This is a genomic window from Thiomonas sp. (assembly GCF_054608695.1).
In genome coordinates, this window is record NZ_JBTRXV010000010.1 from 1 (window position 1) to 54,988 (window position 54,988).

Genomic DNA, 54,988 nt, shown 5'->3' on the forward strand with positions numbered 1-54,988 from the left:
GGCACCGCCAGCATCGTCGGCCACCAGACGCTCCACCATGGCGACGTGGCGGAGCAGACGCGCGAGATTCTGCGCAACATCGAGGCCGTGCTGCGGCAAGCCGCCACCCAGGGTGGCGAAGGCTTGACGTTGCAAGACCTGCACTACAAGGTGTATGTGCGCCACGCCGCCGATCAACCCGCGATTCAAGCCGAGCTGCAACAGGTGGTGGGCGGCGAGGCGCGGGCGCTGTATCTGCAGGCGGACGTATGCCGTGTCGATCTACTGGTTGAAATCGAAGCCGTGGCCTTGCCCACGTCGCCGGAGTTTGCATGCTGAAGCGCCGCACCCTGGCTGCCCTTGCCTTGTCCGCTGCGGCGCCGCTGGCTGGCCTCGGGCCAGCCGCCGCCCAAGCGGCGCAAAAGCCGTTGTGGGAGGTCGGCCTCGGCTTTGGCGTCCTCAGCTTTCCCGACTATCCCGGCTCCGACCAGCAGCGCAGCTACATCTTGCCAACCCCGTACTTCGTCTATCGCGGCGAGATCTTCAAAGCCGGGCGCAACGGTTTTCAGGCACGCTTGTTCGACACCGAGCGCGTCGATTCCTACCTCAGCCTGAGCGCATCGCCGCCGGTCAACAGCACCGACGACTACGCCCGCAGCGGCATGCCTGACCTCAAGCCCACGATCCAGTTCGGCCCCGCGCTCGATGTGCATCTCTGGCAGTCGGCGGCGCAGCGCATGCGCCTGGACTTTCGTGTGCCGCTGCGCACCGTCATCAGCGTGGCGTGGCATCCGCGCCAGGTGGGCTGGCTGCTCGCACCGGTGCTCAATCTCGACATGGCCGACGTTGCCGGGCTGAACGGCTGGAACCTCGGCGCACAGACCGGCCCGCTGTTCGCCGACCGCAGCTACAACCAGACGTATTACGGCGTGGCCCCGGCCTACGCCACGTCCACCCGCCCGGCCTATGCGGCATCGGGCGGCTACGCCGGCAGCCAGTTCACCCTGGCCTTGAGCAAGCGCTTCCCTGGCTTCTGGGTGGGCGGGTTCGCCCGCTACGACAATCTGAGCGGCGCCGTTTTTGCCGACAGTCCATTGACGCGCCGCAGCCAGAATCTCTCGGCGGGCATTGGAATCGCGTGGATCCTGGGACAATCATCCCAAATGGTCGACAGCCATGAATGACGATGTGATCTCCCGTGCTCCCGACGCTCCCGGCCGCCCACGTCAGGTGTGGGATGCGCTGCGGGTGTATTTCGGCCTGGGCCTGCTCGGCGTGTTGGGTCTGCTGTGGTCGCTGCTGGCCGTGCCGCTGTACTACCTGCTGCCGCGCCGAACCGGGCTGACGTTCGGCCGCTGGTTGATTCACACGGCGTTTCGTTGGTACTTGCGTACGCTCTCGGCCATCGGCGCCTGCCGCTTCGACTTGTCCGCGCTGGACGCCCTGCACGGCCAGCCGCCGATGATCGTCGCGCCCAACCATCCCTCGCTGATCGACGCCGTGCTGGTCATCTCCCGCCTGCCTGGCCTGGCCTGCATCATGAAGGCCGACATCCTCGACAACCCCTCGCTCGGCGCCGGCGCGCGCCTGGCGCGCTACATCCGCAACGACGCGCTGCGCAACATGATCCACCTCGCCGTGGCCGATCTGCACGCCGGCCATCACCTGCTGCTCTTCCCCGAAGGCACGCGCAGCACGGCACGGCCCATCGGCCCGGTGCGCGGCAGCGTCGGGCTCATCGCCAAGCAGGCGCAAGTGCCGGTGCAAACCGTGTTCATCGAGACCGATTCGCCTTTCCTCACCAAGGGCTGGCCCTTGTTGCAGCGCCCGCTGCTGCCCATCACCTACCGCGTGCGGCTGGGCAAGCGTTTCGATCCGCCGCAGGACGTGCAGGCGTTCGCCGTCGCGATCGAGGCCTATTTTCAGGACGCACTGGCCGATGCCATGCTGCCGCGCCTGCTGCCGCAAGGCGGCGCCACCGCCCCCCATTGCGCTGCCCCGACCGATGACCACGACTGCACCGACGTCTGATGCCCTTGTGGCACCGGGCGCTACGCAGCCGAGCGCCACCCACCTCGTCCTCATCCCCAGCTACAACCCCGGCCCCGCGGTCTACGCCACAGTCCAAGCCGCGCGCGCGCAGTGGGCGCCGGTGTGGGTGGTGGTGGACGGCAGCAGCGACGGCACCGCCGCAGGCCTGCAGGCCCTGGCCGCCGCCGACCCGCAATTGCGCGTGCTGCTGCTGCCGGAGAACCGCGGCAAAGGTGCCGCCGTGCTGCACGGCCTCGACGCCGCCGCTGCAGCCGGCTACACCCACGCCCTCACCATGGACTCCGACGGCCAGCATCCCGCCGAGCGCATTCCTGCCTTCATGTCGACCTCGCTGCAGCAGCCGCTGGCGATGGTGCTCGGCGTGCCGGTGTTCGACGCCAGCGCGCCCAATCTGCGCGTGCAGGGGCGCAAGGTGTCCAACGCCTGGGCGAATCTGGAAACCCTGTGGGCCGGCATCGGCGACTCGCTCTATGGCTTTCGCGTCTATCCGATCGCGCCGCTGCGCGCGGTGATGCGCCGACAGCCTTGGATGCGCCGTTTCGACTTCGACCCCGAAGCCGTGGTGCGCCTGAGCTGGCGCGGCGTGCCGGCCGTCAATCTGCCCGCGCCGGTGCGTTATCTGAGCGCCGCGGAGGGCGGCGTCTCGCACTTCAATTACCTGCGCGACAACATCCTGCTCACCTGGATGCACACCCGTCTGTTTCTCGGCTTCGTGCTGCGTCTGCCGTTGTTGCTTGCAAGACGCTTGCGCGCGCGTTGAACGGCTCCTCACGGTGTTCTCCATGCCAAGCCCCGCACGGCGCTGGATTGGGTGCCCATCATTCGCCAGGGCATTTCCTCGGCCGCCGTGGATGCCCTGACCAAAACCCTGCACGTCACGCAATCCGAACTGGCGTCGGCCTTGGGCATTCCCGAGCGCACGCTGGCCCGGCGCCAGGGAACAACTCCAAGCCATCGGCAGCGCTTGGGCACAACGCCGGTCGAGTGCAGTGCTGGCCGTGCCAAGTGCCGTCATCCCCGCAGAAGTCAACGATCTGCTCAACCCGCTGTACCCGTCTTTCGCGAAGATCGAAATCGGCGAACCACAAGAGTTCGTGACCGATCTGCGGTTGATCCGCCGATGAAGTTTCGGCCTTGATTCTCATTGCCGAGAGCGTGCAGACAGGGCGGGCCTGCAAGACTTGGCCGGAAGGGGGCGCTCAGGCTTCCCGACTTGCGAGCGGCCTGCCAGCCCCGGCCGCAAGCGCATGCCCTGCGCGTGGCAGCCAGTGCCACAGCAGCGGGGCGGTGATGACGGTGCTGAAAATCGCCATCAGCACCAGCATGGTGAACATCGGGCGTGAGATGGCGCCGAGGTCGTAGCCGACGTTGATGATGATGAGTTCCATCAAGGCGCGGGTGTTCATCAGCGCGCCCATCACGCCGGCTTGCGGGTGGTTCATGCCGCACGCGCGTGCGGCGAGATACGCGCCGCCGAACTTGCCCGCCGTAGCCAGCAGCACCAGCAGCGCGCACCAGCCCCACAGCGCGGCGCTGGAGAGGCCGCCGATGTCGGTGCGCAGGCCGGTGTAGGTGAAGAAGATTGGCAGGAAGAACACCAGCACGAAGGGATTGATCTGCGCTTTCCAGGCGCGCACGAAGCGGGCCTCGTCGTGCAGGATCACGCCCATGATGAAGCCGCCGAATATGGCGAAGATGCCGAGCTGATAGGTTGCCATGGCGGAGATGAACACCATCGCCAGCATGATGCCCAGCAGGTTTGGCGGCAGGTCGTGTCCGCTGTTCTGGACATGGCGGATCAGGCGGCGCATCAGCGGCCGCAGCCCGACCATCCACAGCAGCATGAAGCCCAGCACCATTGCCACCTTCAGCGCGAACGCGAGCGGCTCGAAATGGCTCAAGGTGAGGGTGGTGACCAGGGCCAGCAGCAGCCAGCCGATCACGTCGTTGATCGCCGCCGCGCTGATGGCGATCACGCCCAGCGGCGTGCGCGTGAGTTCGAAGTCCATCAGGATGCGGCCGAGAATCGGCAGCGCGGTGATGGAAAAAGCCGTGGCGACGAACAGCGCCGAGGCCAGATGCGGGGCCTGCGGCGACAGCGCCGGCGCGCTGATCCAGCCGAAGCCCAGGCCGAGGGCGAACGGTGCCGCCAGGCTGGCCACCGCCACCCACAGCACGGCGCGGCGGTTGTGCTTGTCGCCGAGGTGGTTGAAATCGAACTCCAGCCCGATCTGGAACATCAGCAGGATCAGCCCGAGCTGCGACAGGATCTGCAGTGGCGTGCCGGAGGCGGAATGGAACACGTAGCCAAACACCGACGGCGCCAGCAAGCCCAGCAGGGACGGCCCGAGCAGGATGCCGACGATGATTTCGCCGACCGCCGCGGTCTGCTTCAGGCGCACCGCCACTTCACCGCCGATGCGCCCGGCCAGCACGATGATGGCAAGCTGCAGCAGGACGAAAAACAGCAACGCTTCAGTGGCGTGGACGGACAGGTCGTGCGTGGCAGACATGGGGGCTATGGGTGCGACCGCATCAGATCATGCCGCCGTTGATGGAAATGATCTGCCCGCTGATGTAGCCGGCCTGGGCGGAGGCGAGAAAGCCCACCAGATCGGCCACTTCCTGCGGCGTGCCGGCGCGCTTCATCGGCACCAGTTGGGCGATGGACGCGGCGTCGAACGCCACCTCGCTCATCGCGGTGGCGATGATGCCGGGCGCCACCGCATTCACCGTGATGCCGCGGCTGGCCACTTCCAGCGCCAGCGATTTGGTCGCCGCGTGCAGCGCGCCCTTGGCTGCCGCGTAATTCACCTGACCGCGATTGCCGGCGATGGCCGCGACCGAGGTGATGTTGATGACGCGCCCCCAGCGGGTGCGGATCATCGGCAGCATCAGCGGCTGGGTGACGTGGAAAAAACCGTTGAGCGAAACGTCGATGACGTGCTGCCACTGCGCCAGGCTCATGCCGGGAAACACCGCGTCGTCGTGCACGCCGGCGTTGTTCACCAGCACCTGCACCGGACCGTCGGCGAGCAGCGCCTCGACCGCCGCGGCGGTGGCATCGGCATCGGTCAGATCGAAGGCCACGGCTTGCGCCGCGTGGCCTTGTGCGCGCAACTCGGCGGCCAGTGCTTCGGCGCGCGCCAGGCCGGCGTTGGCGTGGACGACGACGGCGTAACCGTCCGCCGCCAGACGCCGGCAGATGGCCACGCCGATCTCGCCGCTGCCGCCGGTGACCAGGGCGCGGCGTGCGGGTGTGGCGCTGGGTGCGGTGTTCATGGCGGTGCGGATGCGAATGAAGTGGCAAGACTGGCGGCGTCCAGCACCACCGAGGCGCGGCCATCGAGCAGCAAGCGGTCGGCGGCCAGCACGCGAAACTGGTAGAGCAGCATCTGCGCGTCGCCGGACAGACGCTCGACGCAGACCTCCAGCGTAGCGGCGATGTCATCGATCCGAGCCACATGCAGTTGCACCGCGCGCAGGCTCACCAGCAAACCGCCGGGCCGCCCCAAGGTTTGCTGGCCCTCATGAGGGGCGTTGCCGGGGCCAGGCATGCGGTCATGCTCAGCGACGAGCGCGCCATGCACCGCCATCGCCTGCGCCGCGTACTCGATGCCGCAAGCCGCGCCGAGGCGGTCGAACTGGCGCAGCGGGTTGTTGGCGTCGCGGTGGCTGGTGGCGCTGCACACGATGTGTTGTGCGTCCCAGCGCAGCACCGCATCCAGCAGGCACATGCTGCCTTGATGCGGGATGTGTGCCGCGATCCAGGCATGATCGAGCGGGACGTGCCCCAGGCGCGCAGGTTTCAGCATGGCGTGAGTTGCAGCGCGAGTTGCTGGCCGGGCAGATCGTCGAGCACGATGCGGGCGGCTTCGCGCCGGGCCAGTGCGCGCAGCAGCGGCAGCGCGCGTGCGGCGGGAATCGCCAGGCGCAGCGCTTCGAGCGCGGCATCGTTCAAGGTGTCCGCCGGCAGTTCGGTGAAGGGTGCGGTGGGGTCGAGGCTCAGCCGCGCCAGCGAGCGTGCGCCGGCTTGCGGCGCCAGCACCAGGGCGACGCCGAAGCTGTCGGGAATCGGCCGCACGTGGTGCAGCGGCTCGGGGTAGTCGGTGTCGTAGGCCAGCAGCAGCATCGGCTGGCGCAGCAGCGCGACTTGCACCAAGGCTTCGAGCAGGCCGGCGGCGAAGCTGGCGTCGAAGGCGCACAGCACGGCGGACGGCGCCATCGCCCCGGTGGCGATGCCCCAGTAGCCCGAGGCGGCGTTGTGCACCGAGTTGTGAAAGCGCGTGGGCGAGAGCAGCCGGTCGCTGCCGGCCAGCGCGGCGCAGATCTCGTGACAGTTGCGGCCATCACCGCTTGACGAGGTGAACACGGTGGCCAGATCGGCCGGGTTCAAGCCGGCGTGGGCGACTGCTTCCAGCCCGCTGGCGAGGGTGAGTTTGATGACGGCCGTGGCGCGGCGGCGTTCGGCGGCGGGCAGGATTTGCGGCACCGGCAGCACGGTTTTTTGCGCGTCATACGGCACATCGCCACGCAGCACGGCCTGCGCCTGCGCCCAGTCGCTCAGCCCCGGGCCGAGCAGACCGACGCCGTCGATGTGGGCGTCGAGTGCCTGGGCGACAGGCGGCGCGGCGCGTGGCGCGGTGGACATCAAGCTGCTCATCGCGCATCTCCCATGGCATCTCCCCGCGCCAGCACCAGGCTGCAATTGGTGCCGCCGAAGCCGAAAGAATTGCTCAGCACGCGGCGCGGCGCGGCGGCGTTCGCTGCAGGCCGGCTTGCATGCAGCGTGCTTGCCGGGAGCAGGTAATCGAGCGGCGCGACAGCGGCGATCGCCGGGTCGAGCGCCGTGGTGCCAACGCCGGCCGGCATGAAGCCATGGCGCAGCGAAAGCAGGCAGAACACCGCCTCGACCCCGCCGGCCGCGCCCAGGGTGTGGCCTGTGGCGCCCTTGGTGGAGCTGCAGGGCGCGCCGGCGCCGAACAAGGCGCCGACCGCGCGGCCCTCGGCGGCATCGTTGCTCGGCGTGGCGGTGCCGTGCAGGTTGATGTAGTCGATGTCGGCCGCTTGCAGCCCGGCCTGGTCCAGCGCCTGCTGCATGGCGATGCGGGCGCCGAGGCCGTCTGGATGCGGCGAGGACATGTGGTAGGCATCGCTCGATTCGCCCACGCCCAGCAGCAGCACGTCGTCAGCCGCCGGCGCCGCCGGTGCGCGTTCCAGCAGCACGAAGGCGCCGGCCTCGCCGAGGGACAAGCCGTTGCGCGCCGCGTCGAACGGGCGGCAGGCCGTGCTCGACAGCAGTTCCAGCGAGTTGAAGCCATACAGCGTGGTCAGGCACAGGCTGTCCACGCCGCCCACCAGGGCGCAGTCGATCAGCCCGGCGGCGAACATGCGCTGCGCGCTGGCGAACACCTTGGCGCTGGACGAGCAGGCCGAAGACACCACGCTGCTCGGGCCGCGCAGGCCAAAGCGCGCGCGTACGTAGGCGCCGAGCGAAAAGGTGTTGTGGGTTTGCTCATAGTGGAACGTGGGCGGCAGCGCGCCACTTGCATCGAGCAGGCGATACGCCTGCTCGGTTTGCAGAATGCCCGAGGTGCTGGTGCCGAGGAACACGCCGACGCGCTGCGCGCCATGGCGCGCGATGGCCGCCTGCACCGCGTCGGTGAAGCCGTCCTGCTGCAAGGCGAGTTCGGCCAGGCGGTTGTTGCGGCAATCGAAATCGAGCAGCGGTTCGGGCAGGCTCACCTCGTCCACCCCGGCGACTTCGCCGATCCAGGTCGGCAGATCGACGATGTCGAAGGCGCAAGGCGCCAGGCCGCTGCGCGTGGATTGCAGTGCTCGCAACTGGGCGTCGAGGCCAGCGCCGAGACAGGTCGTGGTGGTGCTGTGGCTGAGCCACAACAGTGGCAGTGGGAGTGCGGTGGGACTCGGCATGAGGGCTCAGTTGCAGTGTTTGTCGTATCGATAAAACTTGTTACCACTGTTTGAGCTTGGGCTCTCGCGTTGCTTCATGTGTGGACGTTAGGATCTGTAAGACAAGGTGTGTAACACGACCCAAAAGTAACAAAATAGTCAGGGGGTATCTCAAATGGGCAAACGCGGACTGAACAGGCGGACCCTTCTTTTGGGCGTGGGGGCATCGAGCATTCTCGCCGCTTGTGGCGGGGGAGGTGGCGGCGGTGGTTCTTCGGTTCCCATTTACGGGGGTGGCGGCTCCAGTGGCAGCGGCTCCACGGCGCTCGTCCCACTGTCAATCGATGCCACGTAGACCCTTCTCCCATGCAGCACCCCGGTGTATGCCTACATCGTTGGTGAAGTGCAGACGAGCGCCGGCAATACGCAATATCGCCTTGACGCCAATGGCGTGCCGCATCTCATGAGCACGGCCGACAACACGATTGCTGCCGGCACATTCTCGGGCTCTGCGGGGTTTTTCGGGAACGATGCCGCCACGCTCGCGGCCAACTACCCGCTGAATTGGGCCGATTACAGCATTCCCGTTTCGCCCACCACCAAGACCGTGATCGACCTGACCACCCTGAACAAGAGCACCCTGCCAGGCTTGGGTACGGGCACGGCGGCATTCAGTGGGCGCATCTACATTTCGGTGGGCGTGCCGAGGCTGCCGTTCACGGTTTTGAGCGGCACGCAATACACGGCGCCCGTCCCCTTGGGTTATCCGGGACAACTCACGCTGTTCGACTGGATCGAGTTCTCCTACGACAGCAACGGCAATTTCAACGGCAACAACACCACGCAGGTCGATCAGTTCGGCTTTCCGCTGCTGCTCGACGGTACGCCGGGCGGCACGCTGCAAGGGCGGTTCAAGAGTTCGCGCCCGGCCATCCTGAGTGCCGTGGCCGCGCTGGGGTCGGATTTCAACCAATCCATTGCAGTGACTGCGCCTTCCGCCTATCCCCGCAGGCATCACCGCCCTGCGCGCACTGTCGCCCAAAACGATGACCAGCCAGAACGGCTACAGCGGCAACCTCAACAGCTATTTCGACGCCACCACGCAAGGCTGGTACAGCGCTTGGCAGACCACGCCATTGGTGACGAACGACCTGTCCACAGGGGTCTATACCGGCCTTGTGCAAAGTGGTGTGCTGAATTTCTACAGCGGATCGACGCCAAGTGGAACCGTAGCATTCAGCGTTGGTACCAGCGCCAACCCAGGCATTCCTTCCTACGACGTCTGGCAATGCGCCAATTCCCTAGCCACCGGCATCCCAGCAGCGAAGAACGTGCAGAAGATGATCGCAGCCGCGTTCAACCGCGGGGCGATGTCGAATTCACTCGACGATGCCACCTGTCAGAATGCCTCTGGAACGTTTTACAACAGCGGCCAAGTGCCCAATCCATGGGCGCAGCTTTTCCACCAGGTCAGCAGCAACAGCCTGGCCTACGCCTTCCCCTACGACGACGTGTGCAACCAGAATCCATCGATCGGCCTGACGGCAACCCAGTCGGTGACGGTGACGCTGGGCAAGTTCTTCAGTTGAGCCGGAGTTGGCGAACAAGTGGTGGTTGCGGTCAGGTAAGCAAGTGGCGTCCCCGAGTTCTGCCGCGACGGTGGGCGACTTGTCTGCCACCAGGCACTTGCCAGCCCTGCTCAGCGTGATTGCCGGAAGCGTCGACACCATCGGTTTTCTCGGTCTCGGCGGCCTGTTCACCGCGCACGTCACGGGCAACCTCGTCATCCTGGCCGCGCATGTCGTGAGCGGTGACCGGGCGACCGTGGCGCCCATGTTGTCGGTTCCGGTGTTCATGATGGTGCCCGGCTTGACGAGGCTGCTGGTCGGCCGTCTTGCATTCATGGGGCTGGCTTCGCTGCGCCCCTTGCTCGTCCTGCAGTTTCTGCTGCTTGCGGGTTTTCTTGCTCTTTGCCTTGCAGCCGGCCCCGGCGTCGATCCGAATGCAGCGATCGCCGTCATTGCCGGGATGCTCGGAGTCTCGGCGATGGCGGTGCAAAACGCACTGGTGCAAGTCGCGCTGAAGGGGGCTCCACCGACGGCGGTCATGACGACCAACCTCACCCGCTTCATGCTGGACATGGGCGAAGTGCTGTTAGGGCGCAAGCCGGACGATCGCGCGGCAGCGCGCGCTCGGGCGATGCGCACCTGGTCGGCGATTCTCGGGTTCGCATTGGGCTGCGGCCTCGGGGCTGCGTGCAAGGCGGCTTTCGGCCTTCTGGCACTGGCGCTGCCCACGGGCCTTGCCCTGCTGGCCTGTGCACAGGGGGGCACGACCTCACGACCGCCCGAACGCCTGCAAGCGTGAGGCATGCCGGTTTGGAAGCTCGGCATGGCAGATCCGTAGCCTGGCATTTCCCAGGTTCTGATTGAATTCATCGAAAGAACGATTCACAGGAGAAAACATGTCAGACGTACGTCAGGAATCGGACAGCTTGGGGGTGGTCGAGGTGCCGGCGGACCGGCTCTGGGGGGCGCAGACCCAGCGCTCGCTGCAGTACTTCAGCATCGGCACGGATCTGATTCCGCGGGAAATGATCGCGGCCTACGCCACGCTCAAGAAAGGTGCCGCAAGCGCAAACCACGCGAGTGGGCGACTCGATGCGCCGGCCTACAAGCTGATCGTGCAGGTCTGCGACGAGATTCTTGCCGGGCAGCATCACGACATGTTTCCGCTGCATGTCTGGATGACGGGCAGCGGCACGCAGTTCAACATGAACGTGAACGAGGTGATCTCGAACCGCTGCTGCCAGCTCGCCGGAACACCGCTGGGCAGCAAAGCGCCGGTGCATCCCAACGACCACGTCAACATGGCGCAGTCGTCCAACGACTCGTTTCCGTCCGCCATGTACATCGCCACCGCCGTCAACGCGACACAGCGGCTGATTCCCGCGGTGCAGGCGCTGCACGACGCCATTGCCGCGAAGGCGGAGGACTGGAAGGACATCGTCAAGATCGGGCGCACCCACATGCAGGACGCCACGCCCCTGACTCTGGGCCAGGAATGGTCGGGCTACGCGGGCATGCTCGCCGACAACATCGGCCGGCTCGAGGCGGCGCTGGGGGGCGTCTTTCAACTCGCGCTGGGCGGCACGGCCGTGGGTACGGGCATCAATTCGGCCCCGGGGTTTGCGGAAAGTGCGGCGGCGGAAATCGCACGGCTGACCGGGCTGCCGTTTGTCAGCGCGCCCAACAAGTTCACCGTGCAGGGCGCGCACGACGCGCTCGTGCAGTTCTCGGGCACGATGCGCACGCTGGCCGCCTCGCTCTACAAGATCGGCAACGACATTCGGCTGATGTCGTGTGGCCCGCGCGCCGGCTTTGCCGAGCTGATGATCCCTGAAAACGAACCCGGTTCGTCGATCATGCCGGGCAAGGTCAACCCGACCCAGGCCGAGGCCCTGACGATGCTCGCGGTGCAGGTGATGGCCAACGACGTCGCGGTCGGCTTCGGCGGCGCCAGCGGCTATCTGGAGATGAATGTCTACAAGCCGCTGATCATCTTCAACATCATGCACTCGATCACGATCCTGAGCGATGGCTGCACGAACTTCCGCAAGTTCCTCGTCGAGGGAACGCAGCCCAACCGGAAAAAGATCGCCGAGTACGTGGAGCGCTCACTGATGTTGGTGACGGCGCTCGCGCCGGTGATCGGTTACGACAAGGCGTCCAAGATCGCCCATTACGCGGAGGACCACGACCTGACGCTGAAGGCGGCCGCACTCCAACTGGGCTATGTGACCGAGGCCGAATTCGACCGCATCGTCGACCCGGCCAAGATGGTCAGGCCCTACGTCGCAGCCGCAGAGTCATGACGCTTTGGCCTCTCGGGCTTTTCGGGCCGCATCCTCGGACTGGACGACCTGGGTGCCAACGGCATGGGCATCCCGATCGGGGCAAGCTGCAGCTCTACACGGCAGCCGCGGGGGTGCCGCCGCAAGGGCTGCTGCCCATGTACCTGGATGCCGGCACGAACAATGCGACCTATCTTGCCGACCGCCTCTACGTCGGCCTGCGGCAAAAGCGCCCGCCGACCGACGAACTCTACGCATTCGTGGATGAATTCGTCGACGCCGTTCAAGAGGTTTTTCCGAACTGCTGCCTCCATTTCGAGGACTGGACGGGTGTCGACGCCATTGCCCTGCTGGTCCGCTACCGCAACAAAGTCTCCTGCTACAACGACGACATTCAGGGCACCGCCGGTGTCACGCTTGCGGGGCTGATCAACGCGCTCAAGATCACCGGCGGCCAACTCAAGGGGCAGCGCATCCTCTTTCTGGGCGCCGGGTCCGCCGCCATCGGCCTTGCCGACCTGATCGTCTCCGCGCTGGGGCAACAGGGCGTCGCGCCTGAGGTGGCCCGGCGGCAAATCCGTCTTTTCGATACCCAGGGCCTGGTGGTTGCGGGTCGCCCCAACCTTCCCGCGCACATGTTGCCCTACGCGCTCCCATTGGCCGCCAGCAAACCGTTCGATCACCTGGATTTGGCGACCGAATACCCGGAGATCGTCGCCGCGATCGACGACTTCAAGCCGACGGCCCTCATCGGCGTCAGCACCGTCGGCAAGTTGTTTTCCAAGGACGTGGTGCAGGCGATGTCGCGCCACAATGCGCGCCCCATCATCTTCGCCCTGTCCAACCCGACGCAAAAGCATGAATGTCTACCCGAGGACGCCTACGTCTGGTCCGAGAGGTGGTTTACGCCAGCGGTGTGCAATTCCCGCCGGTGCATAGGGCGGGACAAACCTTCCTTCCCTCCCAGGCGAACAACCTGTATATCTTCCCCGCGGTCGGGATGGCCATCTACGCCACGCATGCGAAGCGCGTGACCGACGAGATGTTCATCGAGGCGGTCCATGCCGTCGCGGATCAGGTGTCCGCCGAGCAGTTGAAACTCGGGATGCTGTTCCCGCCGCAGTCGAACATCCTGGAGGTCGAGATCCAGACGGCGGCGCGCGTGGCAAAGCTGGTTTTTGACGCAGGCCTGGCGCGCGTGGATCGCCCCGCCGACCTGGTGGCCTTCATCCGGGGGCATGTCTACGCGTCACAGTACGGGTAGACGTGGCGTCTGCGCTGGGGGCGGAATTCGTGGCGGATCAGCGAGTTCCCGCGCTGGCATCACGGCTCATGGCTGAGCCGGGGCGGAAGCGAGCGGGGACAGGGGGGACGAGGTCGTGGCGCAGGCCGCGTGCAGCGTCACCGCGCGCAAGCCCGCTTGGCGCAAGGCGGCCAACAGCGGCGGCAGCACGTCGAGAATGACCGGCTGGCCGCTGGCGGCGCGCGCGGCGTGACCATCGTGCAGCAGCAGGATGTCGCCGGCGCGCAGATTGCGCAGCAGCCGCCGGGTGACGATGGCCGGATCGCCCTCATGGGTGTCGAACCCGCGCCGCGTCCAACTCGCCAGACGCAAATTCAACCGCGCCAGCACGGGCCACAGAAACGGGTTGCGAAAGCCGGCCGGGGCGCGGAAAAACTGCGGCACGCGCCCGGTCACTGCGCTGAGCGCGGCTTGTCCGGCCTGCAACTCGCGCGCATAACCACGCGGCCCGAGCAGCGAGAAGCTGTGGCGATGCTGCGCGCTGTGGTTTTCCACCGCATGGCCGCGCCGCACGATGTCGCGGCACAACTCCGGGTGGGCGAGGGCGCGGCTGCCGATGCAGAAAAACGTGGCCTGCACGCCGTGGGCATCGAGCAGATCGAGCACTGCCGGGGTCACGTCCGGATCGGGGCCATCGTCGATGGTCAGTGCGACTTCGCCGCGCGCGATGGCAGCCTCCGGCAGGCGGATCAGGTTGGGGCCGAGCCACTGGCCGCGCGGCCACAGGCTCGCGGCGGTGATGAGCCCATGACTGAGGATCACGGCCCCCAACGCCCACGGCCACAACGCTGGCCGCACGATGACGCCGACCAGGGCTGCGGCGTGCACCGCGAGCGCGAACAGCACCAGCGGCGTGGGTCGCCAGATGGATGGCGGGGGCGTTGAGATGCCGGTGAGCGTGTCGGGCATGAGCGTTCGATTATGCCGCCGGCATGGCCGTATGCACGGCCTCGCTGCTCGTTGCCGGGGGCGCGGACAACATGGCCGAGAACAGCAGCGCGAGCAAGGCCCCGGGGCCGACCGTGGCGCCCAGCGCTTCCAACACGGGCACGCCCGAGAAGAGCAGCGGGCCGAAGCCGGCCACGGTGGTGAGATTGGCGAACAGCAGCGAGGCCAGGGTGCGCGGCGCGATGCCGCCGCCTTCGGCATGGCCACGGTCGAAAAACAGCGCGTAGTTCGAGCCGACCGCGACGATGAGCATCATGCCGACGAGGTGGAGCAAGGTGAGTTGAATGCCCGCCAGCAACAGGCCCGCAGCCACCACGACCACCGCCGCCAGCAGCGGCGCCAGCACGCGCGCGACCCGCAGCGGCGAACGCAGGGCGACGAGCAGCAGCAAGGCGATGGCGGCCAGCCCGGCGAGCGACAACCACGCGGCGGCCCGCAGATAGCTGTCGTACAGCCCGGTGCTGACGTCGCCGAGGTTGATGTAGCTGGCGTGTGTGCCCGCCAGTGCGGCGGCGACGCGCGCACCGTTGATCGAACCCGAGCTTGGCGCGCGCAGCGGCAGCAGCGCGGACCAGTGGCCATTCGCGGCTCGCAGCAGCATGCCGTTCAGGGCCAACGCGAAGGAGGTGTGGGCGAGGTCGCTGCGGGTCAGCGGCGCGGCATGGCGTGCGGCTTCCACGTCGCGCACAAAGGGCGCGAACAGGGCGGGCTTGACCGGCAGGCCTTGCACCGCAGCATCCACGCGCCGTTGCAGCTCAGGGCCCGGGGGCAGGGCCGCCTGGCGCGCGCGCTGCGTCGCCAGGCTGGGAAGGAAACGCGCCGGGGTGTCGAAGCCGGCAATGGCGCCCTGCGCCTGCAGCGCCTGCAGGCGCGGGGCGATGCGCTCGGCAGCGGCCAGCGCGGCGTCGGCGCTGTCGCCGCTCACCACCACCAGATCGGCGGAGTCGGGGGCGCCGATCTGGCGGCGCAACTGCGCGTCCAGCGCCAGCGACGCCGGGCTCAAGGGACTGAGTGCCGAGAGCCGCGTGTTCCACAGATGCTGGCGCTGCAGCAGCAGCACGGAGCACGCGATGACCACCAGCACGGCCAGCACCCAGCGCAAGCGCCGCAGCCTCGCCACGGCGTGCAACAGGCGCTGGCCGATGGCGCTCAAATCACGCACCGCAAACCCACGCGGCAGCAGATGCGGCAGGACGAAGCGGGTGACCAGGGACGCCGTCACCAGACCGGCGATGGAATAGGCGCCGAGCTGAGCCAGGCCGGGGAAGTCCGACAGCAGCAAGGTGGCGAAGCCGACCACCGAGGTCAGCATGCCCAGGCGGATGGTGGGCCAGAAGCGCTGCACCCAGGCGCTGCCGCCGCCGGCCTCGCTGGACTGCACGAACAGGTAGATGGAATAGTCCACCGCCTCGCCCATCAGTGTGGTGCCGAAACCCAGCGTGATGCCCTGCACCACGCCAAAGCCCAGACCGACCGCGGCGATGGCCACGAGCACACCGGACAGCACCGGCAGCAAACCCAGCAGCAGCACCGGCAGCGAACGGTACACCAGCAGCAGCATGGTGATGATGAGCAGGCTGCCGATGAGCGAGACGCGCTCGGCCGCGCCCTTGATGGTGGCGCGCGATTGCACCGCGAACACCCCCGGGCCGCTCAGCACCAGGCTGGCTTGCGCCGCGCTCGGCCCGAGGCTGCGTTGCGCGTCGGCAAAGGCGCTGCGCACGCTGGCGATGGCGGCCTGCTGCGCATCGGTATCGGTCCCGGGGGCGCTGGTCAGCAGCAGCAGCAGCGCGCGCGCGTCCTTGGGCGCAGCCCAGACGCCGTCCACCATGTGTGGCTGGGCGCCGGAGGACAGGCTGCCGAGCAGTTGCAAGGTGGCGCCGGTGGGGTCTGCGGGCAGCAGCTTTTTGAGGCCGGCGCCCATGGGCGAGGCGAGCTGGTCGATGCTGTTTTGCATGGCCTGGTGCAGCCCGGCAGCGCTGAAGGCCTGCGGCGTGGTGTTGGGGCTGAGCACGTAGCGGTATTTCAACAACAGCTTGTAGTCACGTTGCGCGTCGACCGGCTCGCCGTTGTTCACCGAGGCGAAGGCGTGATGGCTGCGCAGGCGCTGCGCCAGGGCCTTGGACAGCGCAGCGCGGGTGGACGCATGGGCGCCGTCGATGCCGACCAGGATGAGGCGCGAAATCATGCCGTCGCGCAACTGGTCGACCAGCACCTGTTGCTGGGCGTCGGGCGCGCGCGGCAGGAAGGCCGACATGTCGGCTGTGAAGCGGCTGTGGGTGATGGCCACGACGCTGGCTGCGAGCGCGGCCAGCCACAGCAGCAGCGCGGGCAGGGCGCGGCGGGTCACGGGTCGGTCCGCTCGCGGATGGTCATCAGGGAGTGGTCGCCGTCGGTCTGTTGCACGGCGATGCTGCGCACCTGGCCCTGGCGCCCGTCGATGCGAATGGCGCGCACTCGCTCCCGTGCCCGGGCGTCCACCGGCACGAGGTTCAAGGTCCATTGCGCGGCGTCGCCGCTCAGGCTGACGACGTAGTCGCGCTGCAGCACCTTGCGGTCGCCGTTGAGCGTGGCGCGGATGCTGTCCACCAGCACGGCGATGTCCGGGTGATCGTCCAGGCTGAGCTGGTGGCTGCGGCCACCGAGTTCCACGGTGAGCTGGTTGGCCAGGAGGATGATGGTCTGCGGCTTGGGTTTGAGGGTGCGCATTTCCAGGAAATCGGGTGCGGCGAAACGCAGCTCGCCCGACGACTCGATGGGCGCGTCGAGCATGGCCATGGTCTTGGTTTCGACGAAGCTGGCGCGGCCCGATTTGTGTTGCGCCAGCGCCTGCATCAGCGCGTCGAGGTTCCATTCAGCCGCATGGCTCGGCAGCGCCAGCCACGGGGCCGCAAACAGCACCATGGCCAGGAGCAGGCGGCGGCGGTCGGGGATACTGGCGGGAGTCACGTGGGTGCGATGCATGGGCGTTGCGGCAAGCGGCGGGCGTTCACAGTTCCTTGGGGCCGGCGGCCTCGGCGGCCGGACCTTGCCAGAAGTCGTAGAAATTGAACCAGTTGTAGGGGGCGGCGTGGCAGTGCGCCTGCAGTTGCGCAACATAGCGCGCCAGCGCCGCGTCGATGGCAGCGGCCCGCTCGCCGCGGGTGCAGGCGGAGAAGTCCGCCAGGGGGAGGAAATGCACGTCGTAACGGTTGCCGCCGTGATAGACGCCGGCCATGAAAATCACCGGCCGGCGCAGCAGTGCGGCGATGCGCAGCGGCCCGCGCGGCCAAGGCGCGGGCTCGCCGAGGAAAGGCAGCGTGGCGGTGGTGTCGTCGTGCAGCGAACGGTCGGCGAGGATGCCGACCACGGCGCCGGCGTCCAGCCGCTCGTGCAGGTGCAGCATCGAGCCCACCTGGCCGAGTGGAATGATGTCGTGCGCGGCGGCGGGGTTGATGGCGTGCAAGGCGGCGTTGATCTTGCGCGCGTTGTCGGCATACATCAGCAGCGAAACGGGAATGCCACCCTGCTGCCGCGCCAGCGCGCGCAACACCTCGAAGCTGCCGAAATGCGCGCCCATCAGAAAGGCGCCATGACCCTGGGCAAGCACGGCGTCGACATGCTCGATGCCATGCACCCGGATGTCGAACAGATCGGAGCGATCGTTGAGCAGATAGATCCGGTCGTGGATGGTGGAGGCGAAGCAGTGCACGTGGCGGAAGCCGTCCGCCCAGTTCGCGTCACGCCCCAGCACGCGCTTGAGATATTGGCGTGAAGCGCGCCGCGCGCTGGGCGCGAACAGCACGAAATAAGCGGCGATGCCGAGCAGCACGAGGCGCCCGATGCGCCGCCCCAGGCGCAGCGAAATCCAGGTCATGAGGCGCAGGGTGAACTGGTTGCTGCGCTCGCCATTGTTTGCCCAGGCGGCACGCGGCGCGACTGGCCGCGCGGGCGGCAAGCCTGCGGCTTGCCGGGCCTGCTGCGCATCGAGGTGGGACGGCCGGGTGTTCATGGTTCAGCGGGAGCTTTCGCGGCGCCGGCGCGTGTGCCTTGCAAGCTGCCGCTGGCCACCTTGCGCGTGCCGGCAAGCAGCTCGAAGCGCGTGCCACCGTCCGGCGTCGCCGCGTGCTGCAGCAGCAGACTTTCGCCGGCTTGCACCACGCTCAGGAACTTCACCGTGCCGATGTGGCACGGTCCCGCGCTGAAGTCCTGCGCAGCGCCGAGATGGTGAAGCGCTGCGTCGAGCAGCAGCACTCCGGGCACGATGGGGCGGCCGGGAAAATGACCGGCGAAGGCGGGATGCCCGGGCGCATAGCCAGGCAGTTCGACGCCGGCCAAACGCTGGGCCGGGTCTGGCGCGGACGGTTCAGCGCGCATCCGTCACGGCCTCGCGAAGCTTGGATGGAGGCAAGGACGCCGCCAATGCGGCCAGCTCCGCGCGCGGCAGCTTGCCGGTGGCATTGCGCGGCAGCGCATCCACCACCACCAGCGGGCGCGGCAGAAATGCCGGGTCGACGCGTTGGCGCAGGGCGGCGAGCAGGTCTTCGCGGCGCAGGCCCGGAGCGACGACGAAGGCCATCAGCCGGGCGACGTCGGAGCCGTTTCCGGCCGGCATGAAGAACGCGCCGTCGTGCACGCCGGGGATGGTGCCGAGCTGGTGGTTGAGGTAGGCCAGCGAGCTGCGCCTGCCGGCGATGTTGACCATGTCGGCGCTGCGCCCGAGCAGACGAAAATGCTGCGCGTCGAGCAGTTCGATGACGTCGTTGAGTGCGATGGGATCGAGCACGTGGCCGCCACTGGCCATGGTGACGCCGGCGGCATCGGTGTGCAGGGTCACCCCCGGGAACAGTTCCCAGATGTCGCTCTGCGCCGTGCGCCGGGTGGCGATCTGGCCGGTCTCGGTCGAACCGTAAATTTCCAGCAGCGGCGCGCCCAGGCGGGTCTCGACCTCGTGCGCCAGCTCCAGCGCCAAGGGCGCGGTGGCGCTGAGCACGGCGGCCACGGGCGGCAGGCTCACGTCCGCCGCGAGCAGGGCGCGCAGATGCACCGGGGTGGTGACGAGCAGGCGCGGCGCGGGCACGCGGGCCAGTGCCGCGGCGATGTCGGCCGGGTAGAACGGGTGCGCCGCGCCCAGCGCCACGCCGCCCTGCAGCGCGAGCAGCAAGGTGGACTCGAACCCGTACATATGCTGCGGCGGCACGGTGCCCACCAGGGTGTGGCGCGCGCCTGTGCGCAGTCCGAGCCTGGCCGCGCTGGCCGGGATGCTGCTGGCCAGGGCGCCCCAGGTCTTGCGGTGGGGGATGGGGGTGCCGGTGGAGCCGGAGGTGAACACATGGGCAACCACCCGATCGGCAGCGATCGTCGGCATGGCAAGCGCTTCCCCGGGCGTGGGGGCACTGCAGGGCTCGGGGTAGGGCATGTACGGCAGGTCGAAGTCGCAAGGCGCGTCGCTCAGGCAGAACACATCTGGGGCGAAGGCGCGCAGTTGCGCCGCGGTGTCTGGCGTGCGCGTGGACGGCAGCAGGCTGACCCTGCCGCTCACCAACGCGGCGGCAAAGCCCACACCAAAACAGTAGCGGTCGCGGCAGGTGTTGAGCACATGCTGGCTGCGCGGCATGGCGGCGGCCACCTGCCGCACGTCGTGCAGGAAATCGCGCGCGAGAATGGGTTTGCCTTCGCGCCAGGCGAACACGGCGTCGAGGTCGGGTGTCGAAACCAGCGGCAGTTGCATCATGTCGAAGCCCGGCTGTGCCGGTCTCAGCGCCGCTCGGCGGATGGTGTGGCGAAGGGCTCGGCCGCGGCGGCCTGCGCGCGTGCCGCATCGCGCCGGGTGGCCGTCTCCACGCTGTAGCGCGCATAAGCCCGTATCGCTTCGATCGGCCCGGTGCGTTCGTGCGCAGGCAGGGCGCGCAGCCGCACCAGATATTCGGCAACGAACAGCGCCAGCACCAGCAAGGGAGACAACAGATTGGCGAACAGGGCCCATGTCGGCAGCGGCGTGGCGACGAACAGGACGAGCGAGCTCAGCGTCATGGCAGCGAAAAAAAGCGTCCAGGTCCAGGTCACGCCGCGGGTGTAGCGCGCAACCCGCGCTGAAATGCTGCCATGGGCAATCTGGGCAAAGCGGCTGACCAAGGGGGTGGAGCCGGGCCGCAGCGTGCGCCCGAACATGAAAGCCAACAAGCCCAGAGTCCCTGCATGCTGCAGCAGGTAGGCCCAGTCGTAATGCTGCAGCATGACTGTGCGCTGGTTCCACAGCAGCCAGGCGCTCGGCACAGCCAGCAGCAACACGGCGAAGCGGTGCGCGGACTGCCAGACCAACCAGCCCAGCAGGGCCAGAAGTGGCGCAAAAGCGACGATGGCCGCCGGGATGTTGGGTTGGGGCGCGCGTGCCCCGAGATAGGCCAGCAGCGGATAGGCCACGCACAGCGCGGCGGCGACGGCCCCGCGCAGGAAGCCGGAGCGTGTTGCGATCACGGGTTTCTCAGTGCGGCCACATGGTTGGCCAAGTGGCGCAAGGAGCTGAAGATACGGTGGTTGTCGGCGTCATCGGCGCGCAATTGCACCCCGTATTGCTTGGAGACGACGAGGGCAATTTCCAGGATGTCGATCGAATCCAGGCCCAGGCCATCCCCATAGAGCGGTGCGTCCGGGTCGATGTCGGCGGCTGCGGTCTCGAGATTGAGCGAGGCGACGACGAGCTGCGCGATGTCCAGGATGAAAGCGGGATCGGCAGGGGATTGGACGGTCAGAGAATCGGACATGGGGCTGCCAAAAGGCTCAAAAAACAAAGCAAATCAAGGCGTCATCATAAAAGATCAAGCCTTGTGCCCGGGCATTCGGGCCATATCCCACCCCCATGCCGAGGTATGGCGCAGGCAACCGGTTTGGAACGTCAACCCAAAGGTGCGATGACGGTGAGATGGGCCGGTCCCATCTCACCTTGCTTCTCAATCACCCCGCAAGCCGACAGTGGCGTGGCTTGCAGTCGCCGATCAATGGCGCTCGTCGTCGTCCTCACGCCCCCAGCCCCTGTGCCAGCCACGGTCTGGATGCCACGGGCGATTGTAGACGCCATAGCTGATATATCCTGGGTAGTAGGTGACTGCAGGGGGTGGGGCGTAATAGACCGGCGCCGGAGGGGCGTAGTAAACCGGAGGTGGGGCGTAGTAATACACCGGGGGAGCGGGGTAGACGTTGCCGAAATTGGCAGCCACACCCGGGCCGCCGACGCCCAGCGACCAATACACCCCGTCGGCATGAGCGGCAGGTGCCAGCGCGGCTGCGGCGCTCAGGGTCAAAGCCAATAAAGATGTGCGAAGCATGATGGTTCTCCGAAGAGGTCTGCCTTGTGTATGCGATATCAACGCGGCGAAGCGGCCAATGGAGACAGTACGCTCCACATAAATCTGACAAAACGTGACAGAACTAGGGCCTGTTCATCAGTCGTTGTCATGCTTCCAGTGCCGACGCTCCCGTCTCTCATGTTTCCATGCATGCCAGTCATGGCGGTCGGGGCGGGGCCCCCAGCCTGGATACGCGGCCTGCGCATCGCCAATGGGGTAGCCGTTGTAGGCCACCACAGGTGGGCGTGGCGCAACCCGGTACCTGACTGGAGGTGGTGCGTAGTCCACCGGGGGAGGCGCATAGGCCACGGGTGGCGCATACACCATGGGTGGCGGAGCGGGGTAGGCGATGGGCGGTGGCACATTGAAGGCCACGGCCGGCAGACCGACCGAAACGGACCACCAGACGTCGCCGGCATGGGCATTGGGAGCGCTGAAAACGGCGGCTGTTGCCACCAGTCCAAGCAGGGTTTGTCGCAGCATGATGGATCTCCCAAGTTGTAGCCTTCAACGCTTCAACGCCGGCTTTGGGCGCTTTGCCGACAAGTTCAAGGAAGTTTTTTGCCTTCGCTACACAGCCATGCCGCTGGTTTTTCTGGCTGCCGTGGCGCAGCGCGCTGCTAGCATGTGCCGACCTTATCAGCGGGCAAAAAAACCGTGGGAACTCAGAGGGATGCATGCTTGCCCAACTCATCCAGCAAGGCCTCTGCGGTGACCTGGGCGACATCCACCATGACCACCAACGAGGCGGTGCGGCCGCTGGCCCATGCCCATGCGGAGTTGGCCGGGTACGACAGCCATGCCAGCCTGATCGCACGCCGCGTGGCGGCTTAGGCGCGGGGCGGGAATCGATCATGGCCTTATCGCGTGTGAACGAGTCCCCGGCTGCTCCGACTGCGGGCGCACTGGCGTTGCAGACATGGCGCACCATGATGCGTCATGTCTGGTTCAAGTCCATCGGCACCACGGCGTTCACCTGGGTGTTTTTTCTGGCCTACTTTGATTTGCTCAAACATCCGAATGGAGCGGTCACGGTCATGCCCATGACGGCCCTCGACCGCTGGATCGGGTTTCAGCCCTGGGCACTGCCGTTCTATTTCTCGCTGTGGTTGTACGTGAGCTTGCCGCCGGCCTTGATGGCGACGCGGCGCGAGATCATAGGCTTTGGCGCGCGCATGGCCATCGTCTGCCTGATCGGCCTGGGCGTGTTCTATGTCTGGCCCACCCAGGTGCCTGCATTCCCCATCAACTGGGCGCAGCATCCCGGCTTCGCGATTCTGCGCGGGGTCGACGCGGCCGGTAACGCCTGTCCGTCCCTGCATGTGGCCACGGCGGTGTTTGCCGCTTTCTGGCTCGACTGGATGGTGCCAGCGCTGGGCTTCGGCAGGCGCATGCGTTGCCTCAACATGCTGTGGTGCGCGCTGATCGTCTTCTCGACCCTGGCGACCAAGCAGCATGTCGTGGTCGACGCGATTGCTGGAGCCTTGCTGGGCGCATCCGTGGCCTGGGCCACGAGGCCGCGCCCCCCCTCCCGCTTCGCCAGAGCCATGCAGACCGCGCCGAGTCATTGACGCCATGGCCGAGACCGATGCCGATCCCATCGAGCTGACGAGAGCACATCCAGAGCCTGCTGCACAGCATCAACGACGCGTTGGCGAGCGTTGAGATTCTGGTCATCAACACGCCGCGCCATGCCCTTGGCATGCGAAGACTTTCGCCATGAGGACTCCCTCGTCGCCGCGCTTGACGGAAAATTGCTCTTTTCACATCATTTCCCATGCAACCCACGGATCTACCCAGTAGCCCCAAGGCTTCCAACTTCCTGCGCCAGATCATCGAGGCCGACCTGGCGAGCGGGCGCGATGCCGGCCGGCGCTTCGCCGGCGTGCCGGGCGACGCGCAACAGCTCGCCGAGGCGCCGTTCGATGCCGCGCGCATTCGCACCCGCTTTCCTCCCGAGCCCAATGGTTATCTGCACATCGGCCATGCCAAGAGCATCTGCCTGAACTTCGGGCTGGCGCAAGACTATGGCGGCGTGTGCCACCTGCGCTTCGACGACACCAACCCCGAGAAGGAAGAGGACGAATACGTCCACGCCATCCGCGACGCGGTGCGCTGGCTGGGCTTCGACTGGGTGGCTGGCGGGGTGAATCACGAATATTTCGCCAGCGACTACTTCGACCTCATGTGGCGAGCCGCCTGCGCCCTGATCGACGCCGGCCTGGCCTATGTCGACGAACAAAGCGCCGATGAGATGCGCCGCAACCGCGGAACCCTCACCGAGCCCGGTGTGGCCAGCCCCTGGCGCGACCTCCCAGCCGCCGAGAGCCGGCGACGCTTCGAGGCCATGCGTGCTGGCCAGCACCCGGAAGGCAGCATGGTGCTGCGGGCGAAAATCGACATGGCCTCGCCCAACATCAACCTGCGCGATCCGGCCATCTACCGCATCAAGTTCGCCGAGCATCACCGCACCGGCAACGCCTGGTGCATCTACCCGATGTACACCTTCGCCCACCCCATCGAGGACGCGCTGGAACGCATCACCCACAGCATCTGCACGCTCGAATTCGAAGACCAGCGCCCGTTCTACGACTGGGTGCTGGGCAAACTGGCCGACCTCGGCGTGCTTGCCCGGCCGCTACCGCACCAGCATGAGTTCGCCCGCCTCAACCTCGGCTATGTCGTCACCAGCAAACGCAAGCTGGCGCAACTGGTGAACGAAGGCCATGTGGCCGGCTGGGACGACCCGCGCCTGCCCACCATCGCCGGGCTGCGCCGCCGCGGCTACACCGCAGCCAGCCTGCGTTTGTTCGCCGAGCGCATCGGCGTGACCAAGTCCGATTCATGGATCGACTACGCCACGCTCGAAGGCGCGCTGCGCGAAGACCTCGATCCGCTGGCCCCGCGCGCCATGGCCGTGCTCGACCCCGTCAGGCTCGTGCTCACCAACTGGGACGAGCTGATGGGCGCCGGCATGCTGGACGATTGCCAGGCTCCTGTGCATCCCCACCATCCCGAGTGGGGCACGCGCCACTTCAAGTTCGGCCGCGAGCTGTGGATCGAGCGCGACGACTTCGTGCTCGATCCGCCCAAAGGCTTTTTCCGCCTGTTTCCCGGCAGCCGCGTGCGCCTGAAATACGGCCATGTGATCGAGTGCACCGGCGCCACGCTGGATGCGCAGGGCCGGGTGACCGAAGTGCAGGCCACCCTGGTTGCCGACACCAAAAGCGGCACGCCCGGCGCCGCAGCGGTGAAGGTCAAGGGTGTCATCACCTGGGTGGCCGCGGCCGATGCGATGTCCGCCGAAGTGCGCCTGTACGAGCGCCTGTTCACCGAGGCCCAGCCGGATGCCGGCGGGCGCGATTTCCTCTCCATGCTCAACCCCGAGAGCCTGCGCATCGCGCAAGCCTGGGTCGAACCCGGCCAAGCCTCGACCCAGCCGGGGCAGAGCGTGCAGTTCGAGCGCCACGGCTATTTCGCGGCCGACGCGAAAGACCATGCGCCCGGCCATCTGGTGTTCAACCGCACCGCCACGCTCAAAGACGGTTGGGGCAAGTGAGCCAGCCATGAACCGCGGGCTCACCGCCTTGGATGAGGCTGTCGCCGGTTTTGTCGCCGGCGGCGAGCCTGCAGCAGGCAACCATGCCGACGCCGCAGAGCGCCTGCGCGCCGCGGGCTACGCCGTGCTGCCGGCCGCCGAATTGGCGGCGTTGTGCGGCCTGGGCGCGCAAGCCTGCGACCAGGCCGCCGCCTACTGGAACGCACTGCCGCCGGACAGCTATCTGAAAGACGGCGGGCACTACCGCAGCCGCCGCCACGCCAGCTACATCCACAAGCTGCAAGCCGCCGCGGGCGAGAACGCGTTGGCCTTGGCGCCGCACCGCGCCCATTACCAGCCCACCACCTACAACGCCCTGCACGGCGGCATGCTGCGCTGGTACGCGCCGCTCGACGCGGGCTTGCTGGCCTTGCCCTGCATGGCGGCACTGCTGCTCGGGCTGGGGCGCCTGTTCGCGCACTTGCGGCCACAGCGGCAATGGTTTGTCGAAGCCCACCAATTCCGTATCGACACCCACGAAGGCATAGGCCGTCCCACGCCCGAGGGCGCGCATCGCGACGGGGTCGACTTCGTCGCCGTCATCCTGGTGCAGCGCCACGGCATTCGCGGTGGCGAAACCCGCGTGTTCCAGGCCGATGGACCTCACGGCGTGCGCTTCACCCTGGAGCAACCGTGGAGCGCGCTGCTGATGGACGACAGTCGCGTGATCCACGAATCCACCCCCATCCTGCCCACGGATCCCACCCAACCCGGCTGGCGCGACACCTTGGTGCTGACCTGGCGCGCGGGGGGATTTTTGGAGCCCGGCCAGGGCTGAGAAGGGCTTGGCGGTGCAGTCGTGGCGCATCGGCCCGGGCGGGGCATTCATGGGCGCGGCTTATGCTTACGGGCTGCCTGCGGACCTTTTCCGCAGGCAGCCTTTTCATCGTTGGAGACCCCATGAGCACACGCATTCCCGCCACTCTGATTGCAGGCGACGGCATCGGTCCCGAGATCATGGACGCGACGCTGGCCGCGCTCGACGCGCTGCAAGCGCCGTTCGACTGGGACGTGCAGGTGGCCGGCCTGGCCGGGGTGCATGCCGCGGGCGACCCGTTGCCGCCGGTCACGCTCGACAGCATTCGCCGCACCCGCCTGGCGCTCAAGGGCCCGCTGGAAACGCCCTCCGGCGGCGGCTACCGCTCCAGCAATGTGCGCCTGCGCGAGGCCTTCAAGCTCTATGCCAATATGCGCCCGACCAAGACCATGGTGCCTGGCGGACGCTTCGACGACATCGACCTGCTGGTGTTCCGCGAGAACGTCGAAGGGCTGTACATGGGCTACGAGCATTACATCCCGATCAACGACGACCCGCACGCCGTGGCCATCGCCACCGGGGTGAACACCCGGCAGGGCGCGCTCAACATCCTGAACTACACCTTCCAAACCGCCATTGCCCTCGGGCGCAAGAAAGTGACGGTGGTGCACAAGGCCAACATCATGAAGGCGCTCACCGGCATCTTCCTGGAAACCGCCTATCAGTTGCACGGCGAGAAGTACGCCGGGCAGATCGATCTGGACAACGTCATCGTCGACGCCTGCTGCATGAAGCTGGTGATCAACCCCTGGCAATTCGACACCCTGGTCACAACCAACTTGTTCGGCGATATTTTGTCGGACCTGGCCGCCGGGCTGGTGGGCGGGCTGGGCATGGCGCCAGGCGCGAACATCGGCCAGGATGCGGCCATCTTCGAGGCGGTGCACGGCTCGGCGCCCGACATCGCCGGCAAGGGCTTGGCCAACCCCATCGCGCTGATGCTGGCCGCGGCGCTGATGCTCGACCACGTCAAGCTGCACGACAAGGCCACGCGCCTGCGCCAGGCCATCTCCGGCACGCTCAATGCGGACAAGGTTCGCACCGGCGACCTCGGCGGCAAGGCCGACACCAAGACCTTCACCGCGGCCATCGTCAGCCGTATCAAGAACGACTGAAGCACCCTGCGCTGCGCCCTCCCCGCAGGCGGGGAGGGCTGGGGTGGGGAGGTTCTTTGGCGCAACACATTATCCCCCCCCCTCCCAACCTTCCCCAGATGTGGGGGAGGGGCTTCTCACCCGTGGTGCGTACCCCGGATCGAACTCGGCGGGCAGATCGGCCACGGCGAAATACTCCTTGTAGAACTTGCGGGTGGACTGGGCGCAGTCGGTATTGCCCTCCACCAGGTCGTCGAAATACTGGCGGAACATGTCGGTGTGGCGCTCCAGGTTCATGTTGAGAAAAGCCGTGAGTTGCAGGAAGCCCGGGTAGACCTCGCGCCCGGCACCTTTGCACTGCAGTGGCACCGGGCTGACCAGGCTTTGCGCGAACCACTCGATGGGCTTCGAGGTGGCCAGCAGGTTGACCGCGGTGGGGCTGATGCGGCAGTCGACGGGCCCGGCCATCAGGGTCAGGCTGGCGGGCGTGGCGGGGTTGCGGTCCTCGGCCATCAGCGCGGTGGCGGCCAGTGCCGGCACGCTGGGCTGGCAGATGGCCATGAGGTGCGAGCCAGGGCCGATGACCTCGAGGAAGCGCATCAGGTGCTTGGTGTATTCGTCCAGACCGAAGCGGCCTTCGCGCAGCGGCACGTCGCGGGCGTTGTGCCAGTCGGTGATGTAGACATCATGGTCCTGCGGCATGGTGCGTGCGGTTTCGCGCAGCAGCGTGGCGAAGTGCCCGGACATGGGCGCGACGATGAGCACGGCCGGTCCCGGGTGCTCCATGCCCTTGCGAAAATGCAGCAGGGTGCAGAAGGGCGTGACGGCGGCCGGTTCTTCATGCATGGCTATGGTGCGTCCGCCATGCTCCACGGTGTCGATGCGAAAGCCAGGGCGCTTGTGCGTGAGGCGCGCCAGCGCCAGCACCTCGAACGCGGCCGACATCTGGCGCAAGGGCATCAGCTCGATCAAGCCCAGGCGGGTGTCACGCCACGCAGGTGCGGCCCTGCGCGCGAACTCGCGCAGGGGCCAAAGCATGTCGCCTGGGTTTCGTTGGTTTGGTCGAGCATGGCGGTCTCACGGGTTGAAACGGCGTTGCCGCTCGCGGTCGTCTGGGCGCCCCGTGTCGATGGCTGGGGTGCTTGTTCAAGCAAGCAAGTTTCAAGCCGTTTGCCCGTGCATCCAGGGAACTCGGTCGCTTCTCCGGGCCTGGCTGACGCGGCCTGGCGGCCCGCGCTGGCACAGCGCTTGCTTGGAATCCGGCATGGACCGGGCATCGCCCCCGGTTTTGGCATACACACAGCGGAGACGAGGCCATGGCGCGCACCACGCTCAGCATCAGCAGCAAGAATTACTCGTCCTGGTCGCTACGGGGTTGGCTGCTCGCCAAGTTCGCCAAGCTGGATTTCGACCAAATCCTGGTCTCGCCCGACGACGCCGGAGCGCGCCAGGAATTGTTGCTGCTGTCGTCCTCCATCCTGGTGCCTTGCCTGACGCACAACGGCATCAAGGTGTGGGATACCCTGGCCATTGCCGAGTACCTCGACGAGGTCAAGCCCAAGGCCGGCCTGCTGCCCGAAACCCTGGCGATGCGCGCGCATCGCCGCGCCATCAGTGGCGAGATGCATTCCGGCTTCGCCAACCTGCGCTCGGCCCTGCCCATGAACCTCAAGGGCCATGACCCCGGCTACAAGGTATGGGCCCGGGCGCAAGCCGATATCGAGCGCATTCTCGCCATCTGGCACGAATGCCTGACGACTTACGGCGGCCCGTTCCTGTTCGGCGAGCGCGGCATGGCCGACGCCATGTACGCCCCGGTGGCGACCCGCTTCATGATCTACGACGTGGCGCTCGATGGCGCCTGCACCGCGTATGCCGTACGCATCATGGCCCTGCCGGAAATGCAGGAATGGCTGGCAGCCGCGAGCCGGCAGCACACCGACATCGACGAACTCGACATGGAGTTCTGAAGCTGGCTGCTCCTGCCTGCGGCGCACAGGTCATGATGCCTGGCGCCGCAAGCTATTGCCAGGGCGTGGGCGGGCGGTGGAATCGCGCAAGGGCCTTCGGTATCGACCACGCAGAAGTCGGCCGGCCCGACGATTTCCAGATACTCCATGTCGGGCGAGTGAGTCGTCGTAGAGGCAATGCAAGATGCCCGGGCGCTGATCCACCAGTCGCCTGCCGCCACCAGTGTGTCCTGGTCCTCGTACATGAAGCGCGCCCAGCCCTTGGTCATGATGACGATCTGGAAGTCGGCCACATGGAAATGCCAGCCGGTACCGCTGTTCTCGGGCGGGATGTCGGTGGCCTTCACCAGATGGGCAACCACTCGGCCATTGGTGGCCTCCTTGAGGCCGAGATCGCGGTAGTGGAAAAATCGCGCGGGCCGTCGCCCTTGAACGCGGTATCGCCTGGCTTGACGTGCGAAAACTTGGTCTTGACGCTGTCCAATATGACCGGTCTCCAGGAGCGAAAAACACCTCGGGAATATGCATAAACCGTTCCAGTGGACTCAAGTCGGTGACGTCTGCAGTGATTCAGGCGATGGCGGCAAGCAACTTCACACAGCACGCGACGCGATCACCAACGCAAATAGTGCGCCGTGGTGCCGCTCTGCGCTTGGATGGTGCGCAACTGGCCGTCATGGCGCCCCTCGATGGTGTAGGTGCCCGCCGGTGCCTTGAGGTAGCACAACGGGCCGCCGGCGGTGAACTTGGCCACGGTCTTGCCGTTTTGCATGACCTTCACCGGCACATTGGCCAGATACTCCCCTTGCGGCCCCTTCACCATCCAGAAGCCGAGGTTGAACTTGGCGGCTTGCGCCTGCATTTTCTGCAGGGAACCTTGGCCGACGCCGCTGCAGACGTACTGGATGGAACCCTGGGTATGGATGGTCGCGGCATGGGCTTGCGAGGCAGCCAGGGGCAGCAAGGCCGCGGCCAGGAGGGCGACACATTTCACCGATGTTGGAAGGTGCTTCATGATGGCAACTCCTTGGAAGGACAGGAACAACCGCCATGCGACTGCACAACGGCCTGCAAGACTGCAAGCCCTTGTGGCCGCCATGGCGTCTCGGCCCGAATGAAGAGACCCCCCCAATGCCATGTCCGCGAACGCAGCAAAGCGTTGGCAGGCACCGGGTAGGCCAGTCCACCCCGATGGGCCGCTGAACAAGAGGCGGTCTTATCGGGATGAGACTTGCCGAAGTCATGATCGGTTTCCCGCTGCGGGGTTTTAGGCCAGATTTGTGCCCGGTTTTAAGCCAGGTTTAATCGGCCGTCGCGATGGCTCTGGAGGCATCCTGGCGTCTTTCTTTGCGGGCCAACCCAGGGCCGGCCGGTGGATATTGCGATGTGCCCGTGCGCTTCGCACAGCTCGCGCTTCGCTTGAGCGGCACGCGTGCCCTTGCCGCCAGGCCTGGGTGTCGCGACAGGGGCTGCGAGTGGGTTTGAAACGGTGGTGTTCAAATCAAGTCTGCAGCGGCGCTGGAGTTGCCGCTGCCGTGCAGTTGTGTCGAACCGAACATCGAGGAGTGCTTCATGCAACGCGCAACATCGCAGCGAGCAGGTTTGCAAAGCTCGGCGGAAGCCGCCGAGGCCGCCTTTTACGAGGCCCTGCAAATGGCCGATGTGGATGCGCTCATGCGGGTCTGGGCCGATGAGGACGATCTGGTTTGCGTGCATCCGGGCGGCCCGCGCCTCGTCGGCCCGGCAGCCATACGCGCCAGCTTCGAGCAACTGTTCGCGGTTGGCCCGGTGCGCATCACGCCCGAGCGGGTGCTGCGCACCGTCACCCTGGGTGGCGCCGTGCACAACGTGGTCGAGCGCGTGCTGGTGCAGAGCGATCCGGGGGAGCAGCAGTTCGCCTTCGTGCTCGCCACCAATGTCTACATCAAGACATCCGACGGCTGGCGCCTGGTGCTGCACCACGCCAGCCCCGGTACGGCCCACGAAGCGGCCGAAGTCATGGCCACTTCGGAGCGTCTGCATTGAAGCGTGGCCACGACTCGACCGCTGACGTTGCCGGCACGGCCGATGCAGCCATGTCCGTCGCTGCACCAAGCACCATCGATACGTTCAATGGGCCGCAGCTGGCTGCCTACACCGCGCCGCGCTGGCTGCCTGGAGGCCAGGCTCAGACCATCTGGCCGGCGCTGTTTTCGCGTTCCATGAGACAAGGCACGGCTGACCGAAGTTTTTTCATTCCCCCTGGGGGGCGGTTGCCGCAAGGCAGAGGCCTGGGAGCCCTCACGGCAACGCCCATCCCAGCGCTCGCCTGGATGCGCGAGCGCTGGGATACGCCCGATGGCGACTTCATCGATGTCGATCGCATCGATCCCGTTGCGCCGGCTGCGCGCGTGGCTGACGCAGCATCAGAGACAAGGCCGCTGCTGGTGCTGTTTCATGGCCTGGAAGGTTCATCTCGCAGCCACTACGCGCAGGCCACCGCGCAGGCCTGCCGGCTTGCCGGCTGGCGCATGGCCGTGCCGCATTTCCGCGGCTGTTCCGGCGAACTCAACCGCGCACCACGCGCCTACCACTCGGGCGACTGGCAGGAGGTCGACTGGGTCCTGCGGCGGTTTCGCAGCTCGCATGCCGGCCCCATCTACGCGGCCGGCATCTCGCTCGGCGGCAACGCCTTGTTGCGCTGGGCTCAAGAGGCAGGCACGCAGGCGGCCGCAGTCGTCCAGGCGCTGGCCAGCGTCAGCGCTCCGATGGACTTGGCCGCTGGTGGCGCGGCCATTTCCCGCGGCTTCAACCGCAGGGTGTACACGCCCATGTTCCTGCGCACACTCAAGCCCAAGGCGCTGGCCATGGTGCGCCTGCATCCGGGCCTGGCCGATGCACAGGCCATTGCCACGGCACGCGACCTGTACGACTTCGACAACGCCTTCACCGCACCCGTGCATGGTTTTCGGGATACCGACGACTACTGGCACCGCGCTTCCAGCAAACCCCACCTTGCCAGCATCCGCCTGCCAACGCTGGTCATCAACGCCCGTAACGACCCCTTCCTGCCGGCGGCGGCCTTGCCTGCAGCCGGCGAAGTTGCCCCTGGTGTGTGGCTGGAGCAACCCGAGCAAGGCGGCCATGTCGGTTTTGCCCAGGGGCCTATCCCGGGGCACATTGCATGGATGCCGCAACGCCTGCTGCATTTTTTCCAGCAGGGCGTTTGAGCGTCCGCGCATTTCTTGGTCAACAACAGCCATGGATGAACTGGTTCGCAAGGCCCTGTTGCGTTGGCCCAATGTTCCGGCCTGCACCGGCTGGCTGGCGCTGGATGCGCGCGGGCAGTGGTGGATCCGCGACGCGGAGATTCACCCCTGGCCGCGCGATGCCCGGGGCCGGCTCGACAAAGCCGGTGCCAGCCGCGTGCTGCACGAAAAATTGATTGACTTCATCCAGCGCAATTACGCGGCGGATGAACGCGGCTACTGGTTTTTTCAGAACGGGCCGCAGCGTGTTTATGTGGATCTGGAAGCCGCACCGCTGGTGCTGCGCTTGCAGGTTGGCGAGAGCGTCGACGACCGGCCCCGTTGGCAGACCCACACCGGCAAGCCCTGCGACATCAGCGCTGGGTATGTCGATGCCCTCGGGCGGCTGTTTTTTGCCAGCAGCGAAGGGCCGGGCATTGTCCATAGCCTGGATACGAGCCTCCTGGCGCCCTGGCTGGACGATACGCTGCGCCTGCTGTCCCTGCCTGGGTTCGCGCCCATGGTTTTGGAACCCATGTCGGACCTGGATTTACGCAGCCGCCTCGGTTTTCAAATCCAGCCATCCGCACATGGCGATGGCTTGACGTGAGCGCGCCGCCCGGCGCGCCATCCGCCTCTTGCCCATCCGAGACCGCACCCACGAAAAAGCCCGCAGGATACGGGCTTTTTCGTGGGTGTCTGCCAAGGCGCGAACGGGGCGCCTTGGCCATGCCTGGCGAGGTGTTGCTATGACTTCGCTGCCGCCACCATGTAGTCCACCGCGGCCTTCACGTCCGCATCGCTGGCGGTGCTGCCACCCTTGGGCGGCATCATGCCGCGCTTGCCGGTGTAGCCGTGAATGGCGCGGTCGTAAAGTACCGGTACGCCTTGCGCGATGATCGGCGCCCAGGCATCCTTGTCGCCAAATTTCGGCGCACCCGCAATGCCTGCACCATGACAGGCAATGCAGGACGACTCATACAACGTTTTGCCTGCATCGGCGCTGGCAACGGTGACCGCCGCTGCCGCCGGGGCGCCGCCGGCGGGTTGCGAGGCCGCCGCCGCAGTCGCGGTGGCCGAAGCCGCCGGGGCCGGCGCAGCGCTCGACATGGACGCTGCATTGGCCTGCGAAGCGGCTTTTGCGCTGGAAGCGACGGCAACTTGTCCCACAGCTGCAACGCGCTGATCGACAGCCGCCGTCGACAGGGACAAGGATCCTGCCGGAGGCACAGTTTCGTCCGAGATGAAATGCACGATCAATAGCAAGACAATGACAGGCGTGGCAAAACCCACCAGCAAAATGATGATGGTCTTGCGCAGCGTGGATGCGAATGGCAGCTCGCCGCTTTCGTTGGAAGACTGGGATGGATGTTCGCTCATGATCAACGCGTGGTTATGAAATAGGTCTGGATGGTGAAACCTGCCGCATGATATGGCCTACGCGCATCGTTTTGGTCACACTCGCCGCAAACAGCGCTACTGATACACTTGCATGTTGATTTTCATCACCATAAGCTTGATGTAGAAGGGTCGGTTGCCCTGTTTTGAAGGGCCAAAGTGAGGGGCAAAAGCGCTTAGCGACAAGTTGCCGAACGCGCCGCCTGCACCACCGCAACATCGAGATCCGCGCCCGTAGCTCAGTGGATAGAGTATTGGCCTCCGAAGCCAAGGGCCGCTGGTTCGATTCCAGCCGGGCGCACCAGTTTCCTCTTAAAAACAACCATTGGCAGAGAAGCCTCTGGGGAATTCCTGCGCCCACTGGCAGCGAATGCCATCTCCTTGGCCGCTGAATGCTTGAGGCTGGCGGCTCACTGCATGGACCCTCCGAAGATATCCATGAACAACATTTCGATGCTGATTGCCGGGCAACATGTCCAGGCGGCCAGTGGGGCCACGTTCGATCGCCGCAACCCCCTTGGCGGCAGTCGATGCGGCCGCGAAGGCCTTCCCCGCCTGGGCCGCAATCGGCCCGGGCGGGCGTCGCGCCATGCTGATGAAGGCCGCGCAGTCGCTCGCGGCGAAGTCCGAGGCATTCGCGAATGCCGTTGCCGCAGAAACGGGGAATCTGGCGGGTTTCAACGTTCACCTCGCGGCAGGAATGTTGCTGGAAGCCGCCGCGCTGACCACACAGGTCAGCGGTGAAGTCATTCCCTCGGATGTGCCGGGCAATTTGGCCATGGCCATACGTCAACCGGCTGGCGTGGTGCTTGGCATGGCGCCCTGGAACGCGCCCATCATCCTGGGTGTGCGTGCGATCGCGACTCCGCTGGCGTGTGGCACCACGGCCGTCCTCAAGGGCTCGGAACTCTGCCCAGAGCAACCCATGGTTTGATCGCCGAGGCGCTGCAGGATGCGGGCCTGCCAGCGGGTGTGGTGAATTTTGTCACCAACGCGCCGGCTGACGCCGCCGAGGTCGTGGAGGCCATGATTGCCCATCCAGCCGTGCGACGCGTCAACTTCACCGGCTCGACGCGCGTGGGCAAGATCATTGCATCGCTATGTGCCCGGTACCTCAAGCCAGTTGTGCTCGAACTTGGCGGGAAAGCACCACGGGTGGTGCTCGACGACGCCGACATCGAAGCCGCGGTGAATGCCGCAGCCTTCGGCGCCTTCGCGAACTCGGGCCAGATCTGCATGTCGACCGAGCGCATCATCGTCGACGAGAGCATCGCTGACGCCTTTGTGTCCCGCCCGGCGGCCAAGGCAAGCGGCCTGCCGCTTGGGGATCCGCGCAAAGGCCCGGCCGTGCTGGGCCCGGTCGTCGACATGAGTACGGTTGAGCGCTGCAACGCCCTCATCGACGATGCACTGGCCAAAGGTGCTTCGCTGGTCTGCGGCGGCAAGGCCGACAGCACGCTCATGCCGGCCACCCTGCTCGACCAGTCACTGCGGACATGCGCATTTTCCGCGACGAATCGTTCGGCCCGGTCAAACCGACCGTGCGGGTCAAGGACATCGAGGCGGCGATTGCCTGCGCCAGCGACAACGAATACGGACTCTCCGCCGCCGTTTTCGGGCGCGACGTGGCGCGTGCCATGAACGTGGCCAGGCGCATCGAATCCGGGATCTGCCATGTCAACGGGCCAACCGCCCACGATGAGGGCAGATGCCCTTCGGTGGCGTCAAGGGCAGCGGATATGGCGGATTCGGCGGCAAGGCCGGTGTGCACGAGTTCACCGAACTGCGCTGGATCAGCGTGCAGACGACGCCGCGCCATGCCCCACTCTGAACCCACCTCGGACCTAGGAGAGATCAAGATGCGACTGCCTGGAAAGAAGATTGTGGTGACCGGGGCAGCATCGGGTATCGGTGCGGAAACCGTCAAAGAGCTGAAGGGCGAAGGTGCCACGGTCGTTGGCGTCGACCGCAATCCTGCCGACGGAGCGGATCACTTTGTGCGTGCTGATTTGTCCGACCCTGCTTCCATCGCGCATGCCGCGGCCGCAGTAGGTGGTGGGATCGACGCGCTCTGCAACATCGCGGGACTGCCACCCACGCGCAGTGCCGCAGCGGTCCTGCGCGTCAACTTCCCGGGGTTGCGTGCTTTCACCGAGGTCGAGAAATACTGCGAGGCCCACCGTGTCGACGATGCACGCAGTTATTTCTTGTCCAAGGAGACGCTGATCGTCTGGACCATGCTGAATCGCTGGACGTGGCGTGATCGCGGCATCCGCATGAATTGCGTGAGCCCCGGCCCGGTTCAGACCCCGATTCTTGCCGATTGCATTCAAACCCTGGGCGCACGCGCCGAGGAAGACATGAAGGTCATGGATCGCCCAGGAACGCCCGAGGACATCGCGCCTCTGGTTGCTTTTCTCTGCTCGTCGCCGAGCGCCTGGATTCGCGGCACCAATCGCGGCACCAATATTCCCTGCGACGGTGGCATGTATGCCCATGTGCTCACGCACATGCACGGATTCGAATGGCTCGTCGCTGAACCCTTGGCGCTGAACCGCGCCTGGAGTTTCGGCAGCCTGTGTGGCAGAGTCGGACCGCGATGGCCGACTCTGCGGGACTCCTGTTCGGCACGGTGCTCGAACATTGTCGTTGGACGGTGAGCGGGGGCTTGGAAACGGCCCTCATGGGTTGCCGTTCCATGCACGCCGGGGCGAGCGGGGAGCGACACCGCGCGCACCAGCGCTTCATCGATTGCTCGTTTTCGGTTTTTGAGAAAACTTTCGCCCCGGAAATGCCTGTGACAAGGTCTGGATGGCGCCGGAGTCAGCAAAAGAGTAGCCAGGGAGGCGATTGACAGAATCCCGGAAGTCCTGGCTGCGGAGGATGTCGAGCAAGGTCTTCAACTGAGGTTGATCCAATGCATCCTCGTGGCAAAGAAGGAAATAACGTTCGCTCGCAATCGGGATGAAGTCCAGCTTGAATTGTCGCGCCGGTGTTTCAACCCCGAGGCCCACGTCCGCCATGCCACTGGCGACGTAAGCGGCGACGGCAGCATGGGTGTATTCGCCATGCTCAAAACCGTGGATTGCCCCGGAGTCGATGCCCGCCTGGGCGAGGAGACATTCAAGAAGCAGGCGTGTACCCGATCCCCGCTGCCGATTGATGAAGCGGACATTGGGGCGGGAGAGATCGCGCACGTCATAGATCTTTCGCGGATTTCCCGCCGCCACGATCAGACCCTGGCGGCGAACGACCGTGCAGATGACGCGGCAGGTGCGCGGGTCAAACCAGCGTGCGTAGTCCTCCAGAATGCGTCCCTCGAAATCACCGATGGGGACATGAAATCCGGCCAGGTCACAGCCCCCATCATGCAGGGAGGCCACAGCTTCGAGGCTGCCCATGTATTTGCATTCCACGGGCACATGTTGCAGCACCAAGGCATCCAGCAGTTTTTCCACGGCGAATCCATGGCTGGCATGCACACGCAAGGGGGCTGGGCTGGAGGTGACAACGCGCCCAATCTCCACCTCCAGTTCGGAGGACAGCGAAGCCAACGCCGGGTTCAGGCGCGCAGCAATGCGACGATCAGCCCAGACCAGCGTTTCACCCAGCGCCGTCAGTTTGGAGCCTTTGCCGCGCTCCATGTTGAGTAACGGAGCACCGAACATCGCTTCGCCCGAGCGCACCAGCTCCCACGCATGCCGATAGGAGGCGCTTGTTTGCCGACATGCGGCCGAAAGGCTGCCATGCTCATGAACTTGGACCAGGAGTGCGAGCAGCTTTGGCGACAGCATCTGGCCATCCGCCTGCTTGATCGTCCACTGAGGGTGGATGGAAACCTTGTGCATTTGGGTTTTCCCTTTAGGCTGCCGCAAGCATAGTCGACATGCTGCGGCAACCGTGTCGCATGGGCCTGTCGGCGCATATTGCGAATGCCCGTGATGCCACGTAGATTCTCTCTACAAACTGCGCCCTAATCATGCGTCGTACAGCATATTGATGCCGTCCGCAATGACAGGGTGCATCCAGTTTGGAAGGCGGCATCCGTGGAGACAACATGATCGCACCAGTTCTACCCCCTCAGATCGATTCCAAGGCAACCGCCAAGGCGGTGCAAGCCTTGATCGAGCGGCACCAGAGCCATCCTGGAGCCCTGCTGCCGCTCTTGCATGCCGTGCAGGACACGCTCGGCCATGTTCCTGCCGACGCGGTACCGCTGATCGCCACGGGGCTGAATCTGTCGCGCGCCGAGGTGCATGGCGTGATCACCTATTACCACCATTTCCGCAGCGAGCCGGCTGGTCGGCACGTGGTGCAGATTTGTCGCGCCGAGGCCTGTCAGGCATGCGGCGCCGACGCGCTCATCGGCGAGGCCGAACGCTTGCTGGGCTGTGGGCTGCACAAAACCCGCCCCGACGACGCCGTGACCCTGGAGGCGGTGTACTGCCTGGGTCTGTGCGCCTCATCGCCGGCGCTGATGGTGGACGGCACGCCGCATGCCCGCGTCACGGCCGCGACACTCGCGCGCATCGTCGCGCAACTGGAAATCCAAGCATGAACCAACTCGTGAAAGTCTTCGTACCGTGCGATTCCGCTGCCCTTGCCGTCGGGGCCGACGCGGTCGCGCACGCGCTGCGGACGGAATGTGCCAGGCGCGGTCACCCCATCGCGCTGGTGCGCAATGGTTCGCGCGGAATGTTCTGGCTGGAGCCACTGGTCGAGGTCGACACGCCGCGAGGTCGCGTCGCCTATGGGCCGGTGACGCCCGACGATGTTCCGCAACTGCTGGACGCGGGCCTGCTGCACGGCGGGCCTCACGCGCTGGCACATGGGCTGACCGAACAGATCCCCTACCTGGCCCGCCAGGAACGGCTGACTTTCTGCCGCATGGGTGTGACCGATCCACGGTCACTTGCCGATTACGCGGCGCACGGAGGCTGGGACGGGCTGAAGCGCGCACTGGCCATGGACGGCGCCGCCATCGTCGAGCACATCACGCATGCGGGCCTGCGCGGCCGAGGTGGCGCCGCGTTTCCGGCGGGCATCAAGTGGAAAACCGTGCTGCATGCGCAGGCGGCGCAGAAATATGTGGTCTGCAATGCCGACGAAGGCGATTCCGGCACCTTCTCCGACCGCATGGTGATGGAAGGCGACCCGTACATGCTGATCGAAGGCATGACGATTGCCGCTCTCGCGGTGGGCGCCACACGCGGCTATGTGTACATACGCTCCGAATACCCGCACGCCGTCGCCACGATGCGCGAGGCCATCGCCCGCGCGGGCGCGGCGGGCATGCTCGGCGACAGCGTCTGCGGCTCGGGCCGCGCGTTTCATCTGGAGGTGCGCAAGGCCGCGGGTTCCTACGTCTGCGGCGAGGAAACGGCGATGCTGGAGAGCATCGAGGGCAGGCGCGGCGTCGTCCGGGCCAAGCCGCCACTGCCGGCCATCGCCGGCCTTTTTGGTCAGCCCACGGTGATCAACAACGTCATCACGCTGGCCAGCGTGCCCGTCATCCTCGCGCGCGGCGCCGAGGCCTATCGTGATTTCGGCCTGGGCCGCTCGCACGGCACCCTGCCGTTCCAACTGGCCGGCAACGTCAGGCACGGGGGCCTGGTCGAGAAGGCTTTCGGCCTGTCGCTGCGCGAGCTGCTGGTCGATTTCGGCGGCGGTACGGCTTCGGGCCGACCGATCAAGGCCGTGCAGGTCGGCGGTCCGCTGGGTGCTTACATTCCCGCGTCGCAATGGGATGTGCCGCTGGACTACGAGGCCTATGCGGCGATCGGCGCGGTGCTGGGACATGGGGGCATCGTGGTGCATGACGATACGGCCGATCTGAGCCGGCTGGCGCGCTACGCCATGGAGTTCTGCGCCATCGAATCGTGCGGCAAATGCACTCCATGTCGCATCGGCTCGACGCGCGGCGTCGAAGTGATCGACAAGATACGAAACAACCAGAATCGCGCGCAGCAGGTGCACCTGCTGCGCGATCTGTGCGACACCATGCTGCATGGCAGCCTGTGCGCCATGGGCGGCATGACGCCGTATCCGGTGCTGTCGGCGCTGAACCACTACCCGCAGGACTTCGGTGTCGAAGCGCCGGACCAGCAGGCCGCTTGAAGAACGGAGACACGCCATGCTCAACCACCTGAAGCAAGAGATCGACTACGGCACCCCGCAACGCGAGGCCGGCGTCGAGGTCACGCTGGAGATCGATGGTTTCGACGTGACCGTGCCGCAGGGCACTTCGCTGATGCGCGCGGCGATGCAGGCCGGCATCAAGGTGCCCAAGCTGTGCGCGACCGACAGCCTCGAACCCTTCGGTTCGTGCCGGCTTTGCTTGGTCGAGATCGAGGGCCGGCGAGGTTTCCCGGCCTCGTGCACGACGCCCGCGGAGGCCGGCATGAAGGTCCGCACCCAGACGCCCCGCCTGCAGGATCTGCGCAAGGGGGTGATGGAACTCTACATCTCCGACCACCCCCTGGACTGCCTGACGTGCAGCGCCAACGGCAACTGCGAATTGCAGGACATGGCCGGCGTGACGGGCCTGCGCAACGTGCGCTACGGGGTCGGTGCTGCTGCAGGCGCCCACCACTGCGACGCGAAGAAGGACGAGTCCAACCCCTATTTCACCTACGACGCCAGCAAATGCATCGTCTGCAACCGCTGCGTGCGGGCGTGCGAGGAAACCCAGGGTACTTTCGCATTGACCATCAGCGGCCGCGGCTTCGGCAGCCGCGTCTCGCCGGGGCAGGATCAGCCCTTCATGGACAGCGAATGCGTGAGTTGCGGCGCCTGCGTCGAGGCCTGCCCCACCGCCACGCTGCAGGAGAAGAGCATCATCGAACTCGGCCAGCCCGAGCACAGCATCGTCACCACCTGCGCCTACTGCGGCGTGGGCTGCGGCTTCAAGGCGGAGATGAAGGGCAGCGAGGTGGTGCGCATGGTGCCGTGGAAGGACGGCAAGGCCAACGAGGGCCACTCCTGCGTCAAGGGCCGCTTCGCCTGGGGCTATGCCACGCACAAGGACCGGATCACCAAGCCGATGGTCCGCAAGCGCATCACCGATCCGTGGACCGAGGTGAGCTGGGATGAGGCCTTCGCCTACGCTGCAAGCGAGTTCCGCCGCATCCAGTCCACTTATGGCCGCGACTCGGTCGGCGGCATCACCTCGTCACGCTGCACCAACGAGGAAACCTATCTGGTCCAGAAGCTGGTCCGCGCGGCCTTCGGCAACAACAATGTCGACACGTGCGCGCGTGTCTGCCACTCGCCCACCGGCTACGGCCTGGGTCAGACTTACGGGACATCCGCCGGCACCCAGACCTTCAAGTCGGTCGAGAAGGCCGACGTGATCCTGGTCATCGGCGCCAACCCGACCGATGCGCATCCCGTTTTTGCTTCACGCATGAAAAAGCGATTGCGCCAGGGCGCCAAGCTGATCGTGATCGACCCGCGTCGTATCGACCTGGTGAAGTCTCCCCATGTGCACGCTGAGTACCACCTGCAACTCCGGCCGGGAACCAATGTCGCCGTCGTGTCTGCGCTGGCGCATGTGATCGTCACCGAAGGCCTCATGGATACGGCGTTCATCGCCGAGCGCTGTGACACCAAGTCATTCCAATCGTGGCTGGAGTTCATCGCGCGTCCTGAAAACTCCCCCGAGGCGATGGAATCGGTCTGCGGCGTGCCGGCGGCCGATCTGCGTGGCGCGGCGCGTCTCTATGCCACAGGAGGCAATGCTGCGATTTACTACGGTCTGGGCGTCACCGAGCATGCGCAGGGTTCGACCATGGTGATGGGTATCGCCAATCTCGCGATGGCCACCGGCAATATCGGCCGCGAAGGCGTGGGCGTGAATCCGCTACGTGGCCAGAACAACGTCCAGGGTTCGTGCGACATGGGCTCGTTCCCGCACGAGCTCCCGGGGTACCGCCACATCTCCGACAGCGCAGTGCGTGGCGAGTTCGAAGCAGCTTGGGGTGTGAATCTTGACCCGGAACCCGGCCTGCGCATTCCCAATATGTTCGATGCCGCGCTGGATGGGAGTTTCAAGGGCTTGTACTGCCAAGGGGAGGACATCGTCCAGTCGGACCCGGACACGCAGCATGTCGCGGCGGCGCTGTCGGCGCTGGAATGCATCGTCGTGCAGGATCTCTTCCTGAACGAGACCGCGAAGTATGCGCATGTCTTCCTGCCCGGATCGTCCTTCCTGGAGAAGGATGGCACCTTCACCAACGCGGAACGGCGCATTTCGCGCGTCTGCAAGGTCATGCCGCCCAAGGCCGGGCTGGCGGACTGGGAGGTGACGGTGAGGTTTGCCAATGCGCTCGGGTACGCGATGCGCTACAGCCATCCCGAGGAGATCATGCAGGAGATTGCCGCGCTCACGCCGACGTTCCGCGGCGTCACCTACGCCAAGATCGAACGTCTGGGCAGCCTGCAATGGCCCTGTAACGACCAGACTGGCGAGGCCGGCACCGAGATCATGCATGTGGACCATTTCGTGCGGGGCAAGGGGCGCTTCATCATCACGCAGTACGTTCCGAGCGACGAGAAGGTCACCCGCAAGTTCCCGCTGCTGCTCACCACGGGGCGCATCCTCAGCCAATACAACGTGGGCGCGCAGACGCGGAGGACGCCGAACTCGCGCTGGCACGACGAGGACAGGCTGGAGATCCATCCGCACGACGCCGAGGAGCGCGGAATCCGCGACGGTGATTGGGTGGGCATCCAGAGCCGGGCGGGGGACACGGTTTTGCGGGCGACGATCACTGAGCGCGTGGCCCCGGGTGTGGTCTACACCACATTCCACTTCCCGGAATCGGGTGCGAATGTCATCACGACGGACAGTTCGGATTGGGCGACCAACTGCCCCGAGTACAAGGTCACTGCCGTTCAGGTGATGCCGGTTGCCCAGCCTTCGCGCTGGCAGCAGGAGTATGGGCAGTTCAGCACCATGCAGTCCGCGCTGCTTGAAGGGCGCCGAACGGCAACGCCGGAGCATGTCAAGTGATCGCCCAAGATGCGCCTTTGACGGCGGGTGCTCGACAGGCGCGGGTGGTTCGACTGCGAACCGGCATGCGCAGTGAAGCGGTTGATTGGCTGACCGAGGAAGTTCCCGTCGCGCTGGAATTCAATGGCATTTCGCACGCCGTGATGCTGGCGACGCCCATGGACCTGGAGGACTTCGCGCTGGGGTTTGGTCTCAGTGAGGGCATTTTTGATCGGCCGGCTGATCTGTACGACTGTGAAGTCGATGCCTGTGCCGAAGGCCTGACGGTGCACATGGAGGTTTCTTCCCGCAGCTTTGCACGGTTGAGAGCGAGGCGCCGCACGCTTGCCGGCAGGACGGGGTGCGGGCTTTGTGGAACCGAGAGCCTTGCACAGGTCCTGCGACCCCTGCCACGGGTTGCCTCCAGGCAGACGATTCAAAGCGCGGCCATCACGCGAGCCATGGATGGCATGCGCGATAGGCAGTTGCTGGGCCAGGCGACCGGCGCCACCCATGCTGCGGCATGGTGTGGTTCCACTGGTGAAATTCGCTTGCTCCGGGAAGACGTCGGCCGACACAACGCCCTGGACAAGCTGATCGGTGCGCTGGCGCGTGCCGGAATCGATGCTGGCTCTGGGTTCATGGCCGTGACGAGCCGCGCCAGCGTGGAGATGGTGCACAAGGCCGTGGTCGCCGGGGTTCCACTCCTGGCTGCGGTCTCGGCACCGACGCTGCTCGCGGTCAACACCGCCGAGCAAGCGGGAATGTGCCTGGTCGGGCTGGCGCGGCAAGGCAATCTGGTGGTCTACGCCCACCCTCAGCACTTGTCATTGGGCAATGAGATCGACCTATGAACACGAGCAACCTCGTCTGTATGGCGAATCGCATCGGCCAATTTTTTGCGTCGATGCCTGACCGCGATGAAGCTCTTATGGGCATCGCACAGCATATTCAGCGATTTTGGGAGCGGCGGATGCGCGCCGAGCTCTTGGCGCATCTCGAAAGCAACCATGGGGAAGGTCTCGATGCAATCACTCTCGATGCATTACGCGCACACCGGGATCTACTTTGAATGTGGCCCGCGTGCCTCATGAACCAGATGCCAGTCGGCATGGCGCTGGCATGAGCCCGATGGCACTGATCAAGCAGAGTTGGCGCAGGAGCCTGCTGATCGTCCAAGCGCCATGATCTTGCGGCAGCCCGCCGCACCAATCAGTCTTGCGAATCTGCGACGGCCGTGATCTCACGCTATCGACCGGCGGCAGCCGGTGGGCAACGACCTAGGGCCGTCTCTGGGTAAGATCAATCAACGCCAAAGGCTGGCGAAGCCAGAAAAGAAAAAGCAGGGGCTATAAGAGAATGCACTGGCGGAGACGAAGGGATTCGAACCCTTGATGCGCTTTTGGCACATACTCCCTTAGCAGGGGAGCACCTTCGGCCACTCGGTCACGTCTCCCGTTTGCAGCGCAGATCTGCCACAAAGCGTAGCCTTACATTATTGCATAGCAATTGGCCCGCCATGCTGGGTTTCCAAGATCCAGGTCCGAGCAACTTGAGCGAGGGATTCGCCAGCCCCTGCAACACAGAGTGGCTGTCCCATCTGCGCAGCGGGGCAACGGCAGCCGGGCGTCTATTGATGGGCTTTCTGCACATGACACACCAGTACCAACTTGGGCTCAGCCTCTAATCTCGGATGAACTGGATTGATACCCACGCCCATCTGGACGCCGCCGAGTTCGGAGGCGACCCCAGCCAGATGCTGGCGCAGGCTTACGCAGCTGGGGTGCACAGCGTGGTGATTCCGGCAGTGGAGCCAGGCAATTTTGCCGCTGTGCGCGACTTGGCCCATGCCAGCGGTCAGGTCTATGCGCTGGGGGTTCACCCCTTGTATGTGGAACGTGTGAACGAGGCCGATTTCTCTCAGCTGCGCCGTGCGGTGCTGCAGGCGAGGGACGATCCGCAATGTGTCGCCCTCGGCGAGATCGGACTGGATTTTTTTGTCCAGGGTGTGAACCGTGATCGCCAGCTCTGGTGGTATGAGCAACAACTCAGGCTGGCACGCGAGCTGGGTTTGCCGGTGCTGTTGCATGTGCGCAAATCGCAAGATGCATTGCTCGCCGGTCTGCGCAAACTCGGATGGGCTCAGACCGGCATCGGTGGCATTGCCCATGCATTCAACGGGAGTCGGCAGCAGGCCGATGCCTTTATCGCGCAGGGGTTCAGACTCGGTTTTGGTGGCGCCATGACGTTCGAGCGAGCGTTGAACATCCGCCGTCTAGCAGCCCAACTGCCCGATTCCAGCCTGGTGCTTGAAACGGATGCACCCGATATGCGTCCCGAATGGTTGGCCCGTGCAGAACAGCTCCAACCCAATATGCCGGCTGAATTGCCACGCATTGCCCAAACTCTGGCGACATTACGTGGCTGGACACCAGGACAAACGGCCAGCATCACAACCGCCAATGCGCTCGCAGCTTTGCCGCGGCTGGCCTCCTGGTTGGAGATGCGCGGGGCAGCGAAGGGGAAAGTGCTTCGAACTCTGTTGTGACCTTGAAAAGGAGCGCGACGCCCCGATCTAGTTGGCAACGTTTTTTTTGACATGCCGCGTTGTTCCCAGTCCGGCATGCTGGTCCGACCGCTTCCAGCCTCACCACACTTTCCCAATTCCCGCTTGATCCCATCCCAATCATGAGCCTCGACACAACTTCAACCGCCACTCCGCAGTCCGGCAGCCACACCCACGCCTTCCAGGCGGAGGTGAAGCAGTTGCTGCACCTGGTGGCGCATTCGCTTTACTCGAATCGCGATATTTTTCTGCGTGAACTCGTCTCCAATGCCTCGGACGCCTGCGACAAGTTGCGCTATCTCGCCATTGACGACGCGGCGCTGTGGGAAGGGCAGGGCGAGTTGCGCATCCGGGTGGATTTCGACGCCGCCAAGCGCACCCTCACGGTGAGCGACAACGGCGTTGGCCTGAGCCTGCAGGATGCCATCGATCATCTCGGCACCATCGCCAAATCCGGCACGCGCGAGTTCATGCAGCAGATCGGCCAGGAGCGCAAGGCCGATGCCAACCTCATCGGCCAGTTCGGCGTGGGCTTCTACTCGGGTTTCATCGTCGCCGATCGCATCACCGTCGAAAGCAGGCGCGCCGGCATGACCACCGAGCAGGGTGTGCGCTGGTCCTCAGAAGGCACAGGCGAGTTCAGTGTCGAGACCATCAACCGCGAGCAGCGCGGCACGGATGTGATTTTGCATCTGCGTGCCGAGGATGATGATCACAAATTCGACGACCTGCTCTCGAACTGGAAGCTCAAGAGCATCATCAGCCGCTATTCGGACCATATCTCCTTGCCGATTGAAATGCGCAAGCGCGAATGGAACCAAGAGAAAGGCCAAGAAGAGGTGCTGGACACCTGGGAGCAGATCAACAAGGCGGCTGCTCTTTGGGCTCGGCCGAAAACAGAGATTAGCGAAGAGCAATATATCGATTTTTACAAGCAGATCGCGCACGATAGCGACGCGCCGTTGGCCTGGACCCATAACCGCGTGGAGGGCCGCAGCGAATACACCCAGTTGCTCTATCTTCCTGCCAAGGCACCGTTCGACCTGTGGAATCGAGAACAGAGCGCGGGCGTCAAGCTCTATGTCAAGCGCGTGTTCATTCTCGACGACGCCTCCAGCTTGCTGCCGACCTATTTGCGCTTCGTTCGCGGGGTGGTGGACAGCGCTGAACTGCCGCTGAATATTTCGCGTGAATTGCTGCAGGAAAGCCGCGATATTCGCGCAATTCGAGACGGCTGCACCAAACGTGTGCTCTCTCTGCTGGAAGATATGGCGGCCAGCGACGATGCTGCCCAGCGCGACAAGTACGCCAAGTTCTGGCAAGAGTTCGGCCAAGTGCTGAAAGAGGGCGTGGGCGAAGACTTCGCCAACCGTGAGCGTCTGGCCAAGTTGCTGCGCTTCGCCTCGACGACCCGTGAGGGCGACGCGCAAACGGTGAGTCTGGCCGACTACGTCGCCCGCATGAAACCCGAGCAAACGGCCATCTACACCATCACCGCCGACAACCTGCGCACGGCCCGCTCCAGCCCGCAACTCGAAGTGTTCAAGCGCAAGGGTGTGGAAGTCCTCCTGCTCACCGATCGGGTTGATGAATGGATGCTCGGCAGTCTGACCGAGTTTGAGGGCAAGCCCCTGCAGTCCGTGGCCCGAGGTGGTGCCGACCTTGGTGCCTTGCAGGACGCCGAGGAAAAAAAACAGGCCGAGGAAGCCGCGCAAACCCACCAGGATTTGCTGGCGCGCATGAAGACTGCCCTGCAAGGCATGGCGCAGGACGTGCGCATCAGCACCCGCTTGGTGGAGTCGCCGGCCTGCCTGGTGGCAGCTGACGGCGAGGTCAGCGGCCACTTGGCGCGGCTGCTGCGCCAGGCTGGACAGGCGGCGCCCAAATCCCTGCCCATTCTGGAAATCAATCCTGCGCATGCCTTGGTGCAGCGGCTTGAAGACGAGATGGGGAAAACGGCAGCCGAGCAGGATGGCGTGGATCAACCCCAGGTCTTCGACGATCTGGCCCGCATCCTGTTCGACCAGGCTCTCCTGGCCGAGGGGGGCATGCCGGAGGATGCAGCCGCCTACGTCAGGCGGGTGAATGCATGGCTGGTGCGCTCGGTTTGAGCGCGCTATCACGCCCAAGCCCGGCCCGTCGCGCCGAGCGTGGCGGGCCGCTCCTGAGGCGAAACTGAATGGGTCATTGCGAATGCACGGACCTGGTTCAGTGTTGGCCTAAGTCCGCATCGCTAAACTGGACTCCATCATCTTTCTCCGCTGTCGCCCTTGGCACCACAGGCAGCCACGACAACCCAGCATGAACGAGGCGAACGAGCAGTCATTGAACAAACATGCCGCAGGCTATTGGCGTTTCATGCGTGAGTTCGTCCGCAACCCGCGCCAGATTGGCGCCATCTGCCCCAGTTCCCCATTCCTGGCGAGGCGCATGGCAAGTCTGGTCCCCGGCGGAGATGGCGTGGTCGTCGAGCTTGGCCCCGGCGGTGGAGCCGTCACAGCCGCTTTGCTGAACCACGGTGTCTCTGCCCAGGACTTGGTCCTTGTCGAGCGCTCGGCGGCACTGTCGGCCCATCTCGCCAAGCGCTTCCCAGGTGTGCATCTCATTCAAGGCGATGCCATGCACCTGAGTCGCTTCAAGGTTTTGAGCCAGCCGGTGCGCGCTGTCGTCTCCAGTTTGCCGCTGCGCAGCCTGCCCAGGCCGGTGGTGAGGCAGATCCTGGATCAAGTTGCGCTCATTTCAGGGCCCGGCACGGTGTTCATCCAGTTCAGCTATGCCCTGCGCGGCAGCTACCAGAACATGGCCCATGGCTTCGAGCGCGATCAAGCGCACCTCGTCTGGCGTAACTTGCCACCTGCGCGCATCGAGGCCTTTCGCTTCCAGCCGCGCAATTTCCAGTAGATTGGAAATCGGCCGGGTGGCCTTCAACCTTGGCAGACCTAAAAACAGGTCTGCCGGCGGGGTTCAGGACACCCACATGGTGATGGTGACCACCGCCAGCAGCAACATCCACAACAGCACGGAACGCCACACCAGCCCAACCACACTGCGCAGGTGCGCAGGCGTCGGTATGTCGCCTGGCATCTGGGCTTGCTGTCCGGGAGGCTGGGCTTCGGGATCGATGGCGCTGGCCCAAGCCTGTTCGCCCGGTTCCGGCATCGAACTGAGGGCGGTTGCACCGAGACGGATGCCAACCGCGCCCGCTGCCGAAGCCAACATGGCTCCGGTATTGCTGTCGGGCCACAGGCGGGCGTAGTTGCGCCACCGATCCACGGCCTCCTCGAAATTGCCCACCACGGCGTAGCCGGCTGCTGTCAGACGCGCTGGCAGCCAGTCGAGCACATGGAAAGCCTGATCGGCAAAATCGCGCAGCCAGGGGCTGGCATCGGAGCCGGTGGCGTTCCACTTGCCTGCCGTGTACTCCGCCATGCGGTAGAGCACGGCACCGGCTGGTCCCAGGGGCAGCAGGAACCAGAAGAACACGCCGAGCACGTAGCGCTGCGCCGCCACGAGCGCATGTTCGATGGTCTGCTGCGTGACGTCGTCGGCCGACATCTCCACGGTGTCGAGGGCCTTCCACTGCTTCAGGATGGCGCGTGCTCCGGCCACGTCGCCATGGCTGAGGGCATCGGAAATATCGGTGAAGTAATGGCTGAACTGGCGAAAGCCGAGGGTGAAATACAGCACCACCACATTCCAGGCGAAGGCCAGCAGGATGTTCACGCGCAGCGCCGCCCAGTAGATGAGCAAGGACACCAGCGCCGGCAGCAGCACGGCGATGAACCAGGCGGCAAGCCCATGCCGGCGCTCGCCAGCATCGAAATTGCGTGCCGCGAAGTCGGCAAGCGATTTGCGAGCGCCGTAGACAACACTCAGGCGCCCGAGGGGTTTGATTTGCTCCAGCAGCAGAGCGAGCAAGACGGAGAAAAAGGCCATGCCGCGATGCTAAGCGATGAGCAGGCGGTAGAGGTTGCGAATCATCGCCGCGGTGGCGCCCCAGATGAAATAACGCCGCCCGTCGGTGCTGGTCCAGGGCATGGCATAAAAGCTGCGGCGCGCAGCGTTGGGGAGCGTCGGCAGGGCGCCGAGTCCGGTTTGAGCGTCCCAGGTCCGCAACTCATGGTGGGCAGGGTTCATCAGGAATGCCAGCGGCACCTCGAACACTTCAGCCACCTCGCTGGCCTGGGCGCGAAGCGGTGCCTGCGGGTCGACCATGCCGACCACGGGTGTGACGGCATAGCCGGTGATGGTGGTATAGACCGGCATGGACCCCAGTGGCTCGACCCATGCCGCCTGCAGTCCGATTTCTTCCTCAGCCTCACGCAGAGCCGTATGCAGAGCGCTGGCATCCCCCGCGTCGCGGCTCCCGCCCGGAAAGCTGATCTGCCCCGGGTGGACATGCAGGTTGGCGGTGCGGCGGGTGAGCAGGAGCTGCATGCCCTGTGGCCGTGCAATCAGTGGAATCAGGACCGACGCGTCACGTAGCGTGGTGTGCTGGCCGATCTGCACATCCTCGAACACTTCGGGTCGCCAGGACGGAGTCCGGGCGAAGCGCGAGCGCAGCCAGCCGGCCTGCAAATGGGCAGGGTCGACCGCGGGCATGCCAGGCTCGGGTGTGCTCAGGGGAACCTGTTCCGGATCGAACGGTGGACGTGATGGCGGTGGGGCGGTCATGGGATGGGCCAAAGCAAACAGCCGGCAAGCGCCGGCTGTTTGCTGATGATGGCAACGTTGTGCGTCGCGTCGCGATCGGTTCTGCTTGCACAGACGGACGGCTCAAGCCAGCTTTTCCTTGATGCGCGCCGACTTGCCGGTGCGGCCGCGCAGGTAGTACAGCTTGGCACGGCGCACGTCGCCGCGGCGCTTGACCTCGATGCCTGCAATCATCGGCGAGTAGAGCTGGAAAGTCCGCTCGACGCCTTCGCCGGATGAAATCTTGCGCACGATGAAGTTGGAATTCAAGCCGCGGTTGCGCTTGGAGATGACCACGCCTTCGTAGGCCTGGGCACGTTTGCGCGTGCCTTCGACCACGTTGACGCTGACGATCACCGTGTCGCCGGGGGCGAAATCAGGAATGGCCTTGCCTTGGGTCAGGCGCTGGATTTCTTCCTGTTCGAGTTGCTGAATCAGATGACTGCTCATGGGGGCTCCAAGGATCTTGCGGCCGCTTTGGAAGGGGTGCAAAGCCAATGGTCGAGATCGGCTTTTGCTGTTGTGCGGGCAGCAGAGGATCGAAAAACTTTGCATTTTAGACCAAATTCGAGAGCGCCTCTTCATCGCGCTTGCTCAGGCGGCCTTGCTGGCGCAAGGCGAGGATCAGTTCAGGCCTGCGCGTTTGCGTGAGCGCCAGCATGCGGTCGCGGCGCCAGCGGGCGATGCGGGCATGATCGCCCGAGAGCAAGGCTTCGGGCACGGACAGGCCGGCGTGCTCGGGTGGGCGCGTGTAGTGGGGGCAGTCGAGCAGGCCGTCGGAGAAGCTGTCCTGGGTGGCCGATTCGGCGCAGCCCAGCACGCCGGGCAGCAGCCGGGCCACGGCATCGAGCAGCGCCATGGCCGCAATTTCCCCGCCCGACAGGACGTAGTCGCCCAGGCTGATTTCAACGCCCACGTTTCGGTCGATGAAGCGCTGGTCGATGCCTTCATAGCGCCCGCAAACCAGCACGGCGCCAGCGGAGGCAGCCCATTGCGTGACATGCTGCTGGGTGAGTGCGGCGCCCGTGGGAGAAAACAACACGACCGGCGCCGGGGCCGAGCCGGTTGCCTGGCGCGCCGCCTGGGCCGCAGCCAGCGCCTGCTCCAGCGGCTCGGCCAGCATCACCATGCCTGGGCCACCGCCATAGGGGCGATCGTCCACGGTGCGGTGGGCACCGGTGGCGTAGTCGCGTGGGTTCCAGGTCTGCAATTGCATCACGCCGGAATCGAAAGCCCGGCGGCAGATGCCTTGCGTGCGCAGCGGTTCGAAATAGCTGTCGAACAGGGTCAGAACATCGAAGCGTGGCATGGCCTGCGGCTCCGGGCGCGTTCAGTCGTACTCGGGCAGCCAGTCGGCCACGATGCGCCGCGCAGCGATATCGACTTCAACGATATAGGCATCGACGAAAGGAATCAGCCTTTCGTGCTGCTGGCCGCCCGTTGCGGTGTGCAGTTGCAGCACGGCCTGGGCGCCGCTGTCGAGCAGACCGCTGACCATTCCGAGCTGCAGGCCCTCGCGGTTGAGCACGGTGCAGCCGATGAGGTCGACCCAGTAATACTCATCCTTGCGTGCCGGCGGAAAGTCTTCGCGGCGGGCATGGATGGTCCAGCCGCGAAAGGACTCCGCCTGCGTGCGCGTGGTCGTGCCGTCGAGCAAGGCCACCACGGATTGTGTGTGACGCCGCGCCAGGCGCACGGCGTACTGTGCCCGTTGCAAGGGGCGTCCCTGTGGCGAGTGCATCCACCAGTGAGATGCCTTCAGCAGGGCCGCGGGCTCGTTCGACTCGGGCGCGATTTTCAGCCAACCCTGCGTGCCCCATGCATCCAGCACATGGCCGACCTGGATCAGGCCCTCAGGCCAGTCAGTGTGGCCTTCTGGTCTGTCAGCCGACAGCGGTTTTGAGTCTGTGGAGGCGGGTTTGGACATGGCGCAAAGCAAAACACCGCAAGCAGTCAGTTTGCGGTGTCAGATGATGGCAGCATTGGGCAACAAAGGCCCCAGGCAATGCAGCGCGGCCCGAGTCTGCTCCGGGCCCACTGCAGCAAATCAGGCTGCGGCTTGAACCGGAGCTTGTTTGGACTGCTTGACCAAACGCTCGACGGTGGGCGAGAGCTGTGCACCCACGCCAGCCCAGTAGTTCAGGCGTTCGATTTCGATGCGCAGGGGCTGCTCAAGGCCGCGGGCGACGGGGTTGTAGAAGCCCAGGCGCTCAAGGTAACGGCCGTCACGGCGGTTGCGCGAGTCGGTAGCCACGATGTGATAGAACGGGCGCCCTTTGGCACCAGCGCGTGAAAGACGAATGACGACCATTGCTTGAATTCCTAAGGTATATCTGGGTGGTGGACTAATGCACGAATTTGATGGGCCGCTGCACCCTGTATCTGGCAATCGCGTTGTGTTGCACACCGCAAGATTGACCAAAATACGCATGGCTGGCGTCGGGCGGGAAGCCTGATGCAGTCCGGCAGATCCCTGGCAAAAAACGAACTCGGCAAGCCCAGTAAACTCGCCATTATATCGAACTGAGAGGGCTGGACACAGCCACCGCCATGGACTTATTGAAGACGGCCTTGATTCGCCCGGCAACAGAGGCTGATGTTGCTGCCATCACCCATATTTATCGTCATCATGTCTCGCACGGAACCGGAACCTTCGAGATTCAGCCGCCGGACACGGCGGAGATGCAGCAGCGCCTGCAACGGGTGACACAGCGCGGCCTGCCATGGCTGGTGGCGGAGCGCGATGGGGAGGTGGCTGGTTTTGCCTACGCCAACTGGTTTCGCGAGCGTGAAGCCTACCGCTGGACGCTGGAAGATTCGGTGTATGTCGATGCGCAGCAACGTGGCCAGGGTTTGGGTTCGGCCTTGCTGCAACAGTTGCTGCAGGCTTGCGAAGCGCAAGGCGCGCGCCAGTTGCTTGCCGTGATTGGCGACTCGGCCAACGAGGGTTCCATCGCCCTGCACCTGCGCTACGGCTTCACCCATGGTGGCGTGATGCCCGCCGTTGGCTGGAAGTTCGGTCGATGGCTGGACGTGGTGTTGATGCAAAAAGCGCTCGGTCCCGGCGCAAGCGCGCCACCGACGCGTGGTGTCTGAATACGCCGCCTTCCTGCTGACTGACGAAACGCATCCGAAACCGAACACCATGCCCAAGACTTTCAAGTCCAAAACGCTCGCGGCGGCCCTGGCCTTGGTGTTCGGTGTCGTCGGCGCCCACCGTTTTTATCTCCAGGGCTGGCGTGATGTGCTCGGCTGGCTGCACCTGCCCTTGTTCGCGGTCGGAGTCTGGGGTGCGACACGCTTCATCGATTTTGGCGAGAACGACGCCATCGCCGAGATTGCGCTTCCTCTGCTGGGTCTGATCGTCGGGTTGGCACTGTTCCAGGCGTTGCTGATCGGGCTGACCCCGGACGCGCGCTGGGATGCGAAGTGGAACGTTGGCACGGGGCGGCATTCCAGCAGCGGCTGGGGCGCCGTGCTGGTGGCGGTGTTTGCCTTGCTGATCGGTACGGCGGCGTTGATGGGTGGCCTGGCTTTTGGCCTGCAACATTACTTCCAGCCGGGCTGAAGTCGATTCGCCGGCATGGGTGTCAGGGTGCCGGCACGCTCCAGCGTTTGCCCGGCAGCCTGCAGGCGTTGCGCCGCGTGTTGCACGGGCTCGCCGTCGGGCAAGATCCAGTCGGGCCAGACTTCCGCCAGTGGCGCCAGCACGAAGGCGCGTTGATGCATGCGCGGGTGGGGCAATGTGAGCGCCGCGTCTTGGAGCGTTTGCTCGCCGAACAGCAGCAGGTCGAGGTCCAGGGTGCGCGGAGCGTTGTGCTGGCCCGCAGGGCGCAGACGGCCGTGGCGACGTTCAATGCACTGGAGTCGCCGCAGCAATTGCCCGGGTGTCAGCGCGCAGCGCAGCACCGCAACCGCGTTCCAGTAATCCGGGCCTTTAGCGTCCACCGGAGCGCTGCGATACAGGCTGGAGTTCTGCAGCAACTGGCAGCCGGCAAGGTCTTGCAACTCGCCGAGTGCCGTGGCCAGCGTCGCAGCGCCATCGCCGAGATTGGCGCCCAGGCCGATGAGGGCCATGTCGGGCGCGAGGATCGGCGCCAAGCTGGACGCGGCCGACATTGGGGATCAGCCGGCCGAATCGGGTCCGCTGCCCACCGCCGGCTTTTTGCGCCGCCTGCGCTTGCGTTGGGCGGGTTCGGTGCTGGCTCGGCCGGCTTGCTCGATGAGTTCGGCGCGCTCGGCCTCGTCGGCCTGCTGAAAGCGTTCCCACCAGTTGGCCAGCTCGGGTTCGGCACCGCCGGTTTGCGCGCGCAACAATAAAAAGTCATAGGCGGCGCGAAAGCGGGGATGATCCAGGGCGCTGTTGGCGTAGCGCGGCGTACGGCGCGCGAGGCGTGGCTGGAGCGACCAGATTTCGCGCATGTCCACCGCAATGCGGCGCTGGATGGCGAGGCGTTCGGCCTGGGCGGCGATGATTTCATCGGCCGCGGTGTCGAGCGCGGCGATGGCTGGCAGCCCCTCGGCCTGCAACTCGGCCCAGCGGTTGTTGACCTGCGGCCACAGCAGGCAGGCGAACAGGAAGCTGGGGCTTGCGGTCTTGCCCTCGCCGATGCGGGCGTCGGTATCGCGCAGTGCGGCCAACACAAACGCTTCGCCGTGGGGCTGGTTGAGCGCCAGTTCAATGAGCGGCAGCAGACCCTGATGCAGGCCGAGTGCGCGGAGTTGTTCGAGCGAAGCCAGGGCGTGCCCGGTTTGCAGCAGCTTGATGGTTTCGTCGAACAAGCGTGCCGAGGGCACGTTGCGCAGCAATTCGGCCTGCTCCGCGATGGGCGCGCGCGTGGCCGGATCGATGGCGAAGCCGAGCTTGGCGGCGAAGCGCGCCACGCGCAGCAGCCGCACCGGGTCTTCGCGATAGCGCGTGGCGGGGTCGCCAATCATGCGCAGGGTGCGGGCCTTGAGGTCGCGCAGGCCATGATGGTAGTCGACGACGATGTCGCGTGTGGGGTCGTAATACAGGGCGTTGACGGTGAAGTCGCGGCGCGCAGCGTCCTGGTCCTGCGGGCCCCAGACGTTGTCGCGCAGCACGCGGCCGCTGGCGTCCACCGCGTGCTGCCTGCCGGCGAGATCGCGGGCGTTGCGCTCGTCGCCTTCCACCGTGGCGCTGGCCTGCGTGTCCAGCGTGGCGCGGAAGGTGGAGACCTCGATGATCTCGCGCCCGAACATCACATGCACGATGCGAAAGCGCCGGCCGATGAGAAAGG

53 protein-coding genes, 2 tRNA genes and 5 pseudogenes (1 of these 60 cut by a window edge) are annotated in these 54,988 nt (G+C 65.5%); 32 read left to right on the forward strand and 28 right to left on the reverse strand.

Translation table 11 applies throughout. The features are described from left to right. From ACYCUK_RS06220 to ACYCUK_RS06240, 5 genes are all read left to right on the forward strand, one after another. Positions 1-318: RidA family protein (locus ACYCUK_RS06220; protein ID WP_461593951.1), on the forward strand; the 318-nt coding region annotated here is incomplete at its 5' end. Further along, positions 312-1,163, forward strand: coding sequence for a MipA/OmpV family protein (locus tag ACYCUK_RS06225; RefSeq protein ID WP_461593952.1), 852 nt, complete (start codon positions 312-314; stop codon positions 1,161-1,163). The genes ACYCUK_RS06220 and ACYCUK_RS06225, both read left to right, overlap by 7 nt. Beyond that, positions 1,156-2,010, forward strand: coding sequence for a lysophospholipid acyltransferase family protein (locus ACYCUK_RS06230; RefSeq protein WP_461593953.1), 855 nt, complete (start codon positions 1,156-1,158; stop codon positions 2,008-2,010). The genes ACYCUK_RS06225 and ACYCUK_RS06230 overlap by 8 nt, the downstream gene beginning before the upstream one ends. Next, the gene (locus tag ACYCUK_RS06235; protein ID WP_461593954.1) at positions 1,985-2,791 is read left to right on the forward strand and encodes a glycosyltransferase family 2 protein; all 807 of its coding nucleotides are present in this window, start codon (positions 1,985-1,987) and stop codon (positions 2,789-2,791) included. Before ACYCUK_RS06230 ends, ACYCUK_RS06235 begins: the two co-directional genes overlap by 26 nt. Positions 2,792-2,984: 193 nt before the next feature. Next, positions 2,985-3,155 (forward strand): hypothetical protein, encoded by a 171-nt coding sequence (locus ACYCUK_RS06240; RefSeq protein ID WP_461594012.1) that lies wholly within the window; start codon positions 2,985-2,987, stop codon positions 3,153-3,155. Between the two features lie 75 nt (positions 3,156-3,230). On the opposite strand, the gene ACYCUK_RS06245 is transcribed toward ACYCUK_RS06240, so the two are convergent. The 5 genes from ACYCUK_RS06245 to ACYCUK_RS06265 are packed head-to-tail and all read right to left on the reverse strand — an operon-like array spanning position 3,231 to position 7,965. Beyond that, entirely contained in the window at positions 3,231-4,544 is a 1,314-nt protein-coding gene (locus ACYCUK_RS06245; protein ID WP_461593955.1) for a cation:proton antiporter, read from the reverse strand. A 22-nt stretch (positions 4,545-4,566) separates the two neighbouring features. Continuing rightward, positions 4,567-5,313, reverse strand: a complete 747-nt coding sequence (gene fabG / locus ACYCUK_RS06250; RefSeq protein ID WP_461593956.1) for a 3-oxoacyl-ACP reductase FabG — start codon at positions 5,311-5,313, stop codon at positions 4,567-4,569. Then, the gene (locus ACYCUK_RS06255; RefSeq protein WP_461593957.1) at positions 5,310-5,846 is read right to left on the reverse strand and encodes a 3-hydroxylacyl-ACP dehydratase; all 537 of its coding nucleotides are present in this window, start codon (positions 5,844-5,846) and stop codon (positions 5,310-5,312) included. The genes fabG and ACYCUK_RS06255 overlap by 4 nt, the downstream gene beginning before the upstream one ends. Next, complete coding sequence (locus ACYCUK_RS06260) at positions 5,840-6,694, reverse strand: beta-ketoacyl synthase chain length factor (protein WP_461593958.1); 855 nt, start codon at positions 6,692-6,694, stop codon at positions 5,840-5,842. Before ACYCUK_RS06260 ends, ACYCUK_RS06255 begins: the two co-directional genes overlap by 7 nt. Then, positions 6,691-7,965, reverse strand: coding sequence for a beta-ketoacyl-[acyl-carrier-protein] synthase family protein (locus ACYCUK_RS06265; protein ID WP_461593959.1), 1,275 nt, complete (start codon positions 7,963-7,965; stop codon positions 6,691-6,693). The genes ACYCUK_RS06260 and ACYCUK_RS06265 overlap by 4 nt, the downstream gene beginning before the upstream one ends. Before the next feature lie 382 nt (positions 7,966-8,347). On the opposite strand from ACYCUK_RS06265, the pseudogene ACYCUK_RS06270 reads away from it, so the two are divergent. The 5 genes and pseudogenes from ACYCUK_RS06270 to maeA form a co-directional block, all read left to right on the forward strand. Continuing rightward, a pseudogene (locus ACYCUK_RS06270) lies at positions 8,348-8,839 on the forward strand (beta-1,3-glucanase family protein); the annotation flags it as partial. Between the two features lie 151 nt (positions 8,840-8,990). Continuing rightward, the gene (locus ACYCUK_RS06275) at positions 8,991-9,533 is read left to right on the forward strand and encodes a beta-1,3-glucanase family protein (protein WP_461593960.1); all 543 of its coding nucleotides are present in this window, start codon (positions 8,991-8,993) and stop codon (positions 9,531-9,533) included. Positions 9,534-9,612: 79 nt separating this feature from the next. After that, the gene (locus tag ACYCUK_RS06280) at positions 9,613-10,311 is read left to right on the forward strand and encodes a YoaK family protein (RefSeq protein WP_461593961.1); all 699 of its coding nucleotides are present in this window, start codon (positions 9,613-9,615) and stop codon (positions 10,309-10,311) included. A gap of 97 nt (positions 10,312-10,408) precedes the next feature. After that, positions 10,409-11,818: a class II fumarate hydratase gene (fumC, locus tag ACYCUK_RS06285; RefSeq protein ID WP_461594013.1), complete on the forward strand. Its 1,410-nt coding sequence runs from the start codon at positions 10,409-10,411 to the stop codon at positions 11,816-11,818. Continuing rightward, positions 11,815-13,061: pseudogene (gene maeA / locus ACYCUK_RS06290) on the forward strand (oxaloacetate-decarboxylating malate dehydrogenase). Before fumC ends, maeA begins: the two are co-directional and overlap by 4 nt. Before the next feature lie 66 nt (positions 13,062-13,127). Here maeA and ACYCUK_RS06295 read toward each other — a convergent pair. The 9 genes and pseudogenes from ACYCUK_RS06295 to ACYCUK_RS06335 all read right to left on the reverse strand — a co-directional run bounded on the left by ACYCUK_RS06295 (position 13,128) and on the right by ACYCUK_RS06335 (position 21,856). Then, on the reverse strand, positions 13,128-14,009 hold the full coding sequence (locus tag ACYCUK_RS06295) for a polysaccharide deacetylase family protein (RefSeq protein WP_461593962.1): 882 nt from the start codon (positions 14,007-14,009) through the stop codon (positions 13,128-13,130). 10 nt (positions 14,010-14,019) lie between these two features. Then, positions 14,020-16,398, reverse strand: a complete 2,379-nt coding sequence (locus ACYCUK_RS06300; RefSeq protein ID WP_461593963.1) for an MMPL family transporter — start codon at positions 16,396-16,398, stop codon at positions 14,020-14,022. After that, entirely contained in the window at positions 16,395-17,012 is a 618-nt protein-coding gene (locus ACYCUK_RS06305) for a LolA-related protein (RefSeq protein WP_461593964.1), read from the reverse strand. The genes ACYCUK_RS06300 and ACYCUK_RS06305 overlap by 4 nt, the downstream gene beginning before the upstream one ends. A gap of 25 nt (positions 17,013-17,037) precedes the next feature. Continuing rightward, complete coding sequence (locus ACYCUK_RS06310; RefSeq protein WP_461594014.1) at positions 17,038-17,904, reverse strand: LpxL/LpxP family acyltransferase; 867 nt, start codon at positions 17,902-17,904, stop codon at positions 17,038-17,040. Between the two features lie 131 nt (positions 17,905-18,035). Continuing rightward, a pseudogene (locus ACYCUK_RS06315) lies at positions 18,036-19,761 on the reverse strand (AMP-binding protein). 23 nt (positions 19,762-19,784) lie between these two features. Next, on the reverse strand, positions 19,785-20,504 hold the full coding sequence (locus ACYCUK_RS06320; RefSeq protein WP_461593965.1) for a COG4648 family protein: 720 nt from the start codon (positions 20,502-20,504) through the stop codon (positions 19,785-19,787). Continuing rightward, a complete protein-coding gene (locus ACYCUK_RS06325) occupies positions 20,501-20,791 on the reverse strand; it encodes a phosphopantetheine-binding protein (RefSeq protein WP_112485604.1) in 291 nt (96 codons plus the stop codon). Before ACYCUK_RS06325 ends, ACYCUK_RS06320 begins: the two co-directional genes overlap by 4 nt. A 231-nt stretch (positions 20,792-21,022) precedes the next feature. Then, positions 21,023-21,352 (reverse strand): hypothetical protein, encoded by a 330-nt coding sequence (locus tag ACYCUK_RS06330; protein ID WP_461593966.1) that lies wholly within the window; start codon positions 21,350-21,352, stop codon positions 21,023-21,025. A gap of 117 nt (positions 21,353-21,469) precedes the next feature. Beyond that, on the reverse strand, positions 21,470-21,856 hold the full coding sequence (locus tag ACYCUK_RS06335) for a hypothetical protein (protein ID WP_461593967.1): 387 nt from the start codon (positions 21,854-21,856) through the stop codon (positions 21,470-21,472). Positions 21,857-22,054: 198 nt separating this feature from the next. On the opposite strand from ACYCUK_RS06335, the gene ACYCUK_RS06340 reads away from it, so the two are divergent. From ACYCUK_RS06340 to ACYCUK_RS06360, 5 genes are all read left to right on the forward strand, one after another. Next, positions 22,055-22,207 carry a hypothetical protein gene (locus ACYCUK_RS06340; RefSeq protein ID WP_461593968.1) on the forward strand — a complete coding sequence of 51 codons (153 nt, stop codon included), beginning with the start codon at positions 22,055-22,057 and terminating at the stop codon, positions 22,205-22,207. Positions 22,208-22,227: 20 nt separating this feature from the next. After that, positions 22,228-22,944, forward strand: coding sequence for a phosphatase PAP2 family protein (locus ACYCUK_RS06345; RefSeq protein ID WP_461593969.1), 717 nt, complete (start codon positions 22,228-22,230; stop codon positions 22,942-22,944). 206 nt (positions 22,945-23,150) lie between these two features. Beyond that, a complete protein-coding gene (locus ACYCUK_RS06350; protein WP_461593970.1) occupies positions 23,151-24,932 on the forward strand; it encodes a glutamine--tRNA ligase/YqeY domain fusion protein in 1,782 nt (593 codons plus the stop codon). Positions 24,933-24,939: 7 nt separating this feature from the next. Continuing rightward, positions 24,940-25,749, forward strand: coding sequence for a 2OG-Fe dioxygenase family protein (locus ACYCUK_RS06355; RefSeq protein WP_461593971.1), 810 nt, complete (start codon positions 24,940-24,942; stop codon positions 25,747-25,749). A 122-nt stretch (positions 25,750-25,871) separates the two neighbouring features. Next, positions 25,872-26,903 (forward strand): isocitrate/isopropylmalate family dehydrogenase, encoded by a 1,032-nt coding sequence (locus ACYCUK_RS06360; protein ID WP_461593972.1) that lies wholly within the window; start codon positions 25,872-25,874, stop codon positions 26,901-26,903. 69 nt (positions 26,904-26,972) lie between these two features. Here the strand turns inward: ACYCUK_RS06360 and phaZ are convergent, their stop codons facing one another. Beyond that, a complete protein-coding gene (phaZ, locus tag ACYCUK_RS06365) occupies positions 26,973-27,920 on the reverse strand; it encodes a polyhydroxyalkanoate depolymerase (protein ID WP_461593973.1) in 948 nt (315 codons plus the stop codon). Positions 27,921-28,198: 278 nt separating this feature from the next. On the opposite strand from phaZ, the gene ACYCUK_RS06370 reads away from it, so the two are divergent. Continuing rightward, positions 28,199-28,852, forward strand: a complete 654-nt coding sequence (locus ACYCUK_RS06370; protein ID WP_461593974.1) for a glutathione S-transferase — start codon at positions 28,199-28,201, stop codon at positions 28,850-28,852. A gap of 71 nt (positions 28,853-28,923) precedes the next feature. On the opposite strand, the pseudogene ACYCUK_RS06375 reads toward ACYCUK_RS06370, so the two are convergent. Both ACYCUK_RS06375 and ACYCUK_RS06380 read right to left on the reverse strand, forming a co-directional pair. Continuing rightward, a pseudogene (locus tag ACYCUK_RS06375) lies at positions 28,924-29,339 on the reverse strand (cupin domain-containing protein); the annotation flags it as partial. 126 nt (positions 29,340-29,465) lie between these two features. Continuing rightward, positions 29,466-29,867 (reverse strand): hypothetical protein, encoded by a 402-nt coding sequence (locus ACYCUK_RS06380; protein ID WP_461593975.1) that lies wholly within the window; start codon positions 29,865-29,867, stop codon positions 29,466-29,468. A 557-nt stretch (positions 29,868-30,424) separates the two neighbouring features. Between ACYCUK_RS06380 and ACYCUK_RS06385 the strand changes: the two genes are divergently transcribed. From ACYCUK_RS06385 to ACYCUK_RS06395, 3 genes are read left to right on the forward strand one after another with little or no spacing between them, the layout of a single operon-like run. After that, positions 30,425-30,877 carry a YybH family protein gene (locus tag ACYCUK_RS06385; RefSeq protein WP_461593976.1) on the forward strand — a complete coding sequence of 151 codons (453 nt, stop codon included), beginning with the start codon at positions 30,425-30,427 and terminating at the stop codon, positions 30,875-30,877. 50 nt (positions 30,878-30,927) lie between these two features. Continuing rightward, on the forward strand, positions 30,928-32,061 hold the full coding sequence (locus tag ACYCUK_RS06390) for a YheT family hydrolase (protein ID WP_461594015.1): 1,134 nt from the start codon (positions 30,928-30,930) through the stop codon (positions 32,059-32,061). 31 nt (positions 32,062-32,092) lie between these two features. After that, on the forward strand, positions 32,093-32,689 hold the full coding sequence (locus tag ACYCUK_RS06395; RefSeq protein WP_461593977.1) for a DUF2946 family protein: 597 nt from the start codon (positions 32,093-32,095) through the stop codon (positions 32,687-32,689). Between the two features lie 137 nt (positions 32,690-32,826). Here ACYCUK_RS06395 and ACYCUK_RS06400 read toward each other — a convergent pair whose 3' ends face one another. After that, the gene (locus ACYCUK_RS06400; protein ID WP_461593978.1) at positions 32,827-33,459 is read right to left on the reverse strand and encodes a c-type cytochrome; all 633 of its coding nucleotides are present in this window, start codon (positions 33,457-33,459) and stop codon (positions 32,827-32,829) included. A gap of 246 nt (positions 33,460-33,705) precedes the next feature. On the opposite strand from ACYCUK_RS06400, the gene ACYCUK_RS06405 reads away from it, so the two are divergent. The 3 genes and pseudogenes from ACYCUK_RS06405 to ACYCUK_RS06415 all read left to right on the forward strand — a co-directional run bounded on the left by ACYCUK_RS06405 (position 33,706) and on the right by ACYCUK_RS06415 (position 36,137). After that, positions 33,706-33,781: transfer RNA gene (locus tag ACYCUK_RS06405), tRNA-Arg, on the forward strand. A gap of 134 nt (positions 33,782-33,915) precedes the next feature. After that, positions 33,916-35,308, forward strand: a pseudogene (locus ACYCUK_RS06410) (aldehyde dehydrogenase family protein). Positions 35,309-35,336: 28 nt separating this feature from the next. Then, entirely contained in the window at positions 35,337-36,137 is an 801-nt protein-coding gene (locus ACYCUK_RS06415) for an SDR family oxidoreductase (protein WP_461593979.1), read from the forward strand. A gap of 84 nt (positions 36,138-36,221) precedes the next feature. On the opposite strand, the gene ACYCUK_RS06420 is transcribed toward ACYCUK_RS06415, so the two are convergent. Beyond that, the gene (locus tag ACYCUK_RS06420; RefSeq protein ID WP_461593980.1) at positions 36,222-37,325 is read right to left on the reverse strand and encodes a substrate-binding domain-containing protein; all 1,104 of its coding nucleotides are present in this window, start codon (positions 37,323-37,325) and stop codon (positions 36,222-36,224) included. Between the two features lie 209 nt (positions 37,326-37,534). On the opposite strand from ACYCUK_RS06420, the gene ACYCUK_RS06425 reads away from it, so the two are divergent. The 5 genes from ACYCUK_RS06425 to ACYCUK_RS06445 are packed head-to-tail and all read left to right on the forward strand — an operon-like array spanning position 37,535 to position 43,541. Further along, complete coding sequence (locus ACYCUK_RS06425) at positions 37,535-38,035, forward strand: formate dehydrogenase subunit gamma (protein ID WP_461593981.1); 501 nt, start codon at positions 37,535-37,537, stop codon at positions 38,033-38,035. Next, positions 38,032-39,594: a formate dehydrogenase beta subunit gene (locus ACYCUK_RS06430; RefSeq protein WP_461593982.1), complete on the forward strand. Its 1,563-nt coding sequence runs from the start codon at positions 38,032-38,034 to the stop codon at positions 39,592-39,594. Before ACYCUK_RS06425 ends, ACYCUK_RS06430 begins: the two co-directional genes overlap by 4 nt. 16 nt (positions 39,595-39,610) lie before the next feature. Beyond that, the gene (fdhF, locus tag ACYCUK_RS06435; protein WP_461593983.1) at positions 39,611-42,490 is read left to right on the forward strand and encodes a formate dehydrogenase subunit alpha; all 2,880 of its coding nucleotides are present in this window, start codon (positions 39,611-39,613) and stop codon (positions 42,488-42,490) included. Then, positions 42,487-43,323 carry a formate dehydrogenase accessory sulfurtransferase FdhD gene (gene fdhD, locus ACYCUK_RS06440; RefSeq protein WP_461593984.1) on the forward strand — a complete coding sequence of 279 codons (837 nt, stop codon included), beginning with the start codon at positions 42,487-42,489 and terminating at the stop codon, positions 43,321-43,323. Before fdhF ends, fdhD begins: the two co-directional genes overlap by 4 nt. Beyond that, the gene (locus tag ACYCUK_RS06445) at positions 43,320-43,541 is read left to right on the forward strand and encodes a formate dehydrogenase subunit delta (RefSeq protein ID WP_461593985.1); all 222 of its coding nucleotides are present in this window, start codon (positions 43,320-43,322) and stop codon (positions 43,539-43,541) included. Before fdhD ends, ACYCUK_RS06445 begins: the two co-directional genes overlap by 4 nt. Positions 43,542-43,834: 293 nt before the next feature. On the opposite strand, the gene ACYCUK_RS06450 is transcribed toward ACYCUK_RS06445, so the two are convergent. Then, positions 43,835-43,925, reverse strand: a tRNA-Ser gene (locus ACYCUK_RS06450). Between the two features lie 237 nt (positions 43,926-44,162). Between ACYCUK_RS06450 and ACYCUK_RS06455 the strand changes: the two genes are divergently transcribed. From ACYCUK_RS06455 to ACYCUK_RS06465, 3 genes are all read left to right on the forward strand, one after another. Then, the gene (locus tag ACYCUK_RS06455; RefSeq protein WP_461593986.1) at positions 44,163-45,017 is read left to right on the forward strand and encodes a TatD family hydrolase; all 855 of its coding nucleotides are present in this window, start codon (positions 44,163-44,165) and stop codon (positions 45,015-45,017) included. Positions 45,018-45,157: 140 nt separating this feature from the next. After that, the gene (gene htpG / locus ACYCUK_RS06460; RefSeq protein WP_461593987.1) at positions 45,158-47,146 is read left to right on the forward strand and encodes a molecular chaperone HtpG; all 1,989 of its coding nucleotides are present in this window, start codon (positions 45,158-45,160) and stop codon (positions 47,144-47,146) included. A gap of 190 nt (positions 47,147-47,336) precedes the next feature. Further along, positions 47,337-47,936: a class I SAM-dependent methyltransferase gene (locus ACYCUK_RS06465; RefSeq protein WP_461593988.1), complete on the forward strand. Its 600-nt coding sequence runs from the start codon at positions 47,337-47,339 to the stop codon at positions 47,934-47,936. A gap of 63 nt (positions 47,937-47,999) precedes the next feature. Here ACYCUK_RS06465 and ACYCUK_RS06470 read toward each other — a convergent pair whose 3' ends face one another. From ACYCUK_RS06470 to rpsP, 6 genes are all read right to left on the reverse strand, one after another. Then, the gene (locus ACYCUK_RS06470; protein ID WP_461593989.1) at positions 48,000-48,971 is read right to left on the reverse strand and encodes a CobD/CbiB family protein; all 972 of its coding nucleotides are present in this window, start codon (positions 48,969-48,971) and stop codon (positions 48,000-48,002) included. A gap of 9 nt (positions 48,972-48,980) precedes the next feature. Beyond that, entirely contained in the window at positions 48,981-49,709 is a 729-nt protein-coding gene (locus ACYCUK_RS06475) for an NUDIX hydrolase (protein WP_461593990.1), read from the reverse strand. A 102-nt stretch (positions 49,710-49,811) separates the two neighbouring features. Next, entirely contained in the window at positions 49,812-50,177 is a 366-nt protein-coding gene (rplS, locus tag ACYCUK_RS06480; protein ID WP_112485626.1) for a 50S ribosomal protein L19, read from the reverse strand. A 106-nt stretch (positions 50,178-50,283) separates the two neighbouring features. Continuing rightward, entirely contained in the window at positions 50,284-51,036 is a 753-nt protein-coding gene (gene trmD, locus ACYCUK_RS06485) for a tRNA (guanosine(37)-N1)-methyltransferase TrmD (RefSeq protein ID WP_461593991.1), read from the reverse strand. A gap of 21 nt (positions 51,037-51,057) precedes the next feature. Beyond that, positions 51,058-51,654, reverse strand: a complete 597-nt coding sequence (gene rimM, locus ACYCUK_RS06490) for a ribosome maturation factor RimM (RefSeq protein WP_461593992.1) — start codon at positions 51,652-51,654, stop codon at positions 51,058-51,060. 120 nt (positions 51,655-51,774) lie between these two features. Further along, positions 51,775-52,038 carry a 30S ribosomal protein S16 gene (gene rpsP / locus ACYCUK_RS06495; RefSeq protein ID WP_112485629.1) on the reverse strand — a complete coding sequence of 88 codons (264 nt, stop codon included), beginning with the start codon at positions 52,036-52,038 and terminating at the stop codon, positions 51,775-51,777. A gap of 239 nt (positions 52,039-52,277) precedes the next feature. On the opposite strand from rpsP, the gene ACYCUK_RS06500 reads away from it, so the two are divergent. Together ACYCUK_RS06500 and ACYCUK_RS06505 are read left to right on the forward strand one after the other, a co-directional pair. Beyond that, positions 52,278-52,823, forward strand: a complete 546-nt coding sequence (locus ACYCUK_RS06500; RefSeq protein ID WP_461593993.1) for a GNAT family N-acetyltransferase — start codon at positions 52,278-52,280, stop codon at positions 52,821-52,823. Next, positions 52,816-53,295 carry an NINE protein gene (locus ACYCUK_RS06505; RefSeq protein WP_461593994.1) on the forward strand — a complete coding sequence of 160 codons (480 nt, stop codon included), beginning with the start codon at positions 52,816-52,818 and terminating at the stop codon, positions 53,293-53,295. Before ACYCUK_RS06500 ends, ACYCUK_RS06505 begins: the two co-directional genes overlap by 8 nt. On the opposite strand, the gene folK is transcribed toward ACYCUK_RS06505, so the two are convergent. Together folK and pcnB are read right to left on the reverse strand one after the other, a co-directional pair. Beyond that, complete coding sequence (gene folK / locus ACYCUK_RS06510) at positions 53,277-53,846, reverse strand: 2-amino-4-hydroxy-6-hydroxymethyldihydropteridine diphosphokinase (protein ID WP_461593995.1); 570 nt, start codon at positions 53,844-53,846, stop codon at positions 53,277-53,279. The genes ACYCUK_RS06505 and folK overlap by 19 nt on opposite strands. Positions 53,847-53,852: 6 nt before the next feature. Next, positions 53,853-54,988 carry the 3' portion of a polynucleotide adenylyltransferase PcnB gene (pcnB, locus tag ACYCUK_RS06515; protein WP_461593996.1) on the reverse strand. 277 nt of this gene lie beyond the right edge of the window, so the window shows 1,136 of its 1,413 coding nt (coding positions 278-1,413); the start codon falls outside the window, past its right edge; the stop codon is at positions 53,853-53,855.

What these genes read in the sequence shown, in the direction of transcription:
- ACYCUK_RS06230 (WP_461593953.1), top strand. Translation starts at nt 1,156, where the DNA reads ATGAATGACGATGTGATCTCCCGTGCTCCCGACGCTCCCGGCCGCCCA.
- ACYCUK_RS06500 (WP_461593993.1), top strand. Translation starts at nt 52,278, where the DNA reads ATGGACTTATTGAAGACGGCCTTGATTCGCCCGGCAACAGAGGCTGAT.
- ACYCUK_RS06265 (WP_461593959.1), bottom strand. Translation starts at nt 7,965, where the DNA reads ATGCCGAGTCCCACCGCACTCCCACTGCCACTGTTGTGGCTCAGCCAC.
- ACYCUK_RS06445 (WP_461593985.1), top strand. Translation starts at nt 43,320, where the DNA reads ATGAACACGAGCAACCTCGTCTGTATGGCGAATCGCATCGGCCAATTT.
- ACYCUK_RS06305 (WP_461593964.1), bottom strand. Translation starts at nt 17,012, where the DNA reads ATGCATCGCACCCACGTGACTCCCGCCAGTATCCCCGACCGCCGCCGC.
- ACYCUK_RS06350 (WP_461593970.1), top strand. Translation starts at nt 23,151, where the DNA reads ATGCAACCCACGGATCTACCCAGTAGCCCCAAGGCTTCCAACTTCCTG.
- phaZ (WP_461593973.1), bottom strand. Translation starts at nt 27,920, where the DNA reads ATGCTTTGGCCCCTGCGCGAGTTCGCGCGCAGGGCCGCACCTGCGTGG.
- ACYCUK_RS06235 (WP_461593954.1), top strand. Translation starts at nt 1,985, where the DNA reads ATGACCACGACTGCACCGACGTCTGATGCCCTTGTGGCACCGGGCGCT.
- ACYCUK_RS06370 (WP_461593974.1), top strand. Translation starts at nt 28,199, where the DNA reads ATGGCGCGCACCACGCTCAGCATCAGCAGCAAGAATTACTCGTCCTGG.
- trmD (WP_461593991.1), bottom strand. Translation starts at nt 51,036, where the DNA reads ATGCCACGCTTCGATGTTCTGACCCTGTTCGACAGCTATTTCGAACCG.
- ACYCUK_RS06470 (WP_461593989.1), bottom strand. Translation starts at nt 48,971, where the DNA reads ATGGCCTTTTTCTCCGTCTTGCTCGCTCTGCTGCTGGAGCAAATCAAA.
- ACYCUK_RS06275 (WP_461593960.1), top strand. Translation starts at nt 8,991, where the DNA reads ATGACCAGCCAGAACGGCTACAGCGGCAACCTCAACAGCTATTTCGAC.
- ACYCUK_RS06330 (WP_461593966.1), bottom strand. Translation starts at nt 21,352, where the DNA reads ATGCTTCGCACATCTTTATTGGCTTTGACCCTGAGCGCCGCAGCCGCG.
- ACYCUK_RS06385 (WP_461593976.1), top strand. Translation starts at nt 30,425, where the DNA reads ATGCAACGCGCAACATCGCAGCGAGCAGGTTTGCAAAGCTCGGCGGAA.
- ACYCUK_RS06475 (WP_461593990.1), bottom strand. Translation starts at nt 49,709, where the DNA reads ATGACCGCCCCACCGCCATCACGTCCACCGTTCGATCCGGAACAGGTT.
- ACYCUK_RS06310 (WP_461594014.1), bottom strand. Translation starts at nt 17,904, where the DNA reads ATGACCTGGATTTCGCTGCGCCTGGGGCGGCGCATCGGGCGCCTCGTG.
- ACYCUK_RS06325 (WP_112485604.1), bottom strand. Translation starts at nt 20,791, where the DNA reads ATGTCCGATTCTCTGACCGTCCAATCCCCTGCCGATCCCGCTTTCATC.
- ACYCUK_RS06400 (WP_461593978.1), bottom strand. Translation starts at nt 33,459, where the DNA reads ATGAGCGAACATCCATCCCAGTCTTCCAACGAAAGCGGCGAGCTGCCA.
- rplS (WP_112485626.1), bottom strand. Translation starts at nt 50,177, where the DNA reads ATGAGCAGTCATCTGATTCAGCAACTCGAACAGGAAGAAATCCAGCGC.
- ACYCUK_RS06295 (WP_461593962.1), bottom strand. Translation starts at nt 14,009, where the DNA reads ATGCCCGACACGCTCACCGGCATCTCAACGCCCCCGCCATCCATCTGG.
- ACYCUK_RS06465 (WP_461593988.1), top strand. Translation starts at nt 47,337, where the DNA reads ATGAACGAGGCGAACGAGCAGTCATTGAACAAACATGCCGCAGGCTAT.
- fdhF (WP_461593983.1), top strand. Translation starts at nt 39,611, where the DNA reads ATGCTCAACCACCTGAAGCAAGAGATCGACTACGGCACCCCGCAACGC.
- ACYCUK_RS06260 (WP_461593958.1), bottom strand. Translation starts at nt 6,694, where the DNA reads ATGAGCAGCTTGATGTCCACCGCGCCACGCGCCGCGCCGCCTGTCGCC.
- ACYCUK_RS06360 (WP_461593972.1), top strand. Translation starts at nt 25,872, where the DNA reads ATGAGCACACGCATTCCCGCCACTCTGATTGCAGGCGACGGCATCGGT.
- ACYCUK_RS06355 (WP_461593971.1), top strand. Translation starts at nt 24,940, where the DNA reads ATGAACCGCGGGCTCACCGCCTTGGATGAGGCTGTCGCCGGTTTTGTC.
- htpG (WP_461593987.1), top strand. Translation starts at nt 45,158, where the DNA reads ATGAGCCTCGACACAACTTCAACCGCCACTCCGCAGTCCGGCAGCCAC.
- ACYCUK_RS06255 (WP_461593957.1), bottom strand. Translation starts at nt 5,846, where the DNA reads ATGCTGAAACCTGCGCGCCTGGGGCACGTCCCGCTCGATCATGCCTGG.
- ACYCUK_RS06390 (WP_461594015.1), top strand. Translation starts at nt 30,928, where the DNA reads ATGTCCGTCGCTGCACCAAGCACCATCGATACGTTCAATGGGCCGCAG.
- ACYCUK_RS06380 (WP_461593975.1), bottom strand. Translation starts at nt 29,867, where the DNA reads ATGAAGCACCTTCCAACATCGGTGAAATGTGTCGCCCTCCTGGCCGCG.
- rimM (WP_461593992.1), bottom strand. Translation starts at nt 51,654, where the DNA reads ATGTCCAAACCCGCCTCCACAGACTCAAAACCGCTGTCGGCTGACAGA.
- ACYCUK_RS06455 (WP_461593986.1), top strand. Translation starts at nt 44,163, where the DNA reads ATGAACTGGATTGATACCCACGCCCATCTGGACGCCGCCGAGTTCGGA.
- ACYCUK_RS06415 (WP_461593979.1), top strand. Translation starts at nt 35,337, where the DNA reads ATGCGACTGCCTGGAAAGAAGATTGTGGTGACCGGGGCAGCATCGGGT.
- ACYCUK_RS06225 (WP_461593952.1), top strand. Translation starts at nt 312, where the DNA reads ATGCTGAAGCGCCGCACCCTGGCTGCCCTTGCCTTGTCCGCTGCGGCG.
- fabG (WP_461593956.1), bottom strand. Translation starts at nt 5,313, where the DNA reads ATGAACACCGCACCCAGCGCCACACCCGCACGCCGCGCCCTGGTCACC.
- folK (WP_461593995.1), bottom strand. Translation starts at nt 53,846, where the DNA reads ATGTCGGCCGCGTCCAGCTTGGCGCCGATCCTCGCGCCCGACATGGCC.
- rpsP (WP_112485629.1), bottom strand. Translation starts at nt 52,038, where the DNA reads ATGGTCGTCATTCGTCTTTCACGCGCTGGTGCCAAAGGGCGCCCGTTC.
- ACYCUK_RS06345 (WP_461593969.1), top strand. Translation starts at nt 22,228, where the DNA reads ATGGCCTTATCGCGTGTGAACGAGTCCCCGGCTGCTCCGACTGCGGGC.
- ACYCUK_RS06425 (WP_461593981.1), top strand. Translation starts at nt 37,535, where the DNA reads ATGATCGCACCAGTTCTACCCCCTCAGATCGATTCCAAGGCAACCGCC.
- ACYCUK_RS06335 (WP_461593967.1), bottom strand. Translation starts at nt 21,856, where the DNA reads ATGCTGCGACAAACCCTGCTTGGACTGGTGGCAACAGCCGCCGTTTTC.
- ACYCUK_RS06420 (WP_461593980.1), bottom strand. Translation starts at nt 37,325, where the DNA reads ATGCACAAGGTTTCCATCCACCCTCAGTGGACGATCAAGCAGGCGGAT.
- ACYCUK_RS06245 (WP_461593955.1), bottom strand. Translation starts at nt 4,544, where the DNA reads ATGTCTGCCACGCACGACCTGTCCGTCCACGCCACTGAAGCGTTGCTG.
- fumC (WP_461594013.1), top strand. Translation starts at nt 10,409, where the DNA reads ATGTCAGACGTACGTCAGGAATCGGACAGCTTGGGGGTGGTCGAGGTG.
- ACYCUK_RS06430 (WP_461593982.1), top strand. Translation starts at nt 38,032, where the DNA reads ATGAACCAACTCGTGAAAGTCTTCGTACCGTGCGATTCCGCTGCCCTT.
- ACYCUK_RS06395 (WP_461593977.1), top strand. Translation starts at nt 32,093, where the DNA reads ATGGATGAACTGGTTCGCAAGGCCCTGTTGCGTTGGCCCAATGTTCCG.